58 protein-coding genes (2 of these 58 cut by a window edge) are annotated in these 55692 nt (G+C 65.0%); 26 read left to right on the forward strand and 32 right to left on the reverse strand.

Translation table 11 applies throughout. The features are described 5' to 3' along the window. The 12 genes from AC1MLZ_RS06865 to AC1MLZ_RS06920 form a co-directional block, all read left to right on the forward strand. Positions 1-1473, forward strand: the 3' portion of a protein-coding gene (locus AC1MLZ_RS06865) for a GGDEF domain-containing protein (protein WP_480960972.1). The gene continues 207 nt to the left of window position 1, outside the view; only the last 1473 of its 1680 coding nucleotides appear in the window; its start codon lies beyond the left edge, outside the window; its stop codon occupies positions 1471-1473. A 57-nt stretch (positions 1474-1530) separates the two neighbouring features. Beyond that, positions 1531-1728, forward strand: a complete 198-nt coding sequence (locus AC1MLZ_RS06870) for a hypothetical protein (RefSeq protein WP_480960973.1) — start codon at positions 1531-1533, stop codon at positions 1726-1728. Between the two features lie 97 nt (positions 1729-1825). After that, positions 1826-2065: an exodeoxyribonuclease VII small subunit gene (locus tag AC1MLZ_RS06875; RefSeq protein ID WP_128454318.1), complete on the forward strand. Its 240-nt coding sequence runs from the start codon at positions 1826-1828 to the stop codon at positions 2063-2065. A 13-nt stretch (positions 2066-2078) separates the two neighbouring features. Then, complete coding sequence (locus AC1MLZ_RS06880) at positions 2079-2969, forward strand: polyprenyl synthetase family protein (protein WP_480961483.1); 891 nt, start codon at positions 2079-2081, stop codon at positions 2967-2969. 22 nt (positions 2970-2991) lie between these two features. Then, entirely contained in the window at positions 2992-3498 is a 507-nt protein-coding gene (gene coaD / locus AC1MLZ_RS06885) for a pantetheine-phosphate adenylyltransferase (RefSeq protein WP_480960974.1), read from the forward strand. 225 nt (positions 3499-3723) lie between these two features. Further along, the gene (locus tag AC1MLZ_RS06890) at positions 3724-4461 is read left to right on the forward strand and encodes a peptidylprolyl isomerase (RefSeq protein WP_480960975.1); all 738 of its coding nucleotides are present in this window, start codon (positions 3724-3726) and stop codon (positions 4459-4461) included. A 7-nt stretch (positions 4462-4468) separates the two neighbouring features. Then, positions 4469-5494, forward strand: a complete 1026-nt coding sequence (gene queA / locus AC1MLZ_RS06895) for a tRNA preQ1(34) S-adenosylmethionine ribosyltransferase-isomerase QueA (protein ID WP_480960976.1) — start codon at positions 4469-4471, stop codon at positions 5492-5494. Between the two features lie 8 nt (positions 5495-5502). Further along, positions 5503-5958, forward strand: coding sequence for an EF-hand domain-containing protein (locus AC1MLZ_RS06900; RefSeq protein ID WP_480960977.1), 456 nt, complete (start codon positions 5503-5505; stop codon positions 5956-5958). A 4-nt stretch (positions 5959-5962) separates the two neighbouring features. After that, complete coding sequence (gene tgt / locus AC1MLZ_RS06905) at positions 5963-7111, forward strand: tRNA guanosine(34) transglycosylase Tgt (RefSeq protein ID WP_480960978.1); 1149 nt, start codon at positions 5963-5965, stop codon at positions 7109-7111. Beyond that, positions 7108-7305 carry a hypothetical protein gene (locus AC1MLZ_RS06910; RefSeq protein WP_197978314.1) on the forward strand — a complete coding sequence of 66 codons (198 nt, stop codon included), beginning with the start codon at positions 7108-7110 and terminating at the stop codon, positions 7303-7305. The genes tgt and AC1MLZ_RS06910 overlap by 4 nt, the downstream gene beginning before the upstream one ends. An 8-nt stretch (positions 7306-7313) precedes the next feature. Then, positions 7314-10145, forward strand: coding sequence for a M16 family metallopeptidase (locus tag AC1MLZ_RS06915; protein WP_480960979.1), 2832 nt, complete (start codon positions 7314-7316; stop codon positions 10143-10145). A gap of 51 nt (positions 10146-10196) precedes the next feature. Further along, a complete protein-coding gene (locus AC1MLZ_RS06920; protein ID WP_480960980.1) occupies positions 10197-11276 on the forward strand; it encodes a cell wall hydrolase in 1080 nt (359 codons plus the stop codon). A 299-nt stretch (positions 11277-11575) separates the two neighbouring features. On the opposite strand, the gene AC1MLZ_RS06925 is transcribed toward AC1MLZ_RS06920, so the two are convergent. The 7 genes from AC1MLZ_RS06925 to AC1MLZ_RS06955 all read right to left on the reverse strand — a co-directional run bounded on the left by AC1MLZ_RS06925 (position 11576) and on the right by AC1MLZ_RS06955 (position 15670). Next, the gene (locus tag AC1MLZ_RS06925) at positions 11576-11806 is read right to left on the reverse strand and encodes a hypothetical protein (RefSeq protein WP_056060610.1); all 231 of its coding nucleotides are present in this window, start codon (positions 11804-11806) and stop codon (positions 11576-11578) included. A gap of 103 nt (positions 11807-11909) precedes the next feature. Continuing rightward, on the reverse strand, positions 11910-12122 hold the full coding sequence (locus AC1MLZ_RS06930; protein WP_031394996.1) for a cold-shock protein: 213 nt from the start codon (positions 12120-12122) through the stop codon (positions 11910-11912). A gap of 279 nt (positions 12123-12401) precedes the next feature. Then, positions 12402-12815, reverse strand: coding sequence for a glycine zipper 2TM domain-containing protein (locus AC1MLZ_RS06935; protein WP_480960981.1), 414 nt, complete (start codon positions 12813-12815; stop codon positions 12402-12404). A 77-nt stretch (positions 12816-12892) separates the two neighbouring features. Further along, positions 12893-13348 (reverse strand): DUF3597 domain-containing protein, encoded by a 456-nt coding sequence (locus AC1MLZ_RS06940; RefSeq protein ID WP_480960982.1) that lies wholly within the window; start codon positions 13346-13348, stop codon positions 12893-12895. Next, complete coding sequence (locus tag AC1MLZ_RS06945; RefSeq protein ID WP_480960983.1) at positions 13308-14726, reverse strand: hypothetical protein; 1419 nt, start codon at positions 14724-14726, stop codon at positions 13308-13310. The genes AC1MLZ_RS06940 and AC1MLZ_RS06945 overlap by 41 nt, the downstream gene beginning before the upstream one ends. Further along, positions 14723-14965, reverse strand: a complete 243-nt coding sequence (locus AC1MLZ_RS06950; RefSeq protein WP_480960984.1) for a hypothetical protein — start codon at positions 14963-14965, stop codon at positions 14723-14725. The genes AC1MLZ_RS06945 and AC1MLZ_RS06950 overlap by 4 nt, the downstream gene beginning before the upstream one ends. Before the next feature lie 390 nt (positions 14966-15355). Continuing rightward, positions 15356-15670, reverse strand: coding sequence for a hypothetical protein (locus AC1MLZ_RS06955; protein WP_480960985.1), 315 nt, complete (start codon positions 15668-15670; stop codon positions 15356-15358). A 215-nt stretch (positions 15671-15885) separates the two neighbouring features. Between AC1MLZ_RS06955 and AC1MLZ_RS06960 the strand changes: the two genes are divergently transcribed. Both AC1MLZ_RS06960 and AC1MLZ_RS06965 read left to right on the forward strand, forming a co-directional pair. After that, positions 15886-16248: a hypothetical protein gene (locus tag AC1MLZ_RS06960; RefSeq protein WP_480960986.1), complete on the forward strand. Its 363-nt coding sequence runs from the start codon at positions 15886-15888 to the stop codon at positions 16246-16248. An 87-nt stretch (positions 16249-16335) separates the two neighbouring features. After that, positions 16336-16482 carry a BrnA antitoxin family protein gene (locus AC1MLZ_RS06965; protein ID WP_480960987.1) on the forward strand — a complete coding sequence of 49 codons (147 nt, stop codon included), beginning with the start codon at positions 16336-16338 and terminating at the stop codon, positions 16480-16482. Here the strand turns inward: AC1MLZ_RS06965 and AC1MLZ_RS06970 are convergent. From AC1MLZ_RS06970 to uvrA, 4 genes are all read right to left on the reverse strand, one after another. Beyond that, positions 16479-16754, reverse strand: a complete 276-nt coding sequence (locus AC1MLZ_RS06970) for a type II toxin-antitoxin system RelE/ParE family toxin (protein ID WP_480960988.1) — start codon at positions 16752-16754, stop codon at positions 16479-16481. The two genes, AC1MLZ_RS06965 and AC1MLZ_RS06970, sit on opposite strands and share 4 nt — an antisense overlap. Beyond that, positions 16751-16927 carry a type II toxin-antitoxin system RelB family antitoxin gene (gene relB, locus AC1MLZ_RS06975; protein ID WP_480960989.1) on the reverse strand — a complete coding sequence of 59 codons (177 nt, stop codon included), beginning with the start codon at positions 16925-16927 and terminating at the stop codon, positions 16751-16753. Before relB ends, AC1MLZ_RS06970 begins: the two co-directional genes overlap by 4 nt. An 80-nt stretch (positions 16928-17007) precedes the next feature. Beyond that, on the reverse strand, positions 17008-18441 hold the full coding sequence (locus AC1MLZ_RS06980; RefSeq protein ID WP_480960990.1) for an SEFIR domain-containing protein: 1434 nt from the start codon (positions 18439-18441) through the stop codon (positions 17008-17010). Continuing rightward, positions 18441-21341 carry an excinuclease ABC subunit UvrA gene (uvrA, locus tag AC1MLZ_RS06985; RefSeq protein WP_480960991.1) on the reverse strand — a complete coding sequence of 967 codons (2901 nt, stop codon included), beginning with the start codon at positions 21339-21341 and terminating at the stop codon, positions 18441-18443. The genes AC1MLZ_RS06980 and uvrA overlap by 1 nt, the downstream gene beginning before the upstream one ends. A 218-nt stretch (positions 21342-21559) precedes the next feature. On the opposite strand from uvrA, the gene AC1MLZ_RS06990 reads away from it, so the two are divergent. From AC1MLZ_RS06990 to AC1MLZ_RS07000, 3 genes are all read left to right on the forward strand, one after another. Beyond that, positions 21560-22381 (forward strand): energy transducer TonB, encoded by an 822-nt coding sequence (locus AC1MLZ_RS06990; RefSeq protein WP_480960992.1) that lies wholly within the window; start codon positions 21560-21562, stop codon positions 22379-22381. A 103-nt stretch (positions 22382-22484) separates the two neighbouring features. Next, entirely contained in the window at positions 22485-23078 is a 594-nt protein-coding gene (locus AC1MLZ_RS06995; protein ID WP_480960993.1) for a hypothetical protein, read from the forward strand. Positions 23079-23406: 328 nt separating this feature from the next. Continuing rightward, entirely contained in the window at positions 23407-25824 is a 2418-nt protein-coding gene (locus tag AC1MLZ_RS07000; protein ID WP_480960994.1) for a TonB-dependent receptor domain-containing protein, read from the forward strand. Positions 25825-26170: 346 nt separating this feature from the next. On the opposite strand, the gene lpdA is transcribed toward AC1MLZ_RS07000, so the two are convergent. The 18 genes from lpdA to sdhC form a co-directional block, all read right to left on the reverse strand. Next, positions 26171-27565 carry a dihydrolipoyl dehydrogenase gene (gene lpdA / locus AC1MLZ_RS07005; RefSeq protein WP_480960995.1) on the reverse strand — a complete coding sequence of 465 codons (1395 nt, stop codon included), beginning with the start codon at positions 27563-27565 and terminating at the stop codon, positions 26171-26173. Further along, the gene (locus AC1MLZ_RS07010) at positions 27558-27920 is read right to left on the reverse strand and encodes a DUF5615 family PIN-like protein (protein ID WP_480960996.1); all 363 of its coding nucleotides are present in this window, start codon (positions 27918-27920) and stop codon (positions 27558-27560) included. The genes lpdA and AC1MLZ_RS07010 overlap by 8 nt, the downstream gene beginning before the upstream one ends. Before the next feature lie 5 nt (positions 27921-27925). Beyond that, positions 27926-28168 (reverse strand): DUF433 domain-containing protein, encoded by a 243-nt coding sequence (locus AC1MLZ_RS07015; RefSeq protein ID WP_147079310.1) that lies wholly within the window; start codon positions 28166-28168, stop codon positions 27926-27928. Between the two features lie 7 nt (positions 28169-28175). Continuing rightward, entirely contained in the window at positions 28176-29426 is a 1251-nt protein-coding gene (gene odhB / locus AC1MLZ_RS07020; protein ID WP_480960997.1) for a 2-oxoglutarate dehydrogenase complex dihydrolipoyllysine-residue succinyltransferase, read from the reverse strand. A 50-nt stretch (positions 29427-29476) separates the two neighbouring features. Next, positions 29477-32446, reverse strand: coding sequence for a 2-oxoglutarate dehydrogenase E1 component (locus AC1MLZ_RS07025; RefSeq protein WP_480960998.1), 2970 nt, complete (start codon positions 32444-32446; stop codon positions 29477-29479). A gap of 160 nt (positions 32447-32606) precedes the next feature. Then, positions 32607-33491 carry a succinate--CoA ligase subunit alpha gene (gene sucD, locus AC1MLZ_RS07030; protein ID WP_332755579.1) on the reverse strand — a complete coding sequence of 295 codons (885 nt, stop codon included), beginning with the start codon at positions 33489-33491 and terminating at the stop codon, positions 32607-32609. A gap of 56 nt (positions 33492-33547) precedes the next feature. After that, positions 33548-33844 (reverse strand): GIY-YIG nuclease family protein, encoded by a 297-nt coding sequence (locus AC1MLZ_RS07035; protein ID WP_480960999.1) that lies wholly within the window; start codon positions 33842-33844, stop codon positions 33548-33550. Positions 33845-33916: 72 nt separating this feature from the next. Beyond that, positions 33917-34879 (reverse strand): malate dehydrogenase, encoded by a 963-nt coding sequence (mdh, locus tag AC1MLZ_RS07040; protein WP_480961000.1) that lies wholly within the window; start codon positions 34877-34879, stop codon positions 33917-33919. A 263-nt stretch (positions 34880-35142) separates the two neighbouring features. Further along, positions 35143-36234 (reverse strand): cell division protein ZapE, encoded by a 1092-nt coding sequence (zapE, locus tag AC1MLZ_RS07045; RefSeq protein ID WP_480961001.1) that lies wholly within the window; start codon positions 36232-36234, stop codon positions 35143-35145. A gap of 97 nt (positions 36235-36331) precedes the next feature. Further along, positions 36332-36796 (reverse strand): PaaI family thioesterase, encoded by a 465-nt coding sequence (locus AC1MLZ_RS07050; RefSeq protein WP_480961002.1) that lies wholly within the window; start codon positions 36794-36796, stop codon positions 36332-36334. Between the two features lie 196 nt (positions 36797-36992). Further along, positions 36993-37787: a succinate dehydrogenase iron-sulfur subunit gene (locus AC1MLZ_RS07055; protein ID WP_480961003.1), complete on the reverse strand. Its 795-nt coding sequence runs from the start codon at positions 37785-37787 to the stop codon at positions 36993-36995. A 133-nt stretch (positions 37788-37920) separates the two neighbouring features. Continuing rightward, positions 37921-38502, reverse strand: a complete 582-nt coding sequence (locus tag AC1MLZ_RS07060) for a ClpP family protease (RefSeq protein WP_480961004.1) — start codon at positions 38500-38502, stop codon at positions 37921-37923. A 61-nt stretch (positions 38503-38563) separates the two neighbouring features. Then, on the reverse strand, positions 38564-38761 hold the full coding sequence (locus AC1MLZ_RS07065; protein WP_121903549.1) for a type II toxin-antitoxin system HicA family toxin: 198 nt from the start codon (positions 38759-38761) through the stop codon (positions 38564-38566). 6 nt (positions 38762-38767) lie between these two features. Next, a complete protein-coding gene (locus AC1MLZ_RS07070; protein ID WP_480961005.1) occupies positions 38768-39016 on the reverse strand; it encodes a DUF1902 domain-containing protein in 249 nt (82 codons plus the stop codon). A gap of 187 nt (positions 39017-39203) precedes the next feature. After that, complete coding sequence (locus AC1MLZ_RS07075; RefSeq protein WP_480961006.1) at positions 39204-39479, reverse strand: hypothetical protein; 276 nt, start codon at positions 39477-39479, stop codon at positions 39204-39206. Further along, complete coding sequence (gene sdhA / locus AC1MLZ_RS07080; protein ID WP_480961007.1) at positions 39479-41281, reverse strand: succinate dehydrogenase flavoprotein subunit; 1803 nt, start codon at positions 41279-41281, stop codon at positions 39479-39481. The genes AC1MLZ_RS07075 and sdhA overlap by 1 nt, the downstream gene beginning before the upstream one ends. Continuing rightward, a complete protein-coding gene (gene sdhD, locus AC1MLZ_RS07085; RefSeq protein WP_480961008.1) occupies positions 41281-41667 on the reverse strand; it encodes a succinate dehydrogenase, hydrophobic membrane anchor protein in 387 nt (128 codons plus the stop codon). The genes sdhA and sdhD overlap by 1 nt, the downstream gene beginning before the upstream one ends. Further along, a complete protein-coding gene (gene sdhC / locus AC1MLZ_RS07090) occupies positions 41667-42011 on the reverse strand; it encodes a succinate dehydrogenase, cytochrome b556 subunit (protein ID WP_480961484.1) in 345 nt (114 codons plus the stop codon). Before sdhC ends, sdhD begins: the two co-directional genes overlap by 1 nt. A gap of 284 nt (positions 42012-42295) precedes the next feature. Here sdhC and AC1MLZ_RS07095 point away from each other — a divergent pair, with 284 nt between their 5' ends. From AC1MLZ_RS07095 to AC1MLZ_RS07110, 4 genes are all read left to right on the forward strand, one after another. Continuing rightward, a complete protein-coding gene (locus tag AC1MLZ_RS07095) occupies positions 42296-43651 on the forward strand; it encodes a methyl-accepting chemotaxis protein (RefSeq protein WP_480961009.1) in 1356 nt (451 codons plus the stop codon). Positions 43652-43733: 82 nt separating this feature from the next. Then, positions 43734-45098 (forward strand): methyl-accepting chemotaxis protein, encoded by a 1365-nt coding sequence (locus AC1MLZ_RS07100; protein ID WP_480961485.1) that lies wholly within the window; start codon positions 43734-43736, stop codon positions 45096-45098. 194 nt (positions 45099-45292) lie between these two features. Then, a complete protein-coding gene (locus AC1MLZ_RS07105; protein ID WP_480961010.1) occupies positions 45293-45982 on the forward strand; it encodes an SDR family NAD(P)-dependent oxidoreductase in 690 nt (229 codons plus the stop codon). Next, positions 45972-46907, forward strand: coding sequence for a 50S ribosomal protein L11 methyltransferase (locus AC1MLZ_RS07110; RefSeq protein WP_480961011.1), 936 nt, complete (start codon positions 45972-45974; stop codon positions 46905-46907). Before AC1MLZ_RS07105 ends, AC1MLZ_RS07110 begins: the two co-directional genes overlap by 11 nt. 107 nt (positions 46908-47014) lie before the next feature. Here AC1MLZ_RS07110 and phhA read toward each other — a convergent pair whose 3' ends face one another. Continuing rightward, the gene (gene phhA / locus AC1MLZ_RS07115) at positions 47015-47884 is read right to left on the reverse strand and encodes a phenylalanine 4-monooxygenase (protein ID WP_480961012.1); all 870 of its coding nucleotides are present in this window, start codon (positions 47882-47884) and stop codon (positions 47015-47017) included. A 22-nt stretch (positions 47885-47906) separates the two neighbouring features. Here phhA and AC1MLZ_RS07120 point away from each other — a divergent pair, with 22 nt between their 5' ends. Continuing rightward, entirely contained in the window at positions 47907-48572 is a 666-nt protein-coding gene (locus AC1MLZ_RS07120) for a TIGR02117 family protein (RefSeq protein WP_480961013.1), read from the forward strand. Between the two features lie 237 nt (positions 48573-48809). Here AC1MLZ_RS07120 and AC1MLZ_RS07125 read toward each other — a convergent pair whose 3' ends face one another. Together AC1MLZ_RS07125 and AC1MLZ_RS07130 are read right to left on the reverse strand one after the other, a co-directional pair. Beyond that, on the reverse strand, positions 48810-49088 hold the full coding sequence (locus AC1MLZ_RS07125; RefSeq protein WP_480961014.1) for a hypothetical protein: 279 nt from the start codon (positions 49086-49088) through the stop codon (positions 48810-48812). Continuing rightward, on the reverse strand, positions 49089-50093 hold the full coding sequence (locus tag AC1MLZ_RS07130; protein ID WP_480961486.1) for a glycerophosphodiester phosphodiesterase: 1005 nt from the start codon (positions 50091-50093) through the stop codon (positions 49089-49091). 140 nt (positions 50094-50233) lie between these two features. Between AC1MLZ_RS07130 and AC1MLZ_RS07135 the strand changes: the two genes are divergently transcribed. The 4 genes from AC1MLZ_RS07135 to AC1MLZ_RS07150 all read left to right on the forward strand — a co-directional run. Next, a complete protein-coding gene (locus tag AC1MLZ_RS07135; RefSeq protein ID WP_480961015.1) occupies positions 50234-50797 on the forward strand; it encodes a 2Fe-2S iron-sulfur cluster-binding protein in 564 nt (187 codons plus the stop codon). Next, positions 50794-51774, forward strand: coding sequence for an FAD binding domain-containing protein (locus tag AC1MLZ_RS07140; RefSeq protein WP_480961016.1), 981 nt, complete (start codon positions 50794-50796; stop codon positions 51772-51774). The genes AC1MLZ_RS07135 and AC1MLZ_RS07140 overlap by 4 nt, the downstream gene beginning before the upstream one ends. A 2-nt stretch (positions 51775-51776) precedes the next feature. Continuing rightward, the gene (locus AC1MLZ_RS07145) at positions 51777-54008 is read left to right on the forward strand and encodes a xanthine dehydrogenase family protein molybdopterin-binding subunit (protein WP_480961487.1); all 2232 of its coding nucleotides are present in this window, start codon (positions 51777-51779) and stop codon (positions 54006-54008) included. A 218-nt stretch (positions 54009-54226) separates the two neighbouring features. Next, positions 54227-55692, forward strand: partial view of a molybdopterin cofactor-binding domain-containing protein gene (locus AC1MLZ_RS07150; RefSeq protein ID WP_480961017.1) — the 5' portion only. 739 nt of this gene lie beyond the right edge of the window; the window shows 1466 of its 2205 coding nt (coding positions 1-1466); it begins with the start codon at positions 54227-54229; the stop codon falls past the right edge of the window.

Here is a 55692-nt window from a genome sequence, read left to right on the forward strand (position 1 = left end):
GATTTCTGGGTATTGTCGCAGCCCCTGCCCGCGATCCGCGCCGCCGATCATACCGTGCGGATCGGCAGCACCTGGATGAACCGGGTGACCCTGTTCGTGCTCTATGCCGACGGATCGATCCGCTACACCGGCTTCACCTCGCGCACCGCGGGACGCCTGCTCGGGCTTGGTGCGGTAATCGTTCAATCCTTGCCGCCGCATGACGCGGCCCCGGTCCGGCTGCTGTGGCATGTCGAGGGGTCAGCGAACCTGCGTGGCCTGATCCTGGGTCCCGCGCTCGCCGACCACGCGCAAAGCGATACCACCGAGATCCTGCTTGCCGCACTCTATGGCGCGTTCGGCGGGATGGCGATCGCGCTGATCGTCTACAATCTCGCGCTGTGGGGCGCGTTGCGGCAGGCGTTCCAACCCGCGTATTGCCTGCTCCTGCTGTGTCTGCTCGCGTATGCGGTGACGTCTTCGGGTGCTTTGGGGCAGGTGTTCCCGACCTTCGACAACAACGATCGCCAACGGCTGAACACGCTGTTCCTCGCTGGATCGGCGGCGTCTGCGCTGGTGTTCGCACGCACCTTCTTCGAACAGGGGGTGTTTGCAGGGTGGCTGCGAACCGCAAGCAGCTGGGTCATCGCCGCGCTGCTGACGACCAGCACATTATGGGCTGCGTGCGCGCCTTGGCATTTTCGCGTGTTCGATACGATGCTGGTAAGCGCGTACCTGCTGTTGCTGGTGCTGATCCCCATCATTCTTTTCCGTGCCTGGCGGATGCGGAGCAATTTCCTGTGGCTGTTCGCGCTGGCGTGGAGCGTGCCGATCGTGGTCGCCAGCCTCCGCGTCGCCAACGCCTTTGCGTTGCTGGACTGGAGCCTGTGGCTCGACAATTCGACGATCCTGTCGATGGCGCTCGAATCGATGCTGTCGAGCCTGGCAATTGCCTATCGGATACGCCTGCTCAGCGTCGAGCGCGATACCGCGCGCGAACAGGAGATCGCCGCCCGGCTGCTCGCGGATACCGAGCCGCTGACGGGTCTGCTCAACCGTCGTGCGTTCCTGCACCGGGCGATCGGCCGTGCAGGCGACCAGATGCTGCTGATCGCCGACGTCGACCATTTCAAGCACGTCAACGAGACGATCGGGCATGACGGCGGCGACGAGGTGCTGCGCGTCGTCGCCCGCGCGCTGCGCAACGCGGTGCCACCCGACGCTCTGGTGGCGCGGATCGGTGGTGAGGAGTTCGCCATCCTGGTCGATGCGGCGACTCCGATCCTGCCGGATATGATCCTCGAACGATTGCGCAGCCAGCGGATGCCGTTCGATATCGCCGTCACGGCCAGTATCGGCAGCTGTACCGGACCGCTGCTGCGCGAGGCGGACTGGAAAGCGCTGTACCGCAGCGCCGATCGTGCGCTGTTCGCCGCGAAGGGCGCCGGACGCGATCGATCCCGCGATGCCAGCGTTCTGCCGATCGCCGCTTGATACACTTGCGGAACGACCCCGATCGGAGCATGCTCGTAAGATGCCGGGAGATGGGTGATGCGCGATCGTAGGGCTGTGCTTGTGGTCGCGGGACTTGCGCTGATGGCGCTGACCGTCCGCCATCCGACCGCCGACATTCGTATCCTCACGCACGAGACCAGCGATCCATCGCCGCACCGGATGCAGGCTGCGGTGGACCTCGGGCTGATCGGCGTTTCGGTGCTCTATACCTGGACGGTCAGCCGGTTGCGCTGATCGATACGACGATGTCGCACGCACAAACTTCCTTCGCGCATCCCCTTCCTTCGCGCATCCTTGACCCTCGTCGCGTGCCTGCGCCATAGCGGCGGGCATGGACACGCCGATCGAAGACCTCGCGTTCGAGGATGCACTGAAGGAACTCGAGCTTATCGTCGGGAAGCTGGAGAGTGGCGACACGCCGCTTCAGCAGGCGATCGAGCTGTACGAGCGTGGCAACAAGCTGCGCCAGCGTTGCGCGGACCGGCTCGACGCGGCGCAGGCGCGGATCGAGGCGATACGGCTCGACGGCGAGGGCAAACCTGCCGGCGTCCGTCCGTTTGCCGCGGGCTGACGCGGTGAGCGGCATGCCCCTCACGCTCGACGCCGCGCTCGCTGACGTTTCGGCCGAGATCGACCGGCAGTTCGACCTGCTGCTGGCGATCCCCGACGATCCCCGCAGTGACCTGTATCGAGCGATGCGGCACGCGGCGATCGGTGGTGGCAAGCGACTGCGGCCGCTGCTGGTGTTCGCGACCGCCAACCTGTTCGACGTCGCGCGCGAATGCTCGGCACGGGTCGCGACCGCGATCGAGGCGATCCATGTCTATTCGCTGATCCATGACGATCTGCCGTCGATGGACGACGACGACATGCGGCGCGGCAAGCCGACCGTGCACAAGGTGTTCGACGAGGCGACCGCGATCCTGGCGGGCGACTGCCTGCACGCGATGGCGTTCGAGATCCTCGCCGATCCGGCGACGCATGCCGATCCGTTCGTGCGGGTCGAACTGGTGATGGACCTCGCGCGGGCGTCTGGGCCGAACGGCATGGCCGGCGGTCAGAAAATGGATATCGAGGCGGAGAACACGCGCTTCGATCTCAATACCGTGACGCGGTTACAGCAGATGAAGACGGGCGCGTTGATCTGCGCATCGGTCGAAGCCGGCGCCATTCTTGGGCGATTGCCGCCCGAAGGCCGCATTGGGCTTCGTGGCTATGCGCATGACCTGGGGCTCGCGTTCCAGATTGCCGACGACCTGCTAGACGCCGAGGGTGACGAGGCGATCGCGGGCAAGAAGCTGCGCAAGGACGATGGCGCGGGCAAGGAAACGTTCCTGTCGCTGCTGGGCCCGGAGCGCGCACGTGAGCAGGCGCGGATGCTGGTCGACCAGGCCGTGGCGCATCTGCACAGCTACGGCAAGGAAGCCGATTTGCTGCGGGATATCGCCCGCTTCGTGCTCGAACGCGACCGTTGATTTTGGCACCTGGGAGATCGCAATGACCGCACGGATTGGCGTTTACCCGGGGACATTCGATCCCGTCACCTTGGGTCACATGGACATCATCCGTCGGGGCGCGAAGCTGGTCGACAGGCTGGTGATCGGGGTGACGACCAATCCGTCCAAGTCGCCGATGTTCACGATCGAGGAGCGGATGGCGACGGTGCGCCGCGAAGTGGCGGACGTCGACGGCGATATCGAAGTGGTGGCATTCGATTCGTTGCTGATGGACTTTGCCGAGCGGCAGGGGGCGAAGGTGATCGTCCGGGGCCTGCGCGCCGTCGCCGATTTCGAATACGAGTATCAGATGGCGGGGATGAACCAGCAGATCAATCCGCGCGTCGAGACGGTGTTCCTGATGGCCGACGTCGCGTTGCAGCCGATCGCAAGCCGGCTGGTGAAGGAAATCGCGCTGTACGGCGGGAATATCGCGAAGTTCGTGCCGACTGCGGTGTGTGCAGAGGTGATCGCGCGGGTCGAGAAGATCGGGCGCAAGGGTAGCTAATCCCCTGCCCGTCATGCCGGGCTTGTTCCGGCATCCACGGTTCCTCACGGTCGAGAGACTTGAGTGCGCGGAACGGTGGACCCCGGAACAAATCCGGGGTGACGAACTGCGGTGGAGATCGCTTCCTCCCGTTAACGCCCCCGCACGTTCAGATTGGCGCAAGCGGGGATTTGCTCTAAGTGGCAGCAGCCTGGCTGCGCCGGGCCTCTTTCGAGTGGGAATTTGATGCGCTTTTTCGTCGGAATGTTCGCGTTGCTAGGGTGTCTGGTCACGGTGCCGGTCGCGGCGCAGAAGAAGGACGTCGTGGTCGCCGCGGAGCGCAAGACGCCGCCGCTCACGACCGATACGCAGAATCTGCTGCTGCTGGACCTGTCGACCGGCGGGCGCGTGACGATCTGGCTGCGGCCCGACGTCGCGCCGCTGATGGTCGAGCGGATCAAGACGCTGACGCGCCAGCATTTCTATGACGGGCTGGCGTTCCACCGCGTGATCGACGGGTTCATGGCGCAGGGCGGCGATCCCAAGGGCGACGGCACGGGCGGCTCGACGCTGCCGGACCTGAAGGCCGAGTTCAATTACCTGCCGCACGTTCGCGGCGCCGTCTCGGCGGCGCGGTCGGACAAGGAGGACAGCGCGAACAGCCAGTTCTTCATCGTCTTCCAGCCGCGCCTGAGCCTCGACAAGAAATACACCGTGTTTGGTCGCGTGATCGACGGGATGCAGTATGTCGATACGATCGAGCGCGGCGAGCCGCCGGCGAACCCGTCGCGGATCGTTCATGCCTATATCGCGGCGGACAATCCTCCGGCGTATATCGCGGGTCCCCCGGCCCCTGCGCTCGGTGCGCCGGTGACGTTGCCGGGTACGGCGACCGGTGCGAACGCGGCCAAGCCGAAGCTTGCACCGGCCCGCAAGGCGGCCCCTGGGAAGCCGGCGGCGAAGAAGGCTCCTGCAAAGAAGTGACTTCACGTTGAACGTCGACCTTTTCGACTTCGACCTGCCGACCGACAACATCGCGCTCCGCCCCGCGGCGCCGCGCGATGCTGCTCGGATGCTGGTGCTCGAAGGTGACGCCACGCGCGATGCGGGCGTATCGGATCTGCCGTTGCTGCTGCGACGCGGCGACATGCTCGTATTCAACGATACGCGCGTGATCCCGGCGCAGCTCGATGGGCGACGCGGCGATGCGAAGATCGGCGCGACGCTTCATAAGCGCGAGGGGCCGCGGCGGTGGCGCGCGTTCATCCGCAACGCGCGGCGGCTCCGTGACGGCGACGTGATCGAGTTCGGCAACGGCGTCAGCGCAGCGGCGGTCGATCGCGAGGACGACGGCAGCTACGCGCTGGTCTTCGCGGGCGACGAGCCGGTGGAATTGCTGCTGGAGCGCGCGGGCCACATGCCCCTGCCCCCGTATATCGCCGGCAAGCGCCCAACCGACGAGCGCGATGCGGACGATTACCAGACGATGTTTGCGTCCGAGCCGGGCGCGGTCGCGGCGCCTACCGCCGCGCTGCATTTCACGCCGAAGCTGATGGCGGCGCTCGATGCGGCGGGGATCGGCCATGCGACGCTGACGCTGCACGTCGGCGCGGGGACGTTCCTGCCGGTCAAGGCGACCGACACGACCGAGCATCGGATGCACGCCGAATGGGGCCGGATCGATGCCGCGACCGCCGATCGGTTGAACGCGGTCCGCGCGGGCGGTGGCCGGGTGATCGCGGTCGGTACGACGTCGCTGCGCCTGATCGAGAGCGCGACCGGCGAGGACGACGTGATCCGCCCGTTCGACGGCGACACCGCCATCTTCATCACGCCGGGCTATCGGTTCCGCGGGATCGACGGATTGATGACCAATTTCCACCTGCCGCGATCGACCTTGTTCATGCTCGTGTCGGCGCTGATGGGGCGCGAACGGATGCAGGCGGCGTATGCCTATGCGATCGCGGGGAAGTATCGGTTCTACAGCTATGGCGACGCCTCGCTTCTGCTGCCATGACTGGCGGCATGCTGCTCGCCTTCGCTCTGCTCCAGGCTATCACGGCCGCCCCGCCGCCCGCGGGGACGCCACAGCCGCCTGCGACGATCTTCGCCGAGCCAGCCGCGCTGTTCATCGCCGCGTGCGATGCGAATGGCGATGGCCGCGTGACGCAGGCCGAACTGACCGCGGGCGTTGCGCGGAGCTATGCCACCGCCGAGGGCGCGGCGACGGGATCGATCGGGTACATCGCCTATGCTGATTGGGCGCAGGCGTGGCTCGGCGATCGCAATGCGTTGCCGAGCCCGTTCGAGGTCGATCGCGACGGCGACAACCGGATCACGCTTGCCGAATTGCAGACGCGGTTCGTGCAGTTCTTCGTGCGGTTCGACCGCGACAGGGACGGCGTGCTGACCCGCGCCGAACTCATCACCATCCGCGGCGCGCCAGTCGGCGATCGCTACGGCATCCGCAAGAAACGCTGATACCATGACCCGCCCTCGCTTCGACTTCACCATATCCGCTACCGATGGCAAGGCGCGCACTGGCGTCATCGCGATGCAGCGCGGCGACATCCGCACGCCCGCCTTCATGCCGGTCGGTACCGCGGCGACGGTCAAGGGGATGAAGCCCGCAGACGTGGTCGGTGCGGGCGCGGACATCATCCTCGGCAACACCTATCATTTGATGCTGCGCCCGGGCGCCGAGCGGGTCGCGCGACTTGGGGGGCTGCACGCGTTTTCGGGCTGGGCGAAGCCGATCCTGACCGATTCCGGCGGCTATCAGGTGATGAGCCTTGCCGATCTCACCAAGCGTTCCGAGGAGGGCGTGTCGTTCAAGTCCCACCTCGACGGTACGCGGCACCTGTTGAGCCCGGAGCGGTCGATCGAGATCCAGCGGCTGCTCGGATCGAACATCGTCATGGCGTTCGACGAACTGGTGCCGACGACGTCGACACGCGAGGTGCAGGCCGCCGCGATGGAGCGATCGATGCGCTGGGCGAAGCGGTCGCGCGCGGCGTTCGATGCGGGCGAAGATCATGCCGAGAACAACGCGATCTTCGGGATCCAGCAGGGCGCGTTGAACGAGGGGTTCCGGAAATCGTCGGCGGATGCGCTGATCGATATCGGCTTCGACGGCTATGCGGTCGGCGGGCTGGCGGTCGGCGAGGGCCAGGAGGCGATGTTCGGCTGCCTCGACTTCGCGCCGGGCCAGCTCCCGGTCGACAAGCCGCGCTATCTGATGGGGGTCGGCAAGCCCGACGATATCGTCGGTGCGGTCGAGCGCGGGATCGACATGTTCGACTGCGTGATGCCCACGCGATCAGGTCGCACCGGCCAGGCGTTCACGCGAACCGGCCCGATCAACATCCGCAACGCGAAATTTGCCGAGGATATGGGGCCACTCGATCCCGCCTGCCCCTGCCCCGTCTGCGCGACCTGGGGTCGGGCGTATCTGCATCACCTCGTCCGGTCGGGCGAAATGCTTGGCGCAATGCTCATGACGGAGCATAACATCTGGTTCTACGAAACGCTGATGGCGGATCTGCGGGCGGCGATCGCCTCGGGGACGCTGACGCAGTTCGCGAATGATTTCCGCGCGATGTATGTCCGGAAGAGTGAAGGAGAGACCAAGTGACCATCAAGATCGACAGCGACACGCCGAACGAAATCCTCGCCGCCGCGAAGGAGGCGAAGCTGCAGGCCGAAGCCGCCGCGCACAACGCCGCCGAAAAGGCCAAGAGCTGGCCGCTCGCGAAGATCGGACTGGGCGTCGGTATCGGCTCGGCGGCGATCGCAGGCGCGGTGCTGTTCGCAAACCGCAACAAGTAAGGATTTAGATGCGCCTCCTCCGCTCCGCTCTGCTGCTGACCGCAGCATGTTTCCCCGTAGCGGCGGTGGCGCAGACCGCACCGGCCCCGACGCAGGTTTCGGTCAAGCCGATCGCCTATACCGAGCGCACGCTGCCGAACGGCCTGCGCGTGTACGCGATCCGCGATACCGGCACGCCGAACGTGTCGGTGCAGGTGTGGTACGACGTGGGCTCCAAGGACGACCCCAAGGGCAAGTCCGGGTTCGCGCACATGTTCGAACATCTCATGTTCAAGTCGACGCGCAACCTGGTGTCGGAACAGATGGACCGGCTCACCGAAGACGTCGGCGGTTACAACAACGCGTCGACCAACGACGATTACACCAATTATTACGAGGTAATCCCGGCCAACCACCTCCAGCGGCTGCTGTTCGCGGAGGCGGACCGGATGGCGAGCCTCGTCGTCGAGCCCAAGAGCTTCGGGTCGGAACGCGACGTGGTGAAGGAGGAACTGCGCCAGAGCACGCTCGCGCGGCCGTACGGCAAGCTGTTCTCGCTCTATTACCCGGCGCTCGCTTATACTGCGCACCCCTATGCGCGCGGGACGATCGGCAGCCTGGAAAATCTCGAGGCGGCCGGGATCGACGACGTCCGGGCGTTCCACGCGACCTATTATCGGCCGGACAATGCCATTCTGGTGGTGTCGGGCAATTTCGATCCCGCGCAGTTGAACGGCTGGGTCGATCAGTATTTCGCCAAGATCAAGAAGCCGGCCGCAGCGATCCCGCGCGTGACGGTGGCCGAGCCGGCGCGGACCAAGGCGGTGACGCGCACCGTGTACGAGCCGAACACGCCATTGCCGGCGGTGCTGGTCAGCTATCACGTGCCTGCCGACCGCGATGCGGATAGCGCCGCGGTGACCGTGTTGAACGCGGTGCTGGCGACGGGCGAGAGTTCGCGGCTGTACGAGCACGTCGTGTACCGCGATCAGTTGGCGCAATCGGCGGAGGCGTTCCTCGACACCAAGCAGTCGACTGGTAATCTGGTGGTCTATGCGATCATGGCGGGCGGCAAGACGGCCGAGGCGGGCGAGGCCGCGTTGAAGCGCGAGATCGCGCGGTTCCGCGATGCGCCGGTGACGGCCGCCGAACTGGCCGAGGCGAAGAACGAGATCCTCACCCAATCGATCCAGTCGCGCGAGACCGCCGAGGGCAAGGCGAGCACGCTGGCCGCCGCGGTGTTGATCGACGGCGATCCGCAGGCGGCCGACAAGCAGCTCGCGGCGATCGCGCGGGTGACTGCGGCGGACATCCAGCGGGTGGCGCGGAAATATCTGGGCGAGAACCAGTCGGCGACGATCCGCTATATGCCGCTTGCGGCCAAGCCGGCCGGCGGTATCGCGGATACGATCGCGGTTGCCTCGACGGTGCAGGTTGCCGACCTGAAGGCGCCGGCGACCATCGAGATCGTGACGCCTGCGCCCGAAAGCCAGCGCGTCCAGCCGCCGGTGCCGAGCGCGCCGGTATCGCCGACGATTCCGCAGCCTGTGGAGACGCGGCTTGCGAACGGCATGCGGCTGGTGACGGTCGAGCGGCACGACCTGCCGATCGTCACGGCGTATCTCGTGACCGCGGGCGGTGCGGCGACCGACCCGGCTAATCGCGCTGGCGTCAGCAGCCTGTCGGCCGAACTGCTTACCAAGGGCACGAAGACGCGCTCGGCGACGCAGATCGCGCGTGCGGTCGAGGGGCTTGGCGGGGCGATCGGCAGTTCGGCTGGCAGCGACGGCGCGGCGGTCGACGTGACGGTGAAGTCGGACCAGTTGGCGCCGGCGATGGCGATCCTCGCAGATGTTGCGATAAATCCGGCCTTTGCGGCAGAAGAGATCGAGCGCGCGCGGACGCAGCAGGTCGACGCGGTCACGCTGGCGTTGAAGGATCCGGCACAGGTCGCGGGCTTGGTCGCGGATCGGGCCGTGCTTGGGACGTCGCCTTATGGTGCACCGAACGGGGGCACGCCGCTGTCGTTGAAGGCGATCACGCGAGCCGACATCACGGCGGCGTATGCGCGGAGCTTCCAGCCGGGCCAGGCGACGCTGATCATGGTCGGCGACGTCACCGCGGCGCGGGCGAAGGCGTTGGCGGAGGCGCAGTTCGGGTCTTGGAAATCGACCAGCAGGGCGACCGCGAGCGCGCCGCAGGTCACGTACCCTAAACCGCGCGTAATCGTCGTCGACATGCCCGAAGCGGGTCAGGCCGGTGTCGTGGTTGCCCGGCCGGCGATCGCGCGGTCGGACCCGCGCTATTATCCGCTGGCCGTCGGCAACACGGTGCTCGGCGGCGGTTTCTCGTCGCGGTTGAACCAGGAAATCCGGATCAAGCGCGGGCTGGCCTATGGCGCGGGCAGCGGGCTCGACGCGGGAAAGACGCAGGGCACGGTCGCGGCGCGGACGCAGACCAAGAACCCGACCGCTGCCGAAGTGGTGACGCTGATCGCCGCCGAGATGACGCGGATGGGGACGTCCCCGGTGCCTGCCGCAGAGCTCGATACGCGCAAGGCCGTGCTGGTCGGCAATTTCGGGCGCGGTATCGAGACGACGTCGGGGGTTGCCGGTATCCTCGGTGCCTATGTCCAGAACGGCGTGCCGCTCGGCGAACTCCAGCGCTATACCGGCGCAGTGGGCGCCGTCGATCCGGCAGCAGTGCAAGCTGCCGCCGTCAAGTTGCTCGACCCGAAGGCGGCAAGCATCGTCGTGGTCGGTGATGCCAAGCAGTTCATCGAGCCGCTACGGAAAGCCTACCCGAACGTCGAGGTCATCCCCGAAGCTGCGCTGAAGCTCGACACCGCAACCTTACGGTAAGCGATTGTTGCTAGGGTAGCTGTCCGTCCCACCGTGGGACGGACGGAATCCGTGCGCGATCGGTTCGGCCAAATCGGCTATGCCGGGCGTTGGGCACGCTCGGCGGGGCAGGTACGAGGAAAGCGGTTGCGCGTTCGGTTGCAGACGGTTCGGTTGATGAAGCGAATCTGGGCGGCGATGGTCGTCACGGTGCTGATCATCGGCGCGGGAATCTCGGCGCATGCTGCACTTCGCGCAATGTCGGCGCGTAGCTCGGCGAACAATCGTGCGAGTATCGCGTCTCCGGTACGCGCCTCGACCACAGCCCCGGTGCTTTCCAATCAGGAAACGGCAGCCCCCGCGGCTGGCGTCACGGGGACCATCGACCTCCCCGACCTGCCAATCCCAGCCGGCGCGACGCTCGATGCGGGCATAGTTCCCGCACGGCCCTTCTCAATGGCCGGCGCACCGGCGCTCGACCGCGACCGCGCACTGCAGTGCCTTACCGCAGCGATCTATTACGAAGCGGCCTCGGAGCCCGATGCGGGCCAGCAGGCGGTCGCACAGGTCATCCTCAACCGTGCGCGGCATCCGGCATTCCCGGGAACGGTATGCGGCGTGGTGTACCAGGGTTCGGAACACGCCGGCTGCCAGTTCAGCTTCGCCTGCGACGGCGCGATGATGCGCGTGCCGGCGCGCGGCGCGTGGGTCCGCGCGGCGCGCGCGGCGGGCATGGCGCTTGCGGGTTATGTCTATGCGCCGGTGGGGTTGGCGACGCACTATCACACCTATGCGGTGACGCCCGCGTGGAACCGAAGCATGGTCATGACCGACGTCGTCGGCGCGCATTTCTTCCATCGGTGGAAGGGGTATTGGGGGACATCCGGCGCCTTTAGCCAACGATACGCTGGCGGCGAGCCTGTGCCCGGGCCGCATGTGTCGGTTGTGCCGCTCGTGCCGCCTACTCCGCAGATGATCGCTGCGGCGACGGCTGGAGCGGTTGCCGTGCCGATTCCAGCTACCGAGGTGGCGGCCGTGGCACAGACCAAGCTTGTTGTTCAGTCACCGGTAGCGCCTGTGGCGTCCGACATGCTGCCACCGGAATCGCAGATACTCGACCGCTGGAAGGATTCGGGCAAGCCGCTGAAATAAGTCACGACGGCCTTGCACGGTACCGCGTCGGCGGCCTCCAATCGGCTGCTCCGCACTTTGGACGCTGGCCGGCTTGGTAAGGTTTCGCGCGGAGGCGCAGAGGACGCGGAGGTGTGGTGTTCCGGGTAAGGTCGGAGACCTTACATCTGTTTTAGAGAAGCTGCAGTTCGGCCAGAACCTCCGCGCTCTCTGCGCCTCTGCGCCTCTGCGCGAACCTCATTGTTAAAAGACAAAGAAAAACCCGGATGCATCGCTGCACCCGGGTTTCGCTTCAAACAATCGAACCTCGGAGATCCGGCCTATTCGGCGGGGACCATCGACGGAGTGCCGATCATCATGCGCTCGCCGCCGGGAGGGGCAGCTTCGCGGGCAGCGCGGAGGATCTGGGTGCGTTCTGCGCGCGAGGCCATGTCGTCCCAGGCCTTTTCGGCGCGGCGGCAGCGATCGCGGACGTTGTCGAGGAGGGCGGCATCGCCGTTGCGACGCTCTTCATCAGCGCGGGCCCGGTAAAATTCTGGATTATCGGCCATGCTGGTGCGCTCCTGCGGGAAATTTTAAAGGGGTGATGCGGCGACCGTTATGGCCGCCGCATCGCAACCGAGATCAGGTTGGCGAATTACTCCGCCAGCGAGATCAATCGGCTGGCTGGAGGTTCACAGCCGACTGCTTGCCACGCTTGTCGGGCTCGAGCTCGTAGGTGACGCGCTGGTTCTGGTTCAGCGTCGGCATGCCGGCGCGCTCAACCGCGGTGATGTGCACGAATGCATCGTTGCCGCCGCCATCCGGCGCGATGAAGCCATAGCCCTTGTCGGCGTTGAAAAACTTGACGGTTCCGGTGATAGCCATGAATTGGCTCCTTCTTAGTATAAGGTAACCCGACGTTCGGGTGACCCGTGCCGCGGAGCAGGGAAAGAAGGAGAAAGGTGCCGCAAAGCGCCAAGAACCGTCGATATGCGACTGTAGCTGAGTGCTATATGGGCCAAGACCGCCGGAATTGCAAATCTTGCCGGTCAAATGGGTCTAGAACTGCGTCGAGTACCGCGGATAATATTTTCGCGTACACCGCCGGCGCTCAGCCGTCATATAAATCGACCGGCACCGATATTTCGGCGCCGGTCTAGGGATTTAGCGGCAGCGCGTGTCGTTGCTCGAGCGATCGACCGCACGACCGGCGAGCGCACCGCCGGCAGCCCCTAGCACGGTGCCGAGCAGGCCCGAGCCGCCGGGTGCGATCACGTTGCCGAGTACGCCGCCCGCGACTCCGCCGACGATCAGCCCGGTGGTGCCGTCGTTGCGACGGCAATAGTAACGTCCGTCGTTGCCGCGATAGACACGCTCGTTGCTCGACAGGCGGCGCTCGCGGTAACGGCGGTCGTCCCGGTAATAGCGGCCGGCGTCATAGCCGCCATATGCCGGATCGGGCGCGTTATAATCGTAGGAGCGATAGCGCGGGTCGACGCCGTAGCGGCTTCCTCCGTCACCGACGCAGCCGGCAACCAGGGTGGAGGCGGCCAGCAGGCCCAGCGTCATAGCGCGCATTTCGTGTCCTTTCAGACGGTTGATACTGAAAGCGTAATGATCGGCGCCGGGGTTTGGTTGCCGGCGCCAGTTGCGCCTCAGTCCTTGAGGGTGGCGGGCACGGTGCCGCCGTTCTTTTCCAGCTCGCGCATCACGGCCTTTTGCAGCCAGATGTTCATCTCGGCGCTGCCGTCCTTCGCACCGGTATAGCCGAGCTCGGTGGCGAGTTCCTTGCGGTTGTCGAGGCTCGAATCGAGATCGAGCAGCTTCATCAGGTCGACGATCGAGGTGCGCCAGTTTAGGTTCGAACCCTTGTTCGTGGCGATGCCCGACAGGACGGCCTCGACGTCGACCGATTTCGGTGCCGGGGCCGTGACAGGCGTTGCTGCGGGCGCCGCTTGCGGCGTGGGTGCGGGTGTCGCCTGGGGCTGTGCGGCGGTGGTCTGCGTTGCGGGTGCGGGCGCGGGCGCGGGCTTTGGCGTGCCGAAATGGCCGCTGCCGAGCGGGCCCTTCTCACCAAAGATTGCGGACTTGATCTTGCTGAAGATGCTCATGGGGGTCTCCGTCGATTGAGAGTTTGACGGCGGGAGAACGCCCGGTGGCGGACTTGGGTGCAGGATTCGCGGCCGCCGGCGCCAGATCGACCGCGACATGCGACGCGCCGGGAGTGGCAACGGGCTCGGCATCGTCGTCCCTTTCAGGGTCGGGTTCCGCCGGACGTTCCGGATCGAAACTCCAGGCGAGCGCAGCGACGCGCGCCGCATCGGTCTCGGCCACCGCCTCGGCCTCGTCATCCGCGATAAGCCCGCAGCCCACCGCATAGCCGACGAACCAGCTGTCGCGGTCCGCGCCCTCGACGACGAACCGCTCGGCGATCTCGCGGTCGCGCGGCGCGTCGAGGATGATCACCTCGTCCTCGGAACATTCGCGGCTGTAATCGTCGTCACCGAATTTGCCGCCTTCTTCCCCGTCATAGTTGCTCGGTGGTGGGAAGCGGGTGCGCCAGACGTCCGTGCCAGCGTCCCACCAGACAGGGCATTCCCCTTCCGAATCGTCGGGCTCGATCGCCGGAAGTGCAGGAAGTGCAGACGCTGGCACGGGTTTCGGCGGCACGGGTTTCGACGGCGCGGGTTTCGACGGCGCAGGTTTCGGGACGGGCTCTGGCGCGAGACTGAGCAGCCCGGCAGCCTCCGCGCGCGCCCATTGCTCGGCGGTCCAGCCTGCGCGGGCCGCGGGGTCGAGATCGGCGACGTCGATCTCCGACGCGAGGCCGGCGGCGCTGCGGAGCCAGCGGTCGGCGCGGGCGAGCGCGATGATCGGTGCCATCCCCTCCCCTGCCCCGGTCGACCCGACGCGTTCGCCGAGGAACAGGCCGGCGCGGGCTGGGCCGGCATCGCGCTCGACGAGGTCGAGGAACGCGTCGAACTCGGTCGCGATCAGGCGTGCGGCGGCACTGGTGCTCTCGCTCTCCTCGGCATGGCGATCGAGCCGGGCGAGCAGCGACATGGCGAGGCGGTTGTCGTAGCGATGGCGCTCGATAACGTCGCCATCGGGCCGCGTGACGCGCTCGATCTGGCCGACCATCGCGCGACAGAACAGCGCTTCGGCGACGATCGGCCGCGCGACGAGCTTGGCAGCGTCCCAGCCGAGCGCGAACGCCGCGCCTGATGCGCGGCGGCGCAGGCCGTACGCGGTGCGTGGCGACAGGCCGACGCTGGCGGTCGCCTCGTCGACGGTGGCGCCCTCGGCGATGCGTTCGAGAAAGCCGCGCTGGCGCTCCGGGCTCCAGCCGTCGATGCGCTGGCGATGGCGCGGCGTGGCGGCGTCGGTCGGCGGCGGGGCGATTTGATGCGGGCGGGTAGCGTTCGGCGGGTCGGCGGGTGCGGCTTCAAGATGGGTCGCGTCGCCCTGTTCTCGGAGAGCGGCAGTCACTTGCGCATGGTCCGGGCGAGCGCGGTCCAGCGGTCGCGGTTGGCGGCGATCTCGGGCGATACGGGCATGCGGTTTCCGATCCGGCCGGCGTCGACGTGCGCCTGCCAGGCCATGACGTGGCGGACCGCGTCCGGGAGATGGTCGGGGATCGGCGGCTCGTCGCGCGGCCTGGGGGCGGGCGCTGCGCGCTTGGCCATGTGGCAGGGTCGCGGATCGGCCGGGGTGGGTGCGTTCGCCATGATCGATCCTCGCCTGAAGAGAGGACCGATCAGGTATGCCGGATCGGGATGTGTAGGACAGCGGTTTCGTGGGGGTGGTGCGCTGCCCCTCCCTCATCCTGACGAACGTCAGAACCCGGGGTTACGGGGTGCGCCGCTCTTGGCTCCGGGTCCTGACGTTCGTCAGGATGACGGAGGGGCGGATGAGCGAGGGTGGTGGCGGCAGAACCGACGTCGGCCAGCCCCTGTTTGATCCTCCCCCGCAAGGGAGAGGTGGCGCCGCAGGAGACGGAGGGGGAGGACACGGAACAGAGGTCGTCGCTTACCTCCCCCTCCGTCTGGCAAGGGCCAGCCACCTCCCCCTGGCGGGGGAGGGTTAGCGGGGGTGCCTAGCCCTGCCCCCGATCCGCCTCAGCCGAGCGTCGAGCCGCGATCCTCGGCGAACGACGGCGCATGGCCGGTGGCGGGGCGCAGCGACTCGCGCTCTTCCTTGGTTGGGACGGCGGTGGGATCGGGGCGGAACGCCTCGGGTGCGCGGTCGTGCGGGCCGGGATGTGGGCGGTCGAGCGCGAGATCGGGGACGGCATGCTCGGCGGGGTTCTTCTTGGGGCGCAGGAAGACGGCGAGCAACGCCCCGCCGAGACCGATCGCCGCGGCGCCGATCGACAGCGCGTTGAGGCCGAACGTCTTGGGCTTGGCGGGCTTGTGGGGTTGAGGCTTGGTCATGGCGGTTTCCGTTTCTGAATGCGCGATCCCAACGGGCGGGCGCGGCGGGCGGTTCCGTCGGTGGGGACGCCGCCGGAACGGAGCAATCTCGCCAATGCGTACCCGACAGACGTGGCACACATGACGCCTCAAGAAACGGGAGGATGATCATGCAGAGCAAGGGTAGGTTCGCTAGAGCGGCGCTGGTCGGCATCGTGGGAGTCGGGATAGGCGTCATGGGCCTGGGGACAACGAAGGCCATTGCGCAGGAAAGAGCGCCGGCGATAGAGTTCGCGCGGAACGCGGGGCCGGCGGATATGCGGGACGACCGGATCGAGCGGATCACCGGCGACTTGAGTGGTTCGATCGGACGATGGACGGGCGTACGCAGTTGTGGCGATGCCAGCCGGGCGACCGATGCGCGGCAGGCGGCGTACGAGCGCTGGATCGGCCAGCAGACGCTGGCGCGGCGCGGCAGGATATTGCTTGTCGCTGGCGTTGGCCCTGCACGCTGGGAGTCCGAGAACCGACGACGCAACGGCAAGCGCAGCTGCAAGGGCTGGTACGAGTCCGCCCCGGTATATGCGCACTTCTACTGACTCAGGTCCCGCGACCATATCCGAAACGGATCGGTCGCGGACGTTGCGCAAGGGGCCAGCAAAGGCTCTCCGGGGCCGAATGGCGTCGTGAAGGGCCGCCCGCCGCCGAGCGACCGGGTCAAGCAGAAGATGACGTTGCGGCTCGATCCGGACGTGCTGGCGAAGTTTCGCGACGGTGAGCCGGGGTGGCAGGGGCGGATCAATGCGGCGTGGCGGACGGCGGCGGGGCTTTAGGGATATTGCTGGCGGGCGTGGAGCACGGCGAGGATCTCGATGGTCTCGGTGACGCGGTAGACCAGGAGGTAGTTTGGATGAACCACCGCCTCGCGGGTGCCCGCCAGCCTTCCGGAGCGGTAGATATAGGGATGATCGGGCAGGTTCTCCGCCGCATGCACGATGGCGGCGTTCAATCGCTCCGCGGCCGCGAAGTTACGCGCGCCGATGTAATCTAGAATGTTCAGCAGGTCGCGCATCGCATCGTCCGTCCAGACGAGCGGCAGCGTCAACGCGGTTTGTGTTTGTCGAGGATAGCCTGCGCCATTGCCATTACTTGATCGTGCGGGATGCCGGGCTTGTCCGACGCCATCGCGCGCTCGACCTTGGCGCGGAACCACGCGTCGTATGCGGCGGCGTCTTCACTGGTCGCGAATTCCGACTCGATGGGAGTTAAGTGCGCCATAGTCTACACATGATGTATGCCATTTAGCTGCAACGATCTACTGATCAACTAAAATTAATTCGACGAAATATGAAACCCCCTTAATCTTTCCAAGATTCCGATATCGCAACCAAATTAGTCAACTGAACAACATCGGCTGTTGACCAAGCCCCGCTCCACTCAGGATTTCTGATTTCACGCGATTTGAATTTATCAATCAATGATATGAGATCATTTCTAGTCTCAAGCCCCAGCAATTTCAAAACTGCGGCCCTATTTTTTGGAGCCGTAGCCCGAATATACCAGGGCAACGCCCCCTGCTCGTCTGCAACGTATATTGCAGAGTTCGGCCACCAACGATCTCCCATGTTCGCAGATCTGACGAACAGGGCCAAATCTGCTTGAACGAAATCTCGAAAGCTAAATCCCGCAGCCTCGCAAACCTGCTTAATGAGGTCCCCGTGAAGAGAAAGCCTCCTAAGGCCAAGCCTATCGTTCCGGGTATCCAGTGAACGTAAAAAAGCTGCCATACGTCCGAATGAAACACTCTTAGCGGTCATGCCGCCGTGATCATCCAAGACAAACGGCTCCGTCAACATATCGTCAGCGACTTGCGCCTGAGCATTATCAACAAGGAGGGCGATTGAAGCGACCAGCATGAACTGTCCGTAAAACTTAATTAAATCCCCGCTCCAATTGGTATGGCCTTTTTCATATTGAGAAAGCAGCTTTTCGAGATATCGATGCATCTCTTCGCCGGCAATTTGAGCGGTTCGTTCATTTCTAACAGCTTGCTTAAAAACGCCTAATACTCGAGAAATGAGAGGAGACAAAGCTACGATGCCGTTGTATATTTGCTCATCTTTTGGCAAATCGTTGCCACTCTCGGCCAGTGGCAAAGCATCATCGGCCGAGATATTTCGAAAGAATTGGACCACTGCGTTGGAGCTTCCCGCCCCATCGGGTTGACTGCGGCTCGTTCGACTAAATTCGGCTTGCCGTCTAATGACTGGGGATATCTTGTCGTCGCTAAATGCCGGCGACGAACCAATTTGCGGTTCGATATAGAGCGGTTTATCGTAACACCATCGTAATAGTTGCTCAAGGCGGTCGCTGTACAGATTATCGTCCACGAAGTCGATGTAAATACGCGATCTTAAGAACACCGGTAATAAAGCTCGGCCATTCTCATCGTTTTCGCGGCAAACAGCAACAAACTTAGTTTGGTCAACTTTGCCGTACAACTCTCCCGACATGATTTGTGACTCGGCACCAACCCCGCCAACCCGCTGATCAGCACGTTCCGCGTACTTTCTGTCACAAACAATAATAACTTTACTTACGTCAGCCTTGGTAACCATCTGCTCCATAAAAGCATGGGCATCCTGCCCTTCTCGTAAATGCCATTTATCGAGGATTGTATCCACGCCGTTCGTTCGTAGATCAGTGGCGAGCTGAACCACCCAATCCATATGTTGCTGGTCGCTCCAACTATAGGACACGAATAGCCGGGGCTGAGTGTTATCTGCCGTCATTATTTCGCCCCCTCGATAACCCGCTTCTCCAGCAACGGCGCCAGATACTTCCCCGTGAAGCTGCCCTTGGCCTTCGCAACCTTCTCCGGCGTGCCTTCGGCGACGATCTCGCCGCCCTTGACGCCGCCTTCCGGACCCAGGTCGAGGACCCAGTCGGCGGTCTTGATGACGTCGAGATTGTGTTCGATCACGACGACCGTGTTGCCTTGCTCGACCAGCGCGTGGAGGACTTCGAGCAGCTTCCGCACGTCTTCGAAGTGGAGCCCGGTGGTGGGTTCGTCGAGGATGTAGAGCGTGTTGCCGGTGGCGCGGCGCGAGAGTTCCTTGGCGAGCTTGACGCGTTGCGCTTCGCCGCCCGAGAGCGTCGTCGCCTGCTGGCCGACCTTGACATAGCCGAGGCCGACCTCGACCAGCATCGCCATCCTGTCGCGGATCGGGGGGACCGCCTTGAAGAACTCGGCGGCGTCCTCGACCGTCATGTCGAGCACGTCGGCGATCGAATGGCCCTTGAACTTCACCTCGAGAGTCTCGCGATTGTAGCGCGCGCCGTGGCAGACGTCGCAGGTGACGTAGACGTCGGGGAGGAAGTGCATCTCAATCTTGAGCACGCCGTCGCCCTGGCACGCCTCGCAGCGGCCGCCCTTGACGTTGAAGCTGAAGCGGCCGGGCTTGTAGCCGCGCGCCTGCGATTCCGGCAGGCCGGCGAACCAGTCGCGGATCTGCGTGAAGCTGCCGGTGTAGGTGGCGGGGTTGCTGCGCGGGGTGCGGCCGATCGGCGACTGATCGATGTCGATGACCTTGTCGAGATACTGGAGGCCGGTGATCTTGTCGTGCTTGCCCTGGACGATGCGCGCGCCGTTCAGCTCGCGCGCGGCGGCGGCGTAGAGCGTGTCGATCGTGAAGCTCGACTTGCCCGAGCCGGAGACGCCGGTGATGCAGGTGAAGGTGCCGAGCGGGAGGCTGGCGGTGACGCCGCGCAGGTTGTTGGCGACCGCGTTGTGGACGGTGAGCTTCTTGCCGTTGCCCTTGCGGCGGGTTTCGGGGACGGGGACGCTGCGGGTGCCGTTGAGGTAATCGGCGGTGATGCTGCCCTTCGACTTGAGGATCTGTTTCAGCGTGCCTTGGGCTACGACCTGGCCGCCGCGGACGCCGGCGCCGGGGCCCATGTCGATGATGTAGTCGGCGGTGCGGATCGCGTCCTCGTCATGCTCGACGACGAGCACGGTGTTGCCGAGATCGCGCAGACGGCGGAGCGTCTTGAGGAGCATGTCGTTGTCGCGCTGGTGCAGGCCGATCGAGGGCTCGTCGAGGACGTAGAGCACGCCGGACAGGCCGCTGCCGATCTGGCTTGCGAGGCGGATGCGCTGGGACTCGCCGCCGCTTAGCGTGCCGCTGGTGCGATCGAGGTTTAGGTAGTCGAGGCCGACATTGTTGAGGAAGCCGAGCCGCTCGACGATCTCCTTGAGGATGCGTTCGGCGATCGCGTTCTGCTGGTCGCCGAGGTGCTGCGGCATGTCGGTGAAGAACTGGAGCGCGTCGACCACCGAGAGATGCGTGGCGTAGCTGATGTCTTTCATCGCGATCTTGACCGCGAGCGCCTCGGGTTTCAGGCGCGCGCCGCCGCAGACTTCGCAGGGGGCGGCGGACTGGTACTTGCTCAGTTCCTCGCGCATCCAGGCGGAGTCGGTCTGGAGCATGCGGCGGTTGAGGTTGCCGATGACGCCTTCGAACGGCTTCGACACGTCGTATTTCTTCTTGCCGTCGATGAAGGTGAGCGTGACGGGCTTGCCCTTCGAACCGTGCAGGATGACGCTCTGGACCTCCGGCGGGAGGTCGGACCAGGGCGTCTCGATGTCGAATTGGAATTCGCGCGCGAGGCTGCCGAGGACCTGCATGTAATACGGGCTCGGAGGGTTGGATTTTGCCCAGGGGACGACCGCGCCCTTCTTGATGCTCAGCATGTGGTTGGGGACGACGAGGTCTTCGTCGAACAGCAATTTCTCGCCGAGGCCGTCGCAGGCAGGGCACGCGCCCTGGGGGGCGTTGAACGAGAACAGGCGCGGCTCGATCTCGGAGATGGTGAAGCCGCTGACGGGGCAGGCGAACTTCTCGGAGAAGACGATGCGGCCGTCGGGGGCGTTGTTGCCTAGGATCTCGGACTTGGGGGTGTGCGGTTCGACCGGGTCGGCGGGGTCGACATAGGCGAGGCCGTCGGCGAGTTTGAGGGCGGTTTCGAAGCTTTCGGCGAGGCGCGTGGCTATCTCGCCGCCTACGACGAGGCGGTCGACGACGACTTCGATGTCGTGCTTGTACTTCTTGTCGAGCGCGGGGGCTTCGTCGATGTCGTAGATCTCGCCATCGATGCGGACGCGCGCGAAGCCCGCCTTCTGCCACTCGGCGAGTTCCTTGCGGTACTCGCCCTTGCGGCCGCGAACGACAGGGGCGAGCAGGTAGAGGCGCGTGCCCTCGGGGAGCGCCATGACGCGGTCGACCATCTGCGACACGGTTTGCGCGGCAATCGGTTCTCCGGTGGCGGGGGAATATGGCGTGCCTACGCGCGCCCATAGCAGGCGCATGTAGTCGTAGATCTCGGTGACGGTGGCGACCGTCGAGCGCGGGTTGCGCGAGGTCGTCTTCTGCTCGATCGAGATCGCGGGCGACAGGCCCTCGATATGGTCGACGTCGGGCTTCTGCATCAGCTCGAGGAACTGGCGGGCGTAGGCGGAGAGCGATTCGACGTAGCGGCGCTGGCCCTCGGCGTAGATCGTGTCGAAGGCTAGGCTGGACTTGCCCGAGCCCGACAGCCCGGTGATCACCGTCAGCGTGTCGCGGGGGATGTCGATGTCGACGTCCTTGAGGTTGTGCTCGCGCGCGCCGCGTACGGAAATCTTGGTCAGCATGAGGCTGGTTCTACTTCTGTTCTGATCGGGAGACTAGTGGGAGAGATAGGAATGCATGAGCCCGGGTGCCAGTTCATCCGCGGCAATCGATTGCGCGGCTTCCATACTAGCGTCGATCAATGGTCTCGAACGCGGCTTGAAACGCCGCCACATATTGGCGACAACCAAAGCGCCGACCGGCACGTCAAGGGGGACGATATGATGCAGGACATTCGCCGATGCCGATGATGACGGCACTGGCCGTGGCGGCCGCGATGGCCGAGCCCATAGCCGCTGTACCCATGACGCCATCGAGCAAGTGGAACGTCGATTACGGCGACACGGCCTGCACGCTCGGCCGGACATACGGTACCGGCAAGGCGGAGACGATCATGGCCCTGCGCAGGGTGCCGCTGGCAACGTGGCTCGACCTGATGGTCTACACCAACGATCGAAACCCGACGATGCGGCTGGGGCAGGCCAAGATCAGCATAGGGGGCGGTGGATCGGACGAGAGCCGGTACGAAAGCTATCCGACACAGGTCTCGGGGAAGCGGATGACGCGGATGCCCGTCGACGCCGCGCTGTTCGAGACGCTGCCGGCCGACGCCGTGCTTCGGGTCGCGCCGGACAAGATGCCGGGATGGGCGTTCGCCGTGCCTAAAGCGAAGGCGGCGTTCGAGGCTTTGGCGAAGTGCAACGATGCGACGGTCAAGCTGTGGGGGATCGATCCGACCGAGCGATCGCGGATCGCCCAGCCAGCCAGCGCGACAGGATCTCCGGGGAACTGGATTTCGACCGGCGACTACCCGATGTCGGTGGTCGGCAAGGGTGCGCAGGGGACGTCGATGATCCTGTGGACGATCGGCCTGGACGGCCGCGCCGCCGATTGTCGGACGGTGGTGACGAGCGGCGAAGTCGAACTCGACAAGGCGGCCTGCCGCGCGATCATGTCGCGGGCGCGCTATACGCCGGCGCTCGGCTTCGATGGCAAGCCGATGATCAGCCACTCGACGCACAAGGTGACGTGGCGATTGCCGGGAGCGTGGGCCGGCAAATAATCAGCCGTCGGACCAATCGCCCCGGTCGCCGCGCCGGGGTTGCACTGCTGCATTGGTGTATTATCTTTGTCGTACACATAGATCGAACGGCACAGAGGACGACATGGGCAAGAAGAAGGACGAGCGTAAGCGGCGCGAGCGCGAGGCCGAGATGGAGGCGGCACGTGGCGCCATGGATGGTCGGCATGAGAGCCACGCGCGCGAGGCACATGAGGCCGACGCCGCGGCGCACGACGATCGCGAACACGCCAGTCGCGAACATGGCCGCCATAAGCATGAGGGCCGCAAGCATGACGGCGGCACGCCGTTCGCCGGAATCGCCGCGACGATCGCGCGGCAAATGGGGACGCCTGCCGGACGGCAGTTGATTGCGGCGGGCCTTATGGCGGCGGCGGCGGCGATCGCGAAGCATGACGCGAAGCCAAGTGCTCGGTCGAAGCCTCCGACGCCCCCTGCCTCGCCCTCGCCGCAGGCTGAGCCTGTAGCGTCGAAGGTCGAGCCGGACATGGCGGCCGAGTCGACCAAGCCGCAGGGCAATGGTCCGTTCGCCGGGGATACGCCGGAGCCGCCGCGGAGCGAGACGAACACGCTGCCGCCGGAATTCGCGAAGGTGCTGGACTCGGTCACGGTGGGGCTGGAGCGGTTGTTCGTCGGGTTCGGCAAGCCGACCGGGAAGAAGGACCCGCCTGCCGCTTGACTGTGCAGGACCGCGACGCCGTAAGCGGCGTTGCGGTCCAGTGCGGGCGGCTCAGGCGGCCTTTATGTAGACGTGCGAACGGAGGAATGCGTGACGGACGCGACCGGCCGGGTTGCGATCTTCGGGGGCGATTTTGCCGTTGGTCGGACAGCTCACCGTGCGCCTAACGGCGGTGCGCCTGGACGGCTGGCCATCGTCGCGCACACGGTTCGTCCTGTTTGCGACGGCTAATTAAATCTGACGCAAATCCGTAATCCCGCTGTCCCGAGCTCCTCATAGGCGCTGCCCCGGGAGTGACGATCGATCGATCTCACTAAGGGGTTTCAAGATGACCGAGTTTTCGAGCCGCATCGCGCGGTTGTTGTGTGGTGCCGTCGGCGCCGTCGCGATCGGTACGGTTCCGGGCGTCGCCGTCGCGCAATCCCTGATATCCGTCGAGGCCGAACCGGGCGCGGTGACGTCGCCCACCAGCGCGGCGGATCCTTCGCCCGCTCCTGCCGGACAGGACGATACGATCGTCGTCACGGGCGCGGCGACGCGGTCGGTGACGCAGGTCAGCGGCGTCGACATGCAGAAGATCCTGCCGGGTGTCAGCCCGTTGAAGGCGTTGCAGACGCTGCCCGGCGTGACGTTCCTGACCGCCGATCCGTGGGGCAACAACGAACAGAACATCTCGCTGTTCGTGCACGGTTTCAATGCGCAGCAGCTTGGCTACACGCTCGACGGCCTGCCGCTCGGCGACCAGAATTACGGCAATTACAACGGCCTGTCGCCGCAACGCGCGATCATCTCGGAGAACGTTTCTCGCGTCACGCTGGCAAGCGGCGCGGGCGATCTCGGCACCGCATCGACCAGCAATCTCGGCGGGACGATCGACACGTTCTCGAGCGATCCACGCAAGGATCTCGGCGCCCAGGTCGACCAGACGCTCGGCAGCCATTCGACCTCGCGGTTGTTCGCGCGGATCGACAGCGGGACGTTCGGCAACGGCAACAGCTTCTACATCTCCGGCTCGCGCCAGAAGGCGAAGGCATGGGATTTCAACGGCATCCAGGGTGGGTACCAGGCCAATGCGAAGTTCGTCCACGACGACAGCAACGGCAAGCTGACGCTGTACGGCGCCTTTTCGGACAAGACCGAGCCGAACGAGGATTCGACCGTCGTCACCACCGCGACGCAAGGAACCGCGCCGTATGTGCGCCCCTTCGTCTACCCCGATTTCGGCGCGATGCTCGCCTATCTCAACTCGGGTGCGTACAAGGCGGACGGCGCGAACTATCGCAATTATTACGGCGTGGCGGCGCGTACCGATTACCTCGGCTACGTCAAATACGACTGGAACGTCAGCGACCGCGTGACCTTCTCGAACCAGGCTTATTATCATCATAACGACGGCGTCGGTGTCATCGGCGGCCCGATCGACGTCGCCGGCCTGCCCCGGCTGTTCTCGTTCTATTATCCCGGCCAGAATTTGACGACCGTGTTCGGCGGATCGGGGCTCGCGACACGCACCACAGAATATCGGATCGATCGCGGTGGTCTGGTCTCCACCGTCGCGCTCGATCTCGGCGCGCATCACGTCGAATTCGGTGCATGGTACGAGCATCAGAGCTCGTCCGCCTATCGTCGCTGGTATCCCTTCCCGGTCAACGATCCGAGCACGCCGTACCAGCGCCCGCGCGAGGAGCTGACGCCGCTGATCACGCAATATCACAGCGAAGTGCGCGTCGACGAATATCAGGCGCATATCCAGGACAGCTGGAAGCTGCTGCCGACGCTGACCATACTCGGCGGCGTCAAGAGCACGTTCCAGAACGCACCGCAGCGCGTGCCGACGCAGCCGATCCCGGGCTCGTTCACCGGCTCGGTCGCGCTGCCGGTCGGCAAGATCGACACGCACAAATACTTCCTGCCACAGCTCGGCGCACTCTGGGATGCGACCGACGACGAGCAGGTGTTCGTCAACGTGCAGAAGAACATCCGCCAGTTCCAGACCAGTGCCGCGGCAGGGTTGTCGCCATTCGCGCTCGGCAGCCAGGCGGCGTTCGACCTGTTCAAGCAGGACGTCGAGCCGGAGACGAGCTGGACCTATGAAGCGGGCTTGCGCTCGCACCATGCGCTCAATCTCGGCCCGCTCACCGGGTTCGAGGGCCAGATCAGCGTCTACCATGTCGACTTCAGCAACCGCCTGCTCGGGATCAGCCCCAACCCGGTGGTGACCGCGGTCGTCAGCGGCGCGGCGATCCTGCAGAATGTCGGTGCGGTGAAGACCGACGGGTTCGACATCGCCGGCACCTTCCGGTTCGGCTCGCACTTCTCGTTCTATGACGCGCTGTCGTATAATAATTCGCGCTACGAAGAGAACTACATCAGCGGTACGAGCACCGTCGCGACCGCGGGAAAGAAGGTACCGGGCAGCCCGGACTGGCTCAACAAGTTCACCGCGTCGGCCAATTACGGGATTTTCGACGCGCAACTGGTCGGCGATTATATCGGCAAGCGTTTCGCGACCTATACCAACGATCTGGCGGTGCCGTCCTACTTCACGCTGTCGGGGCGGCTGGCGGCGCGGGTGCCGTTGGCGGAGGGGCAGATCGTGCGGACCGCGACGGTGAGCCTCAACGTGACGAACATCACCAACAAGCGTGCGGCGTCGACGCTGAGCATTGGTGCGGCGAGCGGGACGTTCAACCAGTTCCCGGTCGCACCGCGGCAGTGGTTCGGGACGATCAGCGTCGGGTTCTGACGCTGGGGGGCGTTCGATGGAGTGGGGCGGCCTGATCGTTCAGGCCGCGTCGCACTTCGCCACATAACCTGTTCCCCCCGCGAAAGCGGGGGCCCAGGGTCCGGAGGGTTGACACTTCGGATTTGGACCGGCCGGGCAGAGCGGCACGTCATTCGGGTGGATATCGGTATTTCGCTGGGCTCCCGCGTCCGCGGGAGAACCAAAGCTTACCTTCCGGGCAGTCCACCGTTCCTTTGAGAAAACAGAACCAGGGCCTGCTTGGCGGACAGGGGCAAAGCCCCTGTCGTCGGACGGCGCTGGAGCGCCGCCGGCCGGGCAAGCCCTTTAGATTCACATTTAGCTTTTGCTAAATGTGAATGGGCTTGCCCTGCACCGCCATCGCCGCTTCCTTGATCGCTTCGGCATGCGTCGGATGCGCGTGGCAGGTGTAGGCGATGTCCTCGCTGGTCGCGCCGAATTCCATCGCGATGGTGGCTTCGGCGATCAGCGTGCCGGCGAGGCTGGAGATGATCCAGACGCCGAGGACGCGATCGGTCTTCGCGTCGGCGATGATCTTGACGAAGCCGTCGGTGTCGCGGTTGGTCTTGGCGCGGCTGTTCGCGGCGAACGGGAACTTGCCGACCTTGATCTCCGTCTTTTCCTTCGCAGCCTCTTCCGTCAGGCCGACACCGGCGATCTCGGGCATCGTATAGACGACGCTCGGGATGACGTCCTCGTTGACGATGCCGGTCTGGCCGGCGATGTTTTCCGCGACCGCGACGCCCTCGTCCTCGGCCTTGTGTGCGAGCATCGGGCCGGGGACGCAGTCGCCGATCGCCCAGACGCCATCGACCTTGGTGCGGAACGAGTGGTCGGTCTCGATCTGGCCGCGCTTGTTGAGTTCCAGACCGATCGACGCGAGGTTGAGGCCGTCGACGTTCGCCTTGCGGCCGATCGAGACGAGTACCGCGTCGGCGGTCAGCGTCTCGGACGCGCCACCCGCTGCGGGCTCGACGGTGACGGTCGCGACGCCGTTGTCGACGGTGACGCCGGTGACCTTGGTCGAGAGCTTCAGCTCCATGCCCTGCTTCTTGAACAGCTTGGCCGTCTCGCGGCGGACTTCGCCGTCGAAGCCGGGGAGGATCTGGTCGACGAACTCGACGACGGTGACCTTCGCGCCGAGGCGACGCCAGACGCTGCCGAGTTCGAGGCCGATCACGCCGCCGCCGATGACGACCATGTGCTCGGGCACCTTGGGGAGTGCCAATGCGCCGGTGCTGTCGACGACGGTCACCTGATCGATCTCGACGCCAGGGAGCGACATCACGCTCGAGCCGGTGGCGATGACGATGTTCTTGGCGGTGACCTTCTGGCCGGCGATTTCCACCGTATGCGCGTCCTGGAACGCGGCGAGGCCCTTGAGCCAGGTCACCTTGTTCTTCTTGAACAGGAATTCGACGCCGCCGGTCAGTTCCTTGACGGCCTTGGCCTTCTCGGCGTGCATCTGGTCGAGGTTCAGCGTGACGCCTTCGAAGTTCACGCCGAACTTCGTCATGTGGCCGCCCTTGGCTTCCTCGTAGATCTCGGATGCGTGGAGCAGCGCCTTGGACGGGATGCAGCCGACGTTGAGGCAGGTGCCGCCGAGCGTCTCGCGCGATTCGGCGCAGGCGGTGCGCAGGCCGAGCTGCGCTGCACGGATCGCCGCGACGTAACCGCCGGGGCCCGCACCGATCACGAGGACGTCATAGTCGTAGTCAGCCATTGTCTTTGCTCTTCGCTGGGAGGGGAACAGAGCGATCACGCTTCGTCCCGATGACAGTCATATGGCCATTGCACTCGTCGAATTCGAGGAGTGGCAACAACCGCGGAAGGATCTGTTCGACGTCGTCCGGCTCGAACCGGACATAGATGATGCCGGGCGGTGCGGCCGCTTGCTTCAAGAAGACCAGTTCGCCGAAATCACGATCACACGTGATAAGGAAGCGATCTTCAGCGACCGCATAAGCAAGAATGACGTCGTCCTTTTCGTCGGGCAGAACGACAGAAGCGCGTACGACATCATGACCAACTGCACTCAGGACGCGAGCGATGCGGCTACCGATGTTCGCATCGCACATCAGCCTCAAGCCGCGCGTGCCCGGCCGATCGCGACATAGCTTTCGTCGTGCATGAGGTCTGCGGCAAACAGCGCGGCGGCACGGAGGTGCTCGGAAAGCACCCCCGGATATTCTTCCGCGATCTGGTCATAGGACCATCCCGCGCCAACCAGCTTCAGGACACGTTCCACGGTATAGCGCGTACCCCGAAAGACGGGCTTGCCGCCCATGATGCCGGGGTCCGAGTGAATGTGGTCGCGCCAGTCCATTGCTACCTCACAGGTCGATAAGAATCCGCGTCGGATCCTCGATAGCATTTTTCAGCGCCACCAGGAACGTCACGGCTTCGCGGCCGTCGATCAGGCGGTGATCGTAGCTGAGCGCGAGATACATCATCGGGCGGATGACGATCTGGCCGTTCACGACGACGGGGCGTTCCTCGATGCGGTGGAGACCCAGCACAGCCGACTGCGGCGGGTTGATGATCGGGGTCGACATCAGCGAGCCGAACACGCCGCCGTTCGAGATCGTGAAGGTGCCGCCCTTCATCTCGTCCATCTTGAGCGCGCCTTCCTTGGCACGCTTGCCGAAGTCGCCGATCGTCTTCTCGATCGTCGCGACTGACATCTGGTCGGCGTCGCGGATCACGGGGACGACGAGGCCGCCCGGCGACGAGACCGCGACCGAGATGTCGGCGTAATCGTGATAGACGATGTCGTCGCCGTCGATCGAGGCGTTGACGCTAGGAATGTCGCGCAGCGCCATGGTGGCGGCCTTCACGAAGAAGCCCATGAAGCCCAACCGGACGCCGTGCTTCTTCTCGAACAGGTCCTTGTACTTGGCGCGGGCCGCGATCACCGCGGTCATGTCGACGTCGTTGAACGTCGTCAGCATCGCGGCGGTGTTCTGCGCTTCCTTGAGGCGCTTGGCGATCGTCTGGCGGAGGCGCGTCATGCGGACGCGCTCTTCGCCGCGACCCGAGGCCGCAGCGGGGGCCGCTGCCGGGGCGGGCGCTGCTGCAGGAGCGGCCGGAGCAGGCTTGCTCGAAGCAGCCGCGGTCACGTCTTCCTTGGTGATGCGACCGTCGCGGCCGGTGCCCTTGACCGTGCCGGGATCGACGCCGTGCTCCAGCACCGCGCGGCGGACCGACGGGGAGAGAGCTGCCGGCGACTCGCTGGTGCCGGTACCGGGCTGATCGCCGTAGCCTGCGCCCGACGTGGTCGGCGCGGGAGCAGACGGCGTTGCGGTTGCGGCAGGCTCCGGCGCCTTGGCCGAAGCGGCGGCGCCATCACCGGCGTCGATCGTGGCTAGCATGCCGCCGACCTGGACGGTGTCACCGACAGCAACAGCGTGCTGGCCCATGATGCCGGCGACCGGCGAAGGGACCTCGACCGAGACCTTGTCGGTCTCGAGGCTGGCGATGGGCTCGTCGACGGCGACAGGATCGCCGGGCTGCTTAAGCCACTCGCCGAGGGTGGCTTCGGTGATCGATTCACCCAGGACGGGGACGGTGACTTCGGTTGCCATGATCTTCTACCTCTTCAATCCCCGCACAGGCGGAGATGCAGGAATTGGAGTTATGCGCCAGCCTTGCCGGCAGAGCGTTCGTCTTCGGTTTTGCGCGCGCGGCGGATTTCGTCGCGCACGGAATGGCCGAGCGCGTCGGCGACGAGCGCGCCCTGTTCGGCCTGGTGACGCTTCATCAGGCCGGTCGCGGGCGACGCCGAGGCGTTGCGGCCGGCGTAGCGCGCGCGCTTCACCGGCGAGTTCACGCTTGCCAGCGCCTCCTCGATCAGCGGCTCGACGAAGAACCAATAGCCGTTGTTCTTCGGCTCTTCCTGCGCCCAGACGATCTCTTCCAGGTTCGGCATCCGTGCGACGCGCTCGGCGATCGGGTTGCCGGGGAAGGGATAGAGCTGTTCGACGCGGACGATCTGCGTGTCGGTGCCGCCCGCCGCGTTGCGTGCCTCGATCAGGTCGTACGCGACCTTGCCCGTGCACAAAACGAGCCGCTTCGTATCGACGTCGGCAGCCGGATTGGTATCCGAAAGCAGGCGGCGGAAGTGGCTGTCGCCCTGGAAATCCTCGGCGTTCGAGACTGCGAGCTTGTGGCGCAGCAACGACTTCGGCGTCATCACGATCAACGGCTTGCGGAAGTTGCGGTGCATCTGCCGGCGAAGCAGGTGGAAATAGTTCGCCGGGCTGGTGCAGTTCGCGACCTGGATATTGTCGTCCGCGCACGATTGCAGGAAGCGCTCGGGACGTGCCGAGCTATGCTCTGGCCCCTGCCCTTCATAGCCGTGCGGGAGCAGCATCACGAGGCCGTTGGCGCGGAGCCACTTCGACTCGCCGGACGTGATGAACTGATCGATCATGATCTGCGCGCCGTTGACAAAATCGCCGAACTGCGCCTCCCAGAGGACGAGCGTCTTCGGGTCGGCGAGCGCGTAGCCATATTCGAACCCGAGCACACCGTATTCGGACAGCGGGCTGTCGAGCACTTCGAAGCGACCGTGTTCGATCTCCTGCAACGGCACGTACTTATGCTCGTCGGTCTGGTCGACCCACACGGCATGGCGCTGCGAGAAGGTGCCGCGACCCGAATCCTGGCCGGACAGGCGAACGCCGTAGCCTTCCGAGAGCAGGCCGCCGAACGCGAGCGCCTCGCCGGTCGCCCAGTCGAAGTTCTTGCCCGTCTTGAACATCTCGCGCTTGGCATCGATCACGCGGGCCAGCGTCTTGTGGATCTTCACGCTGTCCGGAACGGTCGTCAGCGTGCGGCCGAGCGAGTCGAACAGCTTCGTGGTCAGGCCGGTCTCGACGTTGCGACGGGCAGAGCCGCCATCGGTCGGCGCGCTGAGGCCGGTCCAGCGTCCGCCGAACCAATCGGCACGGTTGGGCTTGTAGGACGACCCAGCTTCGAACTCGCCTTCGAGACGGAGCGTGAACTGCTTCACATTCTCGTCGACCCAGGCTTGGTCGATCACGCCTTCCTTGATCAGGCGATCGCCGTACACCGACGAGACGCCGGGGTGCTTGCGGATGATGTCGTACATGAGCGGCTGCGTGAAGGACGGCTCGTCGCCTTCGTTGTGGCCGAAGCGGCGATAGCACCACATGTCGATGACGATATCGCGGTGGAACTTCTGGCGGAATTCCATCGCCATCTTGGTCGCGAAGGTAACCGCTTCAGGATCGTCGCCATTGACGTGGAAGACCGGTGCCTGGACGCCCTTTGCGACGTCAGACGGGTAAGGCGACGAGCGCGCGAACTGTGGCGAGGTCGTGAAGCCGACCTGGTTGTTGATGATGAAGTGGACGCAACCGCCGGTGTTATAGCCGCGGATGCCGGAGAAGCCGAGGCACTCCCAGACGATCCCCTGCCCCGCGAACGCCGCGTCGCCGTGGATCAGCACGGGGAGCGAGGCGGCGTGGTCCTTCAGATCGTTGTTGAGCGTCTGGATCGCGCGCGTCTTGCCGAGCACGACGGGATCGGCGGCTTCGAGATGCGACGGGTTGGCGACCAGGCTCATGTGAACCTTGTGGCCGTCGAACTCGCGATCGGTGCTGGTACCGAGGTGATACTTCACGTCGCCCGAGCCGCCGATGTCATCGGGGTTGGCCGAACCGCCGGCGAATTCGTGGAAGATCACGCGCAATGGCTTAGCCATCACGTTGGCGAGCACGTTGAGGCGACCGCGATGCGCCATGCCGATGACGATCTCGCGCACGCCCATCTGGCCGCCGTACTTGATGACGCTCTCGAGCGCGGGAATCATCGATTCGCCGCCGTCGAGCCCGAAGCGCTTCGTGCCGACATACTTCTTGCCGAGGAATTTCTCCCACTGCTCGGCCTGGATCACCTTGGTGAGGATCGCCTTCTTGCCGTCGGTGGAGAATTCGATCGCCTTGTCCTGGCCCTCCATGCGCTCCTGGAGGAAGCGGCGCTCCTCGACGTCGGAGATGTGCATGTATTCGAGGCCGACATTGCCGCAATAATTCTTGCGCAACGTGTCGACGAGTTCGCGGATCGAGACCCATTCGAAGCCCATCGTGCCGCCGAGATAGACCTTCCGGTCGATGTCCGCGTCGGAGAAGCCGTGATATTCGGTCTTCAGATCCTCGGGCATCTCGCGCTTCGACAGACCGAGCGGATCGAGGTTTGCGGTGAGGTGGCCACGCACGCGGTAGGTGCGGACGAGCATCTGTGCGCGGATCGCGTCGGCCGCGGCCTTGGCGATCTCTTCCTTCGAGACGGGTGCGGGCGCTGCTGCAGCGGGGGCGGGCTTGCCACCCTTGGCGGGCTTGGGCGCGGGCTCCATCTGAGTCGGATCGAGCGCGGCGGTCAGGTCATCCGTGGTGGTGAGCGGCCAGCGGGCGCTCTCCCAGCTCGGGCCCTGCGCGGAACCTTCGAGACCCTCGAAGAACGCGCGCCAACCGGATTCGACCGAGGCCGGGTCCGCGTTGAACTTGGCGTAGAGCGTCTCCACGAACGCCGGGCTGACGCCGGCTGCGATATCGCTGAAATCCTGGCCTTCGTAGCCCATCGTTCTCGTCCTCAATTTCCCTCTCCCCGCGGGGGAGAGGGAGGGGCCCGCCCGCACTTGCGGGTGGGAGGGTGAGGGCACGGGCGGTCACGTGCCCTCACCCTTCCGCTGCCAAAAGGCAGCTCCTTCCCTCTCCCCGAACGGGAGAGGGGTAGTTCAATCAGCCCTTCAACACGCTCAGCAGCGTCTCGCCGAGCAGGCTGGGGCTTTCCGAGACCTTGATCCCGGCAGCTTCCATCGCCGCGATCTTGCTCTCCGCGTCGCCCTTGCCGCCCGACACGATCGCGCCGGCATGGCCCATGCGACGGCCCGGAGGCGCCGTACGGCCGGCGATGAAGCCTGCCATCGGCTTCGACCGACCGCGCTTGGCTTCGTCGCGGAGGAACTGAGCCGCCTGCTCTTCTGCGTCGCCGCCGATTTCGCCGATCATGATGATCGACTGGGTCTCGTCATCGGCGAGGAACAGTTCGAGCACGTCGATGAAGTTCGTGCCGTTGACCGGATCGCCACCGATGCCGACCGCGGTCGTCTGACCAAGGCCTGCGTTCGACGTCTGGAACACCGCCTCATAGGTGAGCGTGCCTGAACGGCTGACAACGCCGACCGAGCCCTTCTTGAAGATCGAGCCGGGCATGATGCCGATCTTGCACTCGCCGGGGGTCAGCACGCCGGGGCAGTTCGGACCAATGAGCCGCGACTTGGAGCCGGACAGCGCGCGCTTGACCTTGACCATGTCGAGCACCGGAATGCCCTCGGTGATCGCGACGATCAGCGCGATCTCGGCGTCGATCGCCTCGAGGATCGAATCGGCCGCGAAGGGAGGCGGCACGTAGATGACCGATGCGGTCGCGCCGGTCATCGCCTTGGCCTCGGCCACGGTGTTGTAGACCGGCAGGTCGAGGTGGGTGGTGCCGCCCTTGCCGGGCGTAACGCCGCCAACCATCTGCGTGCCGTATTCCAGCGCCATCTTTGTATGAAAGCTACCGGTTTCGCCGGTCATGCCTTGCGTGATGACCTTGGTGTTCTTGTCGACGAGGATGCTCATCTAATTTTCTTTCTCTTGTTCCCCGGCGGAGGCCGGGGCCCAGTTGGGAAGGCGGATCAGTTTGGCGTCAGCGAATCGAACAGATCATCCCAGTTCGGGTTCATCCCTTCGATCTCTTTCACCTTCCAGTCCCGTTTCCATTCCTTCATCCGCAGCTCGCGCTGCCGGGCGGCGTCCAGATCGTCATAGGCTTCGTACCATACGAGCAGATGACAACCATGTTTCTTCGTGAACCCTGCGACGACACCGTTGCGATGCTCCCATACGCGTTTGGGAAGATTGCTGGTGACGCCGAGATAGATCGTCCCGTTCCGCCTGCTGGCCATGATGTAGACGCAGAAGGCGGTGTCCATCTCGGGAGTTCTCCCAACTGGGCCCCGGCCTTCGCCGGGGAACAGCAGATTGGTTCAGCTCAGTTCCTCAAATCAGTTCAGCGAACCGTCGATCGCCTTGCAGGCGACCAGCAGTTCCTTGACCGCGTCGACCGACACGGTGAGGTTCTGCTTGGCTTCGTCGTCAAGCTTGATCTCGACGATCTTCTCGACGCCGCCCGCACCGATCACCACCGGCACGCCGACGTACAGATCGGTAAGGCCGTACTCGCCGGAAACGTACGCCGCAGCCGGCAGCACGCGCTTCTGGTCGTACAGATACGCCTCGGCCATCGCGATGCCACTGGTGGCGGGCGCGTAATAGGCACTGCCCGTCTTCAGCAGGGCGACGATCTCGCCACCGCCGCCGCGCGTGCGCTTGACGATCGCGTCGATCTTTTCCTGGCTCGACATGCCCATCGCGATGAGATCGGGAACCGGGATGCCCGACACGGTCGAGTAGCTGATGACTGGGACCATCGTGTCGCCGTGGCCGCCGAGCACGAAGCTGGTGACGTCCTTGACCGAGACCTTGAACTCGTCGGCGAGGAAGTGGCTGAAGCGTGCCGAGTCGAGCACGCCGGCCATGCCGACGACCATGTGGTGCGGCAGGCCCGAGAACTCGCGGAGTGCCCAGACCATCGCGTCGAGCGGGTTGGTGATGCAGATCACGAATGCGTTCGGCGCGTTGGCCTTGATGCCCTCGCCGACGGCCTTCATGACCTTCAAATTGATGCCGAGCAGGTCGTCGCGGCTCATGCCGGGCTTCCGTGCGACGCCAGCGGTGACGATGATGACGTCAGCGCCGGCGATGTCGGCATAGTCGTTCGAGCCGGTGATCTGCGAGTCGAAGCCTTCGACCGGGCCGCACTGCGACAGGTCGAGCGCCTTGCCCTGGGGGATGCCCTCGGCCACGTCGAACAGGACGATATCGCCAAGGCCCTTGAGTGCTGCGAGGTGCGCGAGCGTACCGCCGATGTTACCGGCGCCGATCAGCGCGATCTTCTTGCGAGCCATTCCAATCCGTCTCCGTCTGATGTGCGGGGTGATTGGTGACGCCGGTTACGCGCATTATCCCGCTACGGCAACCGTTAAAGCGGAAAAGTGACGGCGTTATTGCGAGTAGTTCGCATGTGCAATAAGCGTTGACCATACCTGCCTGCGTCCTCCGTCACCCCGGGCTTGTTCCGGGGTCCACGGTTCCGCACACCCGATAGTCGTGAGAACGCGGAACAGTGGATGCCGGAACAAGCCCGGCATGACGGAGTGATTTGGGTCACCTAGAGGTGGCCTTCCGCGAGGTATTCCTCGGACCGCATCTCTTCCAAGCGGCTGATCGTGCGGTCGAACTCGAACCGCCCGTCGCCCTTCTCGTAGAGGTCGCCCGGCTCCGCATCAGCGGCGGCTAGCAGCTTTACCTTATGCTCGTACAGCGCGTCGATCAGCGCGACGAAGCGCGCAGCCTCGTTGCGGTTCTCGGGCCCTAACTTGGGGATGCCGACGAGGATGACCGTGTGGAATTTCCGCGCGATGGCGAGGTAGTCGGCCACGCCCCTCGCCTCTCCGCACAGCTTCTTGAAGCTGAACACCGCCACACCCTTGAGCGATTTCGGTACGCGCAACGTGCGGCCCTGGACGATCAGGTCCTCGGCGGGGACGTGCTCGCTGTCGTCTGTCGAGAAGTCGGTGAGGCGGAAGAATGCGGCGGAGAGCTGCGCGGTCGCTTCGGGGCCGTTGGGGACTAACCAGGTGTCCTGCGTGCCGAGGCGGTCGCGGCGATAGTCGACCGGGCCGTTGAGCGGGAGCACGTCGAGGCGCTGCTCGATGGTCGCGATGAAGGGCAGGAAATGCTCGCGGTTGAGGCCGTTCTTGTAGAGATCGGCGGGCGGGCGGTTCGAGGTGGTGACGATCGTCACGCCGGAATCGAGCAGCGACGTCACCAGCCGCGACAGGATCATCGCGTCGGGACTGTTGGTGACCATCATCTCGTCGAATGCGAGCAGGCGGGTTTCCTCGGCGATCGCGGTGGCGACGGGGACGATCGGGTCGCCGACTTCCTTGCGACGCTCGGCGGCGATGCGCGCGTGGACCTCGAGCATGAACTCGCCGAAATGGACGCGACGCTTCTTCTCGACGGGGGCGTTTGCGAAGAACAGGTCCATCAGCATGGACTTGCCGCGACCGACACCGCCCCAGAGGTAGACGCCGCGGGGGTCGGGCTTTTTCGAGAAGCGGGCGAAGAAGCCGGTGGATTTGGGGGTGGCGAGTTCGGTGGCGAGGGTGTTCAGACGCGCTGCGGCGGCGGCCTGCTCTGGATCGGGGCGGAGTTCGCCTGAAGCTACGAGTGCCTCATAGGCCTTGAGTACCGTCATTTCCGTTCCCCCGCGCAGGCGGGGGCCCAGGCCCCCAGGCGTTGTATGTGTGACTCCTGGACTCCCGCGTGCGCGGGAGAACAGCGAGGCGCCGGTGCTATCTGGCAGTCGGCTTGCGGATCGTAGCCGAGAAGGCGGCGATCTTCGTTTCGTCCTCCCCTTGCACCACGAGGCCCCGCAGGAACAAGAGGCGGCCGGTTTCCTTGAGGACTTCAACCTGCGCCTCGATCGGCTCGCCGACGCGGCCGCCGCCGATGAATTGGGTGTTGAGGTCGAGCGTGACCGCGGTGCCGGCGGTGATCAGGCCGAAGCCTCGCGCGGCTGCGAACAGGGCTACGTCGATGAAGGCCAGGAGTGCGCCGCCGTGGACGTTGTTCTGGAGGTTCGAGTGGCGATGCTCGGGCGTGATGCGGACGCGGACGATGTAGCCGTCGACGCGGTAGAGCATGGGGCCGAGCAGGGTGTTGAACCGGGTCGGATCGGAGAGCGACCAGCTTCGCCAGCCGGGGTTGGCGGGGTCTTCGGCTTCGACGAAATGGGGTTGGGGAGCGGCGGTGGTCAAGAACCTGTCCTTCGATCCCCACACCGTTCGCCCTGAGCGAAGTCGAAGGGCATTGGGGAATTCCATCCCCCGCCCCTAGCGTGTGCTTCGACTTCGCTCAGCACGAACGGGAGGGGGGAGCGAGAGTGGGACCGGAGGGGGGACGCGGATCGAGGCGGGGAAGAGGGGTAATAACACGCCCTCTCCCCCCACTGGATCAGATGACCCGTTCGACTTCCATCTTCTTGATCTCGGCAATCGCCTTGGCGGGGTTCAGACCCTTGGGGCAGGCGTTCGCGCAGTTCATGATGGTGTGGCAGCGATACAGGCGGAACGGATCCTCGAGTTCGTCGAGGCGCTCGCCGGTCATCTCGTCGCGGCTGTCGGCAAGCCAGCGATAGGCCTGTAGCAGGATCGCGGGGCCGAGGAACTTGTCGGCGTTCCACCAATAGCTCGGGCACGAGGTCGAGCAGCAGGCGCACAGGATGCACTCGTACAGGCCGTCGAGCTTCGAGCGGTCTTCCGGCGACTGGAGGCGCTCCTTGCCCGAGGGCGGCGGGGTGACGGTCTGCAGCCACGGCTTGATGGACGAATATTGCGCGTAGAAATGCGTGAAATCCGGGACCAGGTCCTTGATCACGTCCATGTGCGGCAACGGGGTGATCTGGACCTCGCCCTTGCAATCCTCGATCGCAGTGGTGCAGGCGAGGCCGTTCTTGCCGTTGATGTTCATCGAGCATGAGCCGCAAATGCCCTCGCGGCACGACCGGCGGAAGGTGAGCGAGGAGTCATGCTCGCTCTTCATCTTGATGAGCGCGTCCAGCACCATCGGGCCGGTGTCGTTGAGATCGAGCTCGAAATTATCGTAACGCGGGTTCTCGCCGCTGTCGGGATCGTAGCGATAGACCTTGAACGATTTCAGACGCTTGCTGTCCCCCGAACCCTGGCTCGTAGAGGCGTGCTTGACGCCCTTCTTGACGACGCTGTTTTTCGGGAGCGAGAATTCGGCCATTGCGAGCGGTCCGTCCGTGGTGTGATTATAGGTTATGGGAGCCGATACATGACAGCGGCCCTCCCCGCAAATGCTTAGCTTCGCGGGTGCAACATGGGTCACCACCGCTGTCGCGTCGCCTGCCCTCTTGGCGTCAGATGATATCGAGGACCAGGCCAAGGTCGCGGGCTTCCTCGGCTTCGATGTACCAGTTGGAGGGGGCCTTCGCCTTCAAGTCCTCAATGTCGACCTTGGAGCCCTTCACGAGGTCGCGGAAGCCTTCTTCCTGGATGTTGATCGAATCCTCGATCTCGTGGAGCTTGGCTTCCAGCGTGTAGCGTAGCGTGTTGAGCGGGCCATGGAGTTCCACGGTGCTCTGCATCTGGCGCTCGTGGATCATGATGCGGCTGCCGCGCGTCAGGAAGCGGCTGTCGACGGGGAAGGCGGACATGAACGTCGCGCCGGCGGAATAAACCGCGACCTTGCCGAGGAAGAGCGTCTCGCGACCAGTGTATTCGCGGAGCAGGCGGATGTTGTCGCCCATTGCGCGGGCGACTTCGGGGTCGCCGCCGAGCGTGGTGATCGAGACGACGAGCGGGCCTTCGGTGGGCGCGGCGGCGAGTTGCGTCTTGAATGTTTCGTACATCGCGTCGTCGACTGGGCCGTGGAGGTGGATGTGGGGGGCTGCCAGCAGGGGGTAGTTGCGGGCGTTCGAGGCGGGGGATGTGTCGGTCATGCCGCGGCTAACTTTTGCGGGGGGAGTGGGTTCCGAGGGGCGGGACAAAAGGCCGTGATGCCTAGAGTTTCGTGGCGAGGCCTGCCTGTTTCAGAATAGCATTGGCCGTATGACGGGACAGGATCGTACCGTCGACGACGACCGGGCGGGGAGCATGCGGGCTGCGCCAGATTTCGTGATCGCCCTTGCCGCTTCGCACGAAGGTACAGCCGTTTGCCGTCAGGATATCGCGAACCTGCGCGGCATATCCCCGGACCATGATGCTTTAGGCCGCGATCTCGAAATCGCGTTCGTGGTGCGCGATGATCCGGATCCGGTGCGGGCCGACGAGGCGCGCGCGGTCGGCGATATCGTCCGCGTGGATGTCGAGCAGGTCGGGCAGCATCGCCGCGGCCTTTTCCACCAGTGCTTCGAGCGTGGCGGCGTCGGCAGCGAATCCCGGGATGTCGCCGTCTACCGAATACCAGACGCTGGCTTCGGGGTCGTAGTCTGCACGGATCGTCCAGTGCGCCATGTCCAACCTCACCTTTCCGCAGATCGCTCGCGTTGGTGTACGCGGAAATGCAGATTGGCGCCACGGTGCGGTGTTGCCGGATCAAATGCGGTCTGATGCCGTTCTCCTGCGAACGCAGGAGTCCAGGGTAACAGAGCGTGTCGCTTGTAATCCCGGGCTCCTGCGTTCGCAGGAGAACAGCAGGAGGTTAGCCAGCCTGCTTGGTCGTGCGCTTGTGCTGGAGGATCCAGCCTACGAGGCCGCCTGGCACTCCGCCGACGAGCGAGAAGAGCGCGTAGAAGGTTATTGCTATCTTTTGGGGTTCTTCACCGAGGGCTCGGGTTTCGATGCCGTAGACGTAGATCGCGGTCAGGATCGCGACGACCACCGGCCATAGGAAGCCGGCGATCATCGGTTGGAAGCGCGTCAGGAGCCCCACAGCGACGGGCACGAGAAACCCGACCGCGATGATGGCCCATATCATCAGTAAACCCGCTTCTTGGGCTTGATGTAGTCGATGTCGTCGGTGAGCGTGTAATCATGCACCGGGCGGAAATCGATCTTGGTCTCGCCGCCCTTGCCGCCCCAGCCGTTGAAGGTGGTGATGGTGTGCTTCATCCAGTTCGCGTCGTCGCGCTCGGGGAAATCCTCGTGCATGTGCGCGCCGCGCGATTCGGTGCGGTTGGCCGCCGAATTCATCGTCACGACCGCCTGGCCGATCAGATTGTCGAGCTCCATCGTCTCGACCAGATCGGTGTTCCAGATCATGCTGCGATCCTTCACGCCGACGTCGGTCATCCGGGTATAGATCCCGGCCATCTTCTCGACGCCCTGATTCAGCAATTCGGTGTCGCGGAACACGGCGCAATGCTTCTGCATGGTCTGCTGCATGTCGAGACGGATCTGCGCGGTCGGCGAACCGCCAGCCGCATTGCGGAAATGGTCGAGACGCGTCAGCGCGAGGTCTTCGGAACCCTTGGGCAGCGGCGCGTGGCTGGTGCCGGGCTTCAGCGTGTCCTTGATACGCAGGCCGGTCGCGCGGCCGAACACGACGAGATCGATCAGGCTGTTCGAGCCAAGGCGGTTGGCGCCGTGGACCGAGACGCAGGCCGCTTCGCCGACCGCGAACAGGCCGGGTACGACCGCGTCCGGGTTGCCGTCGACGAGGTTGACGACCTCGCCGTGGAAGTTCGTCGGGATGCCGCCCATGTTGTAGTGCACCGTCGGCGTGACGGGCAGCGGCTGACGCGTGAGGTCGACGCCGGCGAAGACCTTGCCGGTCTCGGTGATGCCCGGCAGGCGCTCGGCGAGCACCTTGGGATCGATGTGATCGAGGTGCAGGAAGATGTGGTCGCCGTTCTTGCCGACGCCGCGGCCTTCACGCATTTCGAGCGCCATCGAGCGCGAGACGACGTCGCGCGAGGCGAGATCCTTCGCCGATGGGGCATAACGCTCCATGAAGCGCTCGCCCTCGGAGTTGGTCAGGTAACCGCCCTCACCGCGTGCGCCCTCGGTGATGAGCACGCCAGCGCCGTAGATGCCGGTCGGGTGGAACTGGACGAACTCCATATCCTGGAGCGGCAAGCCGGCGCGGAGCACCATCGCGTTGCCGTCGCCGGTGCAGGTGTGCGCCGAAGTCGCCGAGAAATAGACACGGCCGTAGCCGCCGGTCGCGAGCACCGTCTGGTGGCTGCGGAAGCGGTGGATCGAGCCGTCTTCCATGCACAGCGCAATGACGCCGCGGCAGACGCCGTTCTCCATGATCAGGTCGAGCGCGAAATACTCGACGAAGAAGTCCGTGTTGTACTTCAAACTCTGCTGATACAGCGCGTGGAGCATCGCGTGGCCGGTGCGATCGGCGGCAGCGGCGGTGCGCTGGACCGGGGGCCCCTCGCCCATGTTCTGCATGTGGCCACCGAACGGACGCTGATAGATCGTGCCGTTCTCGTTACGGCTGAACGGCATGCCGGCATGTTCCAGCTCGTAGACCGCCTGCGGGGCCTCACGGCAAAGATACTCGATCGCGTCCTGGTCGCCGAGCCAGTCGGAACCCTTGACGGTGTCGAACATGTGCCAGGTCCAGTGATCCGGCGAGTTGTTGCCGAGCGAGGCGGCGATGCCACCCTGCGCCGCGACGGTGTGCGAACGGGTCGGGAAGACCTTGGTGATGCACGCGGTCTTCAGGCCGCTCTCGGCGATGCCCATCGTGGCGCGCAGGCCGGAGCCGCCGGCACCGACGACGACCGCATCATAGGTATGATCGATGATCTTGTAGGCTGCAGACATTACGCAGGGGCTCCGGAGAAGGCGACCTTCAGGATCGCGAACAGGGCGATGCCGCCCAGCGTGAAGGTGAACAGGTTGAGCACGATCATCGCCACGACGCGGCTCTCGTCATGCTGGTAATCCTCGATCACGATCTGGAGACCGAGGCGGAAATGATAGAACACCGAGATGATCAACAGCGCCATCGGCACCGCCACCCAGGCCGATTGCAGCCAGAGATGGACGGCGCCGTAATCATAGCCCGGCATCCGCGCGACCGAGATCATCAGCCATGTCATCAGGAACAGGTTCGAGCCTGCGGTCAGGCGCTGCTGCCACCAGTGATGCGCGCCGTGCTTGGCGCTGCCCAGGCCGCGGACGCGACCGATCGGGGTACCCGAACCCATTACTTGATCCCCATGTAGAGCCAGAACACGATCGTCAGCGTTACCGATGCGACCATCGTCGCGAGCGCACCCATCTTGTTCCGCTTCAGTTCGTAGCCGGCGCCGACATCGAGCACCATGTGACGGATGCCGCTCATCATGTGCTGGAACAGCGACATGGTCAGACCGACCGCGACGATATAGCCGAGGATGTTGAGGCCACCGGTGTCGGTGGTGAACACGTCGACGAAGGTAGCATAGGCCTGATCGCCGGACGCGATCGCGGCGAGCCACCAGACGAGCAGCAGGCTGCCGACGGTGGCCATCCCGCTACCGGTCGCGCGGTGCAGGATCGAGACCAGCATGTGCGGGCCCCATTTATAGACCTGCAGATGGGGAGAGAGCGGGCGTGCCGGATTGCGCGATGCCAAGGGCGGAGTCCTCGATCGAAAAAATGAATGTTCGACCTATTAGTCGCCATGTGCTGCGATGCAACCCATTGGCCGCCCGTCTGTAACCCAAGGCAATCGCGCATTACCTGCGTCGAGGCCGCGTACGGCGAGCCAAGATTACCATCGATCCCTAACCAGCTCTTAAACAATAGGCGGTAGCACTGGACGGGCAAAACCCGATTTCGGAGTCTCCCGCCTTGACCAAAGATTTGCCGACGCTCGGCTCGATCGCCGCCACCGTCGACATCCCGGCGCGGCTGCGGGTGTTCGATTTCGATGGTTCGCTGACGGCAGCGAGCCGCGAAGTGTGGGACGCGCTAGAGCCGGAGATCGCGATGGTCTCAAAAGCGTATTGGGAACAATGGCTTCGGTGCTTCGCGGACGAGCGGCTATGGGCGCCGAGCGAGACCGAGAAGATGATCGAGATCGGCTGCACCTTCCTGAAAAACCGGTTCCTGGATACCGCGGGCCGGGCCTGGATCGAGTCGGTCGAGCGTTCGGTCGCCGCGGCCTATGCGGCGGACGTGTCGCCGATGGCGCTGCTGTCGATGATCAGCGCAAGCGACCGCGCTGCGCTCGACGTGCTGATGCGCCGGGTCGACCGCGAGGGCGTCACGCTGCCGCGCTACATCGACACGCTGATGCGCCTGTCCGCGCTGGAATGCGAGATCACCGTCGCGATCTACAACAAATACCGTGCGCACTCCGCGCAGGTCGGTCGCGATACGCTGGCGGCGGAATTCCGCGACGGCATCGCGGCGATGGTCGAGACCGCGACCAACGAGGGGCATACGTTGCGCGAACAGGCGGTCCGCAGTTCGGCATCGACTCGCGCGGTGCTGGGCAAGGCGAGCGAAGTCGCCGCTGCCGCCGAACAATCCGCCGTGGCGATGCGCGAGGCGGCGCAGACTGCCGCCGGCCTGATCCGTGCGATCGAGGACGCGCGGACCGAGGTGGAGGCTGCGGCCGAGATCGCCAATCGTGCTTCGGTACAAGCAGGTGAAGCCGTAGGCATGTCGGAGGCGCTGAGTGATCATGCGAAGTCGATCGAATCGATTCTCAGCCTGATCCGCGACATCGCCGGGCAGACCAACCTGCTGGCGCTGAACGCGACGATCGAGGCGGCACGCGCAGGCGATGCGGGGCGCGGGTTCGCTGTGGTGGCGCAGGAAGTGAAGAGCTTGGCCAACCAGACCGCGCGCGCGACCGACGACATTGCGGCCAAGATCGCTGCGATCCAGTCCGCCACGCGCGGCACGGTCGAGACCAACGCCAGCATCAAGGCGACCGTCACCGAGGTCCAGGAATCGGCCGATCGCATCCGGTACGCGATGGAGGCGCAGGCGCAGACCGTAACCGCGATCACCGCCGCGGTCGACGAAACCGCGCTCGCCGCCGATTCGATGTCCACCACGATCGCCGCGATCCGCGAGGATACCGAAACGGTCGCGAGCGAGATCGACGGCGTCGGCCGCGGCTTCGACGTACTCGACACGCGCCTCAGCAATTTGAAGAACAGCGCCGGCGACTTCGTCGCCAAGGTCGCTGCGTAAACGACCTTCGGGAGAGGTTATGATCGGGGATACGAACGATACAGGGGCCACGTCGCTAAGCGGCGGCCCCGGACCAGACGATATGCCTCGTGCGGGGAAAGCCCGAGGCTGGGGCAGCGACCAGCGCGCGCTGCGGGACCGCGTCCGCGATTACGACTGGGATTCGCTGATCGAACCGACCTGCGCGAGGCTCAGTGCGCTGCTGGATGCGGACGCCCATCGCCGGATCTCCGAGGCGTTCTGGCGTCATTATCTGTCGCTCGATGCGGCGCGCCACGTCGTCCGCTACTTCACGCCGGAACGCCTCGAACGGCGGATCGCCGCGAGCGCGCACTATGCGCGACTGAAATATCTCTCGCCCTATGACGACGCCTGGCGGGTGATCGCGATCGGCCATGCCGACGCCTCGCGCGCGTCGGGTATCCCCATCCCCGCGCTGCTGTCGTCGCTGGCGTTCGCGCATAGCGTGACATTGAACCTGCTGGTCGATCGCCTGGGTGCCGATACGTCGGCGTTGCGCGAACTCGGCGACGTCGTGCAGCGGCTGGCGCTGATCGAGGCGGACATCATGACGTCCCATCTCGGCGCGAGCGATGCGGATGCGGCGCGCGTCGAACGCGGCACGCGGGCGGTGGCGTTCCGAGAGAGCATCGCCGCGTCGATCGAGGATACCGCGGCGCTGGGCGCGCGGATCCGGGTGCAGGCGCTGGGAGCATCCGCCTCGACCCGCGGGGTGCTCGGCAAGGCGAGCGAGGTCGCTGCCGCCGCCGAGCAGTCGGCCGTCGCCATGCGCGAGGCTGCGCAAACATCGGCCGGGTTGATCCGCGCGATCGAATATGCGCGGACCGAAGTCGAGGCCGCGACCGAGATCGCCAACCGCGCATCGGTGCAGGCCGGCGACGCGGTCGGCATGTCCGAGACGCTCAGCGAACACGCCCAGTCGATCGAATCGATCCTCGGGCTTATCCGCGCCATTGCCGGGCAGACCAACTTGCTGGCGTTGAACGCGACGATCGAAGCGGCGCGGGCGGGCGATGCGGGACGCGGGTTCGCGGTGGTGGCGCAGGAGGTGAAGAGCCTCGCGAACCAGACCGCACGCGCAACCGACGACATCGCGGCAAAGATCGCAGCGATCCAGGCGGCGACCCGGTCCACCGTCGCGACCACGGCATCGATCAAGTCGACCGTGGCCGAAGTCCAGGAGAGCGCGGACCGCATTCGCATGGCGATGGAGGCGCAGGCGCACACGGTGACTACGATTACCGCGGCGGTGGACGAGACGGCGCTGGCCGCAGATGCCATGTCGGCGACGATCGCGGCGATCCGCGCGGATACCGAAGCCGTCGCGGTGGAGATCGATCTGCTTGGCCACGGGTTCGGCGAGGTGGACGACAAGTTGGGCGTCTTGCGCGGGGCGGCGGACGGGTTTTCGGCGAGCGTGGCTTGAGGGCCGCCGGAAGAGAGTAGGAATGGGTTCACGCGGAGGCGCGGAGGCGCGGAGGGTCCGGCGGAACCGGGGTTCTTCAAAACTCTCGTCGTTATACGCCCCGCCTGATCGACACCCACCCTTTCCGCGTCTCCGCGTGAACCATTCTTCTTCGGCTTGGTGACGGATACGGCCTGCGGCGCTAGAGTTTGAGGATGACCATTCTACTCACAGGCTCCAGTCGCGGTATCGGCGCGGCTATTCATGCGGCGCTGACCGACGCGGGCGCTTCCGTCATCGGGCATGGGACCGCCAGCGGTATCCCTGCCGACTTTGCCGATCCTGCCGGTCCGGCCGCGCTGTGGAATACGGCGCTGGAGCAGGCTGGCGGCGCGATCGACGTGCTGATCAACAATGCTGGCGTGTTCGAGGCATCGCCGCTCGCCGACGACGACTGGACCGCGCAGTGGGAGCGGACGATGCGGATCAACTTGACCGCATCGGCGGAGTTGTGCCGACTGGCGGTGCTGCATTGGCAGGCTCGCGGTGTTGGAGGGCGGATCGTCAATATCGCCAGTCGGGCTGCGTATCGCGGGGATTCGCCGGCGCACTGGCATTATGCTGCGTCGAAGGCCGGGATGGTGGCGATGACCAAGACCATTGCTCGGGGCTATGCGCGCGAGGGAATTTTGGCGTTTGCGGTGTGCCCCGGGTTCACGATGACCGGAATGGCGGAGGACTATCTGTCGAGCCGGGGCGGCGAGGCGTTGCTGGCGGACATTCCGCTCGGGCGGGTTGCGGCGCCTGAAGAGATCGCGGCGGCTGCCAAGTTTCTGGCACTGGAGGCGCCGGCTTCGATGACGGGGTCGGTGATCGACGTGAATGGGGCGAGCTATGTCCGATAGTTGGAAGCTGACCCTGCCGTGTACGCGGGCGGAGGCGGAGGCGATCGATGCTTCCGATGATCTGACCATCGACGGTGTCTTGATGACGACCGAGGAGATCGAGGACGATGTCGAGTCGTGGCGGCTCGATGCGTATTTCGAGCATGAGCCGGCGGCAGAGACGGTCGCCGCGGTGCGCGCGCTGGTGCCGAGTGCGGCGGGCGCCGAGATCGCGGTCGAGCGGCTGGGCGATGCGGACTGGGTGACGATGAGCCAGGCTGGGTTGGAGCCTTTGTCGGTCGGGCGGTTCTTCGTGCATACCGGGGCGCATTCGGGCGCGGTGCCGGCGGACAAGCGGGCGTTCCTGATCGAGGCGAGCCGGGCGTTCGGGACGGGGCATCACGAAACGACCAGCGGCTGTCTGGCTATGCTCGACGGGTTGGCGGATGCTTCGTTTGGGAACGTGATCGACATTGGGACAGGGACCGGGTTGCTCGCGTTTGCGGCGGCGCATCTGTGGCCTGAGGCTGCGGTGATGGGGACGGATATCGATCCGGTCTCGATCGATGTTACGCGCGAGAATGCGGCGTTGAACGGGGTCGAGGGGATCGATCTGGTGGTGGCCGATGGCACGCTGGACGATGCTATCGTTGTGCGGGCGCCGTATGATCTGGTGATCGCGAATATTCTTGCCGGGCCGCTGGTGTCGATGGCGCCGGAAATCGCTTCGATTTCGGATGGGGGGGCGACGATCGTTCTGGCGGGGTTGCTGGAGACGCAGCGGGCTGGGGTCGTGGCCGCGTATGAGGCTTGCGGGTGTTCGCTCGAGGCGGTCGACCGGCGGGGGGATTGGAGTGTACTTCGGTTGAAGGCGGGGGTTGTGCGGTTCGTGGCCGATGGGCCGTTCGATCCTAAGGGGCGTGATGGATGGGCTTTGGATATTTGAACCACCCGTAGAGCATGTTCCCCCGCGAAGGCGGGGGAACAAGAGGGTGCTGCCCTCACCCTACAACGGAACACCACCCCGGCGGAGGCCGGGGTGGTGCTTCTTGTTTACGCGCTGAGTTTCGCCTTCGCGTACTCCTGCGTACCTTCCGTCAGTACCACATCGTCCGGCTCGATACGCGCAACGGGAATATCCGGGAGCGCCTTCAGTTCCTCGTACAACGGCGCGAAGTCCGTCTCTACCGTCAGCCTAAGCAACTCCTCGAAGCTCGGGATGACGAAGTAGTTCTGCTGGAAATCGTCGATCCGGTACTCCGTCCGCATCACCCGGGCGAGGTCGAGCGCGATGCGGTTGGGGCTTGGGTCGTCGAGCGCGAAGCGGGTTTCCGCGTAGCTTGAGACGATACCCGAGCCGTAGATGCGCAGGCCTTCGGGTTCAGCGATCAGGCCGAACTCGACCGTGTACCAGTAGAGCCTTCCCAGATATTTCAACGCGTCGAGCCCGAGCGCGCGCTGGCCGCCGCGGCCATAGGCGGCGAGATAGTCGGCGAAGATCGGGTCGGCGAGCATCGGCACGTGGCCGAACACGTCATGGAAGACGTCGGGTTCCTGGAGGTAATCGAGCTGGTCGGGGCGGCGGATGAAGTTGCCGGCGACGAACCGGCGGTTGGCCATGTGGTCGAAGAACACGTCGTCGGGGACGAGGCCGGGCACCGCTACGACCGACCAGCCGGTGAGCTTGGTCAGGCGTTCGGACAGTTCCTCGAAATCGGGGATGCCGGGCTTCGACAGCTTCAACACGTCGAGTCCGCGCAGCCAGGCGTTGGACGCGCGACCGGGGAGCAGCTTCGACTGGCGCGCGAACAGCGTGTCCCAGGTCGCGTGATCCTCTGCGGTGTAGTCCGCCCAGTTCTGCGGGATCGTCCAGTCGGGCGCGCCTTCGGGCGGGGTGCTCAGCACGTGCGTTTCTTCTGCCATGCGGGTCGTCTAGCATGACGGAATGAAGACGGAAACGCGCTGGGTGCAGTGGATTTTATGGGCGGTCGCGGCGGTGTTCGGGGTGATCGCGAGCTATGCGGTGGCCGGGCTGGTCGGGGGAGCGATCCCGAGCAATCGCGACTGGGTCGCGCCGGTCGAGGGCGTGCATATCTTCGTCGAGAGCAACGGCGTGCATACCGGGATCATCGTGCCGAAGGTCGCCGCCGGGGTCGACTGGCGCGGGGTGGCTCGGGCGGAGGATTTGCGTGATCCGCGCTATGGTGCGTTCGATCATGTGTCGTTCGGGTGGGGGGAGAAGGCGTTTTATCTGGAAACGCCGACCTGGGCCGACGTGAAGCTGCGAACCGTGGTTGCTTCGGCGGTGGGGAGTGATCGGACACTGATGCATGTCGATCATTTGCCGAGGCCGCGGGCGGGGGATGGGGCTCGAGAGATCGTCTTGACGCCGGCGCAGTATCGGCGGTTGGCGGCGTATATCCGGGCGAGTTTTCGGGACGGGGGCGCGCGGTATCAAGGGTATGCCGGGTATGACGCGTTTTATGAGGCTAACGGGCGGTATAGCGCGGTTCGGACGTGTAATGCGTGGACGGGGGATGCGCTTAGGTATGCCGGCGTGCGCGTTGGGGTTTGGACGCCATTTCCGGTTACGGTGATGGGGTGGTTTTGACGGCGTCGTGAACCCCAAAGATTGTCCTCCCGCGAAGGCGGGAGTCCAGACTGGGCTCCCGCCTTCGCGGGAGGACAAGGAGGGGACAGGAAACAATATCCTGGGCCGCCTCCCGGCGGAGGCCGGGGTCCAGTTGGGGAACCTTGCTAACGACGGGCACCGCTAAGTTACGTCCGTTTCCCAACTGGGCCCCGGCCTTCGCCGGGGGGGGCGATATTCTGGTGGTAAGGAGGGGGTTCAATTCCCCGCGCGATACACCTGGTACTGCCCGCATTCCGACTGCTGCGGGTCCTTCTTGCAGCGCTTGGCGAGTTCCTTGCGCTGCTTGCCCTCTTCGGCTTCCTGCTTGCGCATCTTCTTGCCGTAGTTGCGGTCCGATTCTTCCTGGCTGGTGGTGCTCCAGTCAACGGCCTTGCCGGCGACCTGGAACGGGGCCTTCACGATCGACGTGGCAGTGCTGATGCAGCCACTTACGAGGAACGGCAGGACCACAAGTACGGGAAGGACCTTACGCATTTACTTCACTCCTGCGCGCAACCGATCTCGCGCTTGGGCCCCGTATAGCGGAAAATCGGTGAAGAAACCGTCGATTCCTTGAGCGATAGCGGAGTCGATTTCCGCGGCGATGTCGCCGTGTGTCGCAGGGTCGGCGCCGCGGCGGAAGCGTGTCGGTTCGAAGTAGTTTTCCGCGCGGTAGGTCCAGGGGTGGACGCGCAGGCCTGCCGCGTGGGCGTCGGCTACGAGAGGCGTGGGCGTGGCGTCGTTCCAGAGCATCGCCTTGCCGGGACCTATGCCGTAGGCGTAGGCCGCGACGGCTTTCAGACCTTCCGGCGTGATCATCGCCTTGTAGCTCGGTTGCGCGCCATCGGCGGGACCGCCCTCCCCGTCCATCAGCTGGATCAGGCGGACTTTCGTCAGCTTGTGGAGGCGTTGGAGGTTGGCGACCTCGAACGACTGGATGAACACCGGCGCTTTTGCCGAATCCCAACCGGCCTCGCGCAGTTCGGCGACGAGTTTCGCGTCGGTCGGGTGGCCGATCTTCGCGAAATAGGTCGGATGCTTGGTCTCGGGATAGATGCCTATCGTTCGGCCCGTCTCGACCGAGCGACGCTTGGCGAGCGCGATGATTTCCGCGAGCGTGGGGATCTGGAACTGGCCGTCATAGGCGGTGTTCGTGGGGCGGAGCTTCGGCAGGCGCTCCTTCGCGCGCAGCGTCTTCAGTTCGGCGAGCGTGAAGTCCTCTACGAACCAGCCGGTCATCGTCTGCCCGTCGATCGTCTTGGTGGTTTTCCTCGCGGCGAATTCGGGATGATCCGCGACGTTGGTCGTATCGGCAATGGCGTTCTCATGCCGGGCGACGAGGACGTCGTCCTTGGTCGGCACCAGATCGGGCTCGATGAAGTCCGCGCCCTGGTCGATCGCGAGCGAATACGCCGCCAGCGTATGCTCGGGCCGGAGCCCGCTCGCCCCGCGGTGCGCGATCACGATTAGGGGCGATAATCGGGGAGAAGCTGGCGTCATCGCAGCAGCTTGCCCGCTCGCGGCGACGAGCGCCAGCGCACCAATGTGTGAGAGCCAATCGCAATAGGAAACCATCGGGCGCATCGGCGTTCAGTCCTCGTATCCGTAAAATCCCAGCGCGTTCAACGAGGGGCGATCTCATGCATTTCACGATCAATGGTCAATCATATGACGCCGAACCCGATATTCGTACGTCGGTGCTCGATCTGTGCCGCGAGCATCTCGGGCTGACGGGGTCGAAGAAGGGCTGCGATCATGGTCAGTGCGGGGCGTGCACGGTGTTGATCAACGGGCGTCGCGTCAATTCCTGCCTGACGCTCGCCGTGATGCATCAGGACGACGAGATCGTGACGATCGAGGGGCTGGGCCAGCCGGGTAACCTGCATCCGCTGCAGGACGCGTTCGTACGGCATGACGGGTATCAGTGCGGCTATTGCACGCCGGGGCAGATTTGTTCGGCGGTGGGCATGCTCGACGAGGTCAGGAAGGGCTGGGCCAGCCATGCGTCGGGCGACCTGACCGATCCGAAGTTCGACGATGCCGAGATTTCGGAGCGGATGAGCGGCAATATCTGCCGGTGTGCGGCGTATCCGAACATCGTCGATGCGATCCGTGAAGTCGCAGGCGCCGAGCCCGAGGGTCGGACCGCGGACGAGAAGGACGCGGCGATGGAAGCCGATCTGCGCGGGGAGCTGGTGTCATGAAGACCTTCGTCTACGAGAAGGCCGCGACGCCCGAGGCTGCGGTAAAAGACATCGATACGATCGGTGCGAAGTTCATTGCGGGCGGCACCAACCTGCTCGACCTGATGAAATTGCAGGTCGAGACGCCGGACAAGCTGGTCGACATCTCGCGGCTCGATCTGGCGAAGATCGAGGAGCGCGAGGATGGCGGGCTGACGATCGGTGCGCTGGTGCCGAACAGCGATCTCGCCGCCGATGCCCGTGTCGTGGCGAAGTACGAGGTGCTGAGCCGCGCGTTGCTCGCAGGGGCTTCGGGCCAGTTGCGCAACAAGGCGTCGACCGGGGGCAACCTGCTCCAGCGTACGCGGTGCTATTATTTCTACGATACCGCCGCGGCGTGCAACAAGCGTGAGCCGGGTAGCGGGTGTTCGGCGATCGGTGGGTTCAACCGGATCCTCGCCGTGCTGGGGACGAGCGAGCATTGCATCGCGACTCATCCGAGCGACATGGCCGTTGCAATGCGCGCGCTCGATGCGACGATCGTGACGCTGAAGGCGGACGGCGATCGTCGGCGCATTTCGATCCACGAATTCTACTGCCTGCCCGGCGACACGCCGCAGATCGAGACCGTGCTCGAAGCGGGCGAGCTGATCACCCATATCGAACTGCCGGCGCCGCCCAAGGGCAAGCAGGCGTACCGGAAGGTGCGCGATCGTGCGTCGTATGCCTTCGCGCTTGTATCGGTGGCAGCGGTCGTCGACGTGCAGGACGGCGTGATCGCGTCCGCCTCGCTCGCGTTCGGCGGGCTCGGGCCGATGCCGTGGCGCAATCCGGCGGTCGAGGCCGCATTGGTCGGCAAGGCCCCTACCGATGAAGCGTTCGAGGCTGCGGCGACTGCGCTGCTGGCCGATGCCAAGGGCTACGGCTCCAATGACTTCAAGATCCCCCTCGCCCGTCGCACGCTGATCGCGACGCTGCGCACCGTAACGGGAGCATGAGCATGTTCGGTTTTGGCACCACCAACAGCATGACGATGGACAAGCCGCACCCGGACAGTCTGCTGGATACGGGCGTCCAGGGCGTTATCGGCAAGCCGCTCGACCGGGTCGACGGGCCGCTCAAGGTCACGGGGACGGCGACCTATGCCGCGGAATACGAGTTCGCGAACATGGCGTTCGGCGTGCTGGTCGGCACGAAGATTTCGGCGGGCAAGGTCGTGTCGATCGACGTCGACGCGGTGAAGAGCATTCCCGGCGTGATCGACGTCGTCATCGATTTCGATCGATTCATCCGCGTCTCGGCGCAAGGTGGCGAGACCGAAGCGCCGACGCAGGGCGTGAAGGACATCGCGTATTTCGGCCAGATCGTCGCGATCGTGCTTGCCGAGAGCTTCGAGGTCGCCCGCGATGCGGCGGCTCGGCTGCCGATCGAGTATAAGGCGAGCGAGGGCCAGTACGACTTCGCCGCGCACCGCGACGAGACCCGCAAGCCTAAGGACGACGCTACGCAGGCGCACTTCGCGCAGGGCGACGTCGACAAGGCGATGGACGACGCACCGGTGACGATCGACGTTACCTATGTCACGCCGAGCCAGAATTCGGCGGCGATGGAGCCGCATGCCTCGATCGCGGTGTGGGACGAAGACGGCACGCTGGCGCTGTATGGCGCGTATCAGATGCCGACGTCGGACGCGCAGCAGCTGGCGAAGTCGCTAGGCGTGCCCGAGAAGAAAGTGCGGATCATCGCGCGCTATATCGGTGGCGGGTTCGGGTCGAAGCTCGGCATCGCGCCCGAGAGCGTCGCGGCGGCGATCGCGGCGAAGCAGCTTGGCCGACCGGTCAAGGCGGTGATGGCACGCCAGCAGGTGTTCGAGGCGACCGTGCGTCGTTCGAACACCGAGCAGCATATCCGATTGGCGGCAGGCGCGGACGGCAAGCTGACGGCGATCGGTCATGAGACATTGGTGTCGAACCAGTCGACCGAGGATTATTTCGAGCCGGCGGGGATCGGCACGCACATGCTGTACGGCGGCGAGAACCGCTTCATCACACACGATATCGTCGACCTGAACTTCGTCGTGTCGGGGTCGATGCGCGCGCCGGGCGAAGCGGTCGGTATGATGGCGCTGGAGAGCGCGATGGACGAGCTGGCGGAGAAGCTCGGCATGGACCCCATCGAGCTGCGCCGGATCAACGACGTGACGATCGATCCGGAAAAGGACGTGCCCTTCACGTCGCGCAACCTGACGCGCGCGCTGGACGAAGGCGCGGCGAAGTTCGGTTGGAACGGGCGCCAGAAGGCCGGCACGCGGCGCGAGGGCGAGTGGCTGATCGGGACGGGCGTCGCGGCGGCGGTGCGCGGCAACATGATGCAGGAATCGTCTGCCAAGGTGGAGATCCATCCGGATGGCTCGGCGACGGTATCGTCGGCGATGACCGATATCGGCACCGGCAGCTACACGATCCTGGCGCAGATCGCGTCGGAGATTCTGGGCATTCCGGTCGCCAACATCACGATGGCGCTGGGCGATACCAATGACCCTCCCGCCGCTGGTTCGGGTGGTTCGTGGGGCGCGACCTCGTCGGGAACGGCCGTGTATCTCGCGTGCGAGATGCTGCGGGGGAAGCTGGCCAAGGCGATGGGCGTCGACGAGGACAATCTGACGCTGAAGGACGGGACCGCGATCGGCGACAACCGCTCGACACCGATCGGCGAGCTGGTCGGCAAGGGTCTCGAAGCTACCGGCCACATCAAGCCGGGCAAGCAGGAGAAGGATCACACGCAGGCGTCGTTCGGCGCGCATTTCGCCGAGGTTGCGGTGAACGCGGTGACTGGCGAAGTGCGGGTGCGGCGGATGCTGGGGTCGTTCGCGGCTGGGCGCGTGCTGAATGCGAAGACGGCTCGGTCGCAGTGCCTTGGCGGGATGACGTTCGGGATCGGCGCGGCGCTGACCGAGGACCTGATCCACGATTTGCGCACCGGCAAGATGGTGAACCACGATCTCGCGGAATATCACGTGCCGTCGAATGCGGACATTCCGCAGATGGAAGTGCACTTCGTCGACGAGCGCGACATCCATGCAAACCCGATCCATGCCAAGGGGATTGGCGAACTGGGGATTTCGGGCGCGGCGGCTGCGGTCGCGAATGCGGTGTATAATGCGACGGGGATTCGGGTGCGGGAGTTCCCGATCACGCTCGACAAGCTGCTGGATCAGTTGCCGGCGGTTTGAGGGGCTTGGCTGAGCTAGCTTCACACATCCCATAGCTACCTCCCCGGCGGAGGCCGGGGCCCAATTGGCAAGGTTTTGATAACGGCGTGCAAAGCGCCGTTACTCCCGTCCCCCAATTGGGCCCCGGCCTTCGCCGGGGTGGTGGTTGGGGATGAGGGGTGACCTCGTCAAGCGCCCCCGCCCTCCCCATATCCTCCCCTCCACCCGAGGACCGCAGAATGAACGAACACGTGATGGATGCGGCGTTTCGGCCGGGTAGTCTCGACCGCGCCAGGCAGGGCGTTCTCGGGCTCGGGCTCGACCGGATCGAAGGGCCTGCGAAGGTCACCGGCGTTGCGGACTATGCGTATGAGGGTACGCCCGACGGGATCGCCTATGCCGCGATCGTCGGAACGCCGGTCGGTAGCGGGCGCATCCTCGGCATCGACGTAAGCGCCGCCGAGGCATTGCCGGGCGTCATCGCCGTCATTCACGGCGATCCGCGCATGCCGGCGGGCGAATCCAATTCGCGCGCACTTCCGCTGTTCGATACCGAAATCATCCTCCATCTCGGCCAACCGGTCGCGATCGTCGTCGCGGAGGATCAGGCTATCGCTCGCGAGGCTGCGGGACTGGTCAAGGTCGAGACCGAAGCAGGGAAAGACCGGTTCGACGTCGAGGCACAGCCCGTCGACACCAAGCCCGAGATCGGCTTCCTCCCGCCGATCGATATCGGCAATCTCGACGCGGCGATGCGTGGCGCGGCTGTTCAGTTCGAGCGGACCTACACCACGCCCGTGCACTTCCCCGCAGCGCTGGAACCACATGCTACCACTGCGTGGTGGGATGGCGACAGGCTCACTGTACGAACGAGCAACCAGGTGATCGGCGGTGCGCGGAAGACGATCGCCAAGGCGCTGAAGATCGACGCGGACAAGGTGCGGGTGCTCGCGCCCTATGTCGGCGGCGGGTTCGGCGGGAAGACCGGCGTCGGTCCCGAGGCGATCCTTGCGGCGATCGCGGCGGAGGTCGTCGGGCGGCCGGTGAAGATCGCCCTGCCCCGTCGCCAGACCGCGTATATGGTCCACCACCGCTCGCACACGACGCAGCGTATCCGGATTGCTGCCGACGAGAACGGCGTGATCCTCGGCATGGGGCATGAGAGCATCGTCGCGCAGAACGACGATGGCGAATTCCTCGAGCCGGTGCCGTTCGGGACGTTGCCGCTGTACCGGGGCGAAGCGCGGCGGTTCAAGACCGACCTCGTCCGCGTAGACCTGCCCGCGACCGGCGCCGTGCGCGCGCCGGGCGAGGCGGTCGGCACGTTCGGGGTCGAGTGCGCGATGGACGAACTGGCCGAGCAGCTCGGGATCGATCCGATTGAGCTGCGTCGCCGCAACGAGCCTGCGAGCGATCCGGTGAGCGGCAAGCGCTTCTCCACGCGGCGGATGCTCGATTGCTATACGCAGGGGGCGGAGCGGTTCGGTTGGCCTGCCAGGGTGCCGGCGCCGGGCTCGGTGCGCGAGGGCGAGTGGCTGGTTGGAATCGGCATGGCGGCGAGCCTGCGTGGCAACTTCACGGTCGAGGCGCAAGCGCGTGTGCGGCTGGAAGCGGACGGCCGCGCGACGGTCGAATGCGACATGACCGATATCGGCACGGGGACGTACACGATTCTCGCGCAGACTACGGGCGAGATGCTCGGGTT

This window comes from Sphingomonas sp. PEI4 (assembly GCF_056679955.1).

Coding starts and splice junctions, on each gene's coding strand:
- AC1MLZ_RS06870 (WP_480960973.1), top strand. CDS start 1,531: ATGCGCGATCGTAGGGCTGTGCTTGTGGTCGCGGGACTTGCGCTGATG.
- AC1MLZ_RS06875 (WP_128454318.1), top strand. CDS start 1,826: ATGGACACGCCGATCGAAGACCTCGCGTTCGAGGATGCACTGAAGGAA.
- AC1MLZ_RS06880 (WP_480961483.1), top strand. CDS start 2,079: ATGCCCCTCACGCTCGACGCCGCGCTCGCTGACGTTTCGGCCGAGATC.
- coaD (WP_480960974.1), top strand. CDS start 2,992: ATGACCGCACGGATTGGCGTTTACCCGGGGACATTCGATCCCGTCACC.
- AC1MLZ_RS06890 (WP_480960975.1), top strand. CDS start 3,724: ATGCGCTTTTTCGTCGGAATGTTCGCGTTGCTAGGGTGTCTGGTCACG.
- AC1MLZ_RS06900 (WP_480960977.1), top strand. CDS start 5,503: ATGCTGCTCGCCTTCGCTCTGCTCCAGGCTATCACGGCCGCCCCGCCG.
- tgt (WP_480960978.1), top strand. CDS start 5,963: ATGACCCGCCCTCGCTTCGACTTCACCATATCCGCTACCGATGGCAAG.
- AC1MLZ_RS06915 (WP_480960979.1), top strand. CDS start 7,314: ATGCGCCTCCTCCGCTCCGCTCTGCTGCTGACCGCAGCATGTTTCCCC.
- AC1MLZ_RS06925 (WP_056060610.1), bottom strand. CDS start 11,806: ATGGCCGATAATCCAGAATTTTACCGGGCCCGCGCTGATGAAGAGCGT.
- AC1MLZ_RS06930 (WP_031394996.1), bottom strand. CDS start 12,122: ATGGCTATCACCGGAACCGTCAAGTTTTTCAACGCCGACAAGGGCTAT.
- AC1MLZ_RS06935 (WP_480960981.1), bottom strand. CDS start 12,815: ATGCGCGCTATGACGCTGGGCCTGCTGGCCGCCTCCACCCTGGTTGCC.
- AC1MLZ_RS06940 (WP_480960982.1), bottom strand. CDS start 13,348: ATGAGCATCTTCAGCAAGATCAAGTCCGCAATCTTTGGTGAGAAGGGC.
- AC1MLZ_RS06950 (WP_480960984.1), bottom strand. CDS start 14,965: ATGGCGAACGCACCCACCCCGGCCGATCCGCGACCCTGCCACATGGCC.
- AC1MLZ_RS06955 (WP_480960985.1), bottom strand. CDS start 15,670: ATGACCAAGCCTCAACCCCACAAGCCCGCCAAGCCCAAGACGTTCGGC.
- AC1MLZ_RS06960 (WP_480960986.1), top strand. CDS start 15,886: ATGGGCCTGGGGACAACGAAGGCCATTGCGCAGGAAAGAGCGCCGGCG.
- relB (WP_480960989.1), bottom strand. CDS start 16,927: ATGGCGCACTTAACTCCCATCGAGTCGGAATTCGCGACCAGTGAAGAC.
- AC1MLZ_RS06980 (WP_480960990.1), bottom strand. CDS start 18,441: ATGACGGCAGATAACACTCAGCCCCGGCTATTCGTGTCCTATAGTTGG.
- uvrA (WP_480960991.1), bottom strand. CDS start 21,341: ATGCTGACCAAGATTTCCGTACGCGGCGCGCGCGAGCACAACCTCAAG.
- AC1MLZ_RS06990 (WP_480960992.1), top strand. CDS start 21,560: ATGCCGATGATGACGGCACTGGCCGTGGCGGCCGCGATGGCCGAGCCC.
- AC1MLZ_RS06995 (WP_480960993.1), top strand. CDS start 22,485: ATGGGCAAGAAGAAGGACGAGCGTAAGCGGCGCGAGCGCGAGGCCGAG.
- AC1MLZ_RS07000 (WP_480960994.1), top strand. CDS start 23,407: ATGACCGAGTTTTCGAGCCGCATCGCGCGGTTGTTGTGTGGTGCCGTC.
- lpdA (WP_480960995.1), bottom strand. CDS start 27,565: ATGGCTGACTACGACTATGACGTCCTCGTGATCGGTGCGGGCCCCGGC.
- AC1MLZ_RS07010 (WP_480960996.1), bottom strand. CDS start 27,920: ATGTGCGATGCGAACATCGGTAGCCGCATCGCTCGCGTCCTGAGTGCA.
- AC1MLZ_RS07015 (WP_147079310.1), bottom strand. CDS start 28,168: ATGGACTGGCGCGACCACATTCACTCGGACCCCGGCATCATGGGCGGC.
- odhB (WP_480960997.1), bottom strand. CDS start 29,426: ATGGCAACCGAAGTCACCGTCCCCGTCCTGGGTGAATCGATCACCGAA.
- AC1MLZ_RS07025 (WP_480960998.1), bottom strand. CDS start 32,446: ATGGGCTACGAAGGCCAGGATTTCAGCGATATCGCAGCCGGCGTCAGC.
- sucD (WP_332755579.1), bottom strand. CDS start 33,491: ATGAGCATCCTCGTCGACAAGAACACCAAGGTCATCACGCAAGGCATG.
- AC1MLZ_RS07035 (WP_480960999.1), bottom strand. CDS start 33,844: ATGGACACCGCCTTCTGCGTCTACATCATGGCCAGCAGGCGGAACGGG.
- mdh (WP_480961000.1), bottom strand. CDS start 34,879: ATGGCTCGCAAGAAGATCGCGCTGATCGGCGCCGGTAACATCGGCGGT.
- zapE (WP_480961001.1), bottom strand. CDS start 36,234: ATGACGGTACTCAAGGCCTATGAGGCACTCGTAGCTTCAGGCGAACTC.
- AC1MLZ_RS07055 (WP_480961003.1), bottom strand. CDS start 37,787: ATGGCCGAATTCTCGCTCCCGAAAAACAGCGTCGTCAAGAAGGGCGTC.
- AC1MLZ_RS07060 (WP_480961004.1), bottom strand. CDS start 38,502: ATGACCGACACATCCCCCGCCTCGAACGCCCGCAACTACCCCCTGCTG.
- AC1MLZ_RS07065 (WP_121903549.1), bottom strand. CDS start 38,761: ATGGTCCGGGGATATGCCGCGCAGGTTCGCGATATCCTGACGGCAAAC.
- AC1MLZ_RS07070 (WP_480961005.1), bottom strand. CDS start 39,016: ATGGCGCACTGGACGATCCGTGCAGACTACGACCCCGAAGCCAGCGTC.
- AC1MLZ_RS07075 (WP_480961006.1), bottom strand. CDS start 39,479: ATGATATGGGCCATCATCGCGGTCGGGTTTCTCGTGCCCGTCGCTGTG.
- sdhA (WP_480961007.1), bottom strand. CDS start 41,281: ATGTCTGCAGCCTACAAGATCATCGATCATACCTATGATGCGGTCGTC.
- sdhD (WP_480961008.1), bottom strand. CDS start 41,667: ATGGGTTCGGGTACCCCGATCGGTCGCGTCCGCGGCCTGGGCAGCGCC.
- sdhC (WP_480961484.1), bottom strand. CDS start 42,011: ATGCTGGTCTCGATCCTGCACCGCGCGACCGGTAGCGGGATGGCCACC.
- AC1MLZ_RS07100 (WP_480961485.1), top strand. CDS start 43,734: ATGCCTCGTGCGGGGAAAGCCCGAGGCTGGGGCAGCGACCAGCGCGCG.
- AC1MLZ_RS07105 (WP_480961010.1), top strand. CDS start 45,293: ATGACCATTCTACTCACAGGCTCCAGTCGCGGTATCGGCGCGGCTATT.
- AC1MLZ_RS07110 (WP_480961011.1), top strand. CDS start 45,972: ATGTCCGATAGTTGGAAGCTGACCCTGCCGTGTACGCGGGCGGAGGCG.
- phhA (WP_480961012.1), bottom strand. CDS start 47,884: ATGGCAGAAGAAACGCACGTGCTGAGCACCCCGCCCGAAGGCGCGCCC.
- AC1MLZ_RS07120 (WP_480961013.1), top strand. CDS start 47,907: ATGAAGACGGAAACGCGCTGGGTGCAGTGGATTTTATGGGCGGTCGCG.
- AC1MLZ_RS07125 (WP_480961014.1), bottom strand. CDS start 49,088: ATGCGTAAGGTCCTTCCCGTACTTGTGGTCCTGCCGTTCCTCGTAAGT.
- AC1MLZ_RS07130 (WP_480961486.1), bottom strand. CDS start 50,093: ATGACGCCAGCTTCTCCCCGATTATCGCCCCTAATCGTGATCGCGCAC.
- AC1MLZ_RS07135 (WP_480961015.1), top strand. CDS start 50,234: ATGCATTTCACGATCAATGGTCAATCATATGACGCCGAACCCGATATT.
- AC1MLZ_RS07140 (WP_480961016.1), top strand. CDS start 50,794: ATGAAGACCTTCGTCTACGAGAAGGCCGCGACGCCCGAGGCTGCGGTA.
- AC1MLZ_RS07145 (WP_480961487.1), top strand. CDS start 51,777: ATGTTCGGTTTTGGCACCACCAACAGCATGACGATGGACAAGCCGCAC.